55 protein-coding genes and 1 pseudogene (1 of these 56 cut by a window edge) are annotated in these 56432 nt (G+C 73.0%); 29 read left to right on the forward strand and 27 right to left on the reverse strand.

What is annotated here, in order from left to right:
- Positions 1-194: 194 nt before the first annotated feature.
- Positions 195-848 carry a bifunctional DNA primase/polymerase gene (locus tag ACFZAU_RS09590; protein WP_500551704.1) on the reverse strand — a complete coding sequence of 218 codons (654 nt, stop codon included), beginning with the start codon at positions 846-848 and terminating at the stop codon, positions 195-197.
- Between the two features lie 588 nt (positions 849-1436).
- Between ACFZAU_RS09590 and ACFZAU_RS09595 the strand changes: the two genes are divergently transcribed.
- Together ACFZAU_RS09595 and ACFZAU_RS09600 are read left to right on the forward strand one after the other, a co-directional pair.
- Complete coding sequence (locus ACFZAU_RS09595) at positions 1437-2840, forward strand: PP2C family protein-serine/threonine phosphatase (protein WP_500551705.1); 1404 nt, start codon at positions 1437-1439, stop codon at positions 2838-2840.
- A gap of 45 nt (positions 2841-2885) precedes the next feature.
- Positions 2886-4373, forward strand: a complete 1488-nt coding sequence (locus ACFZAU_RS09600; protein ID WP_500551706.1) for an aminopeptidase P family protein — start codon at positions 2886-2888, stop codon at positions 4371-4373.
- Between the two features lie 81 nt (positions 4374-4454).
- On the opposite strand, the gene ACFZAU_RS09605 is transcribed toward ACFZAU_RS09600, so the two are convergent.
- Positions 4455-4901 (reverse strand): ATP-binding protein, encoded by a 447-nt coding sequence (locus tag ACFZAU_RS09605; RefSeq protein ID WP_018558220.1) that lies wholly within the window; start codon positions 4899-4901, stop codon positions 4455-4457.
- A 212-nt stretch (positions 4902-5113) separates the two neighbouring features.
- On the opposite strand from ACFZAU_RS09605, the gene ACFZAU_RS09610 reads away from it, so the two are divergent.
- From ACFZAU_RS09610 to ACFZAU_RS09650, 9 genes are all read left to right on the forward strand, one after another.
- Positions 5114-5857: a hypothetical protein gene (locus tag ACFZAU_RS09610; protein WP_500551707.1), complete on the forward strand. Its 744-nt coding sequence runs from the start codon at positions 5114-5116 to the stop codon at positions 5855-5857.
- A gap of 96 nt (positions 5858-5953) precedes the next feature.
- On the forward strand, positions 5954-6715 hold the full coding sequence (locus ACFZAU_RS09615) for a YcnI family copper-binding membrane protein (RefSeq protein ID WP_500551708.1): 762 nt from the start codon (positions 5954-5956) through the stop codon (positions 6713-6715).
- A 79-nt stretch (positions 6716-6794) separates the two neighbouring features.
- Entirely contained in the window at positions 6795-7460 is a 666-nt protein-coding gene (locus tag ACFZAU_RS09620) for an SCO family protein (RefSeq protein WP_499604740.1), read from the forward strand.
- Positions 7457-7909, forward strand: coding sequence for a copper chaperone PCu(A)C (locus ACFZAU_RS09625; protein ID WP_500551709.1), 453 nt, complete (start codon positions 7457-7459; stop codon positions 7907-7909). Before ACFZAU_RS09620 ends, ACFZAU_RS09625 begins: the two co-directional genes overlap by 4 nt.
- A gap of 10 nt (positions 7910-7919) precedes the next feature.
- A complete protein-coding gene (locus tag ACFZAU_RS09630) occupies positions 7920-9803 on the forward strand; it encodes a copper resistance CopC/CopD family protein (protein WP_500551710.1) in 1884 nt (627 codons plus the stop codon).
- Entirely contained in the window at positions 9800-11035 is a 1236-nt protein-coding gene (efeB, locus tag ACFZAU_RS09635) for an iron uptake transporter deferrochelatase/peroxidase subunit (RefSeq protein WP_500551711.1), read from the forward strand. The genes ACFZAU_RS09630 and efeB overlap by 4 nt, the downstream gene beginning before the upstream one ends.
- 34 nt (positions 11036-11069) lie before the next feature.
- On the forward strand, positions 11070-11999 hold the full coding sequence (pheA, locus tag ACFZAU_RS09640; RefSeq protein ID WP_500551712.1) for a prephenate dehydratase: 930 nt from the start codon (positions 11070-11072) through the stop codon (positions 11997-11999).
- Positions 12000-12583: 584 nt separating this feature from the next.
- The gene (serS, locus tag ACFZAU_RS09645) at positions 12584-13861 is read left to right on the forward strand and encodes a serine--tRNA ligase (RefSeq protein WP_500551713.1); all 1278 of its coding nucleotides are present in this window, start codon (positions 12584-12586) and stop codon (positions 13859-13861) included.
- A complete protein-coding gene (locus ACFZAU_RS09650; RefSeq protein WP_500551714.1) occupies positions 13858-14673 on the forward strand; it encodes an HAD family hydrolase in 816 nt (271 codons plus the stop codon). The genes serS and ACFZAU_RS09650 overlap by 4 nt, the downstream gene beginning before the upstream one ends.
- 21 nt (positions 14674-14694) lie before the next feature.
- On the opposite strand, the gene ACFZAU_RS09655 is transcribed toward ACFZAU_RS09650, so the two are convergent.
- The 8 genes from ACFZAU_RS09655 to ACFZAU_RS09690 form a co-directional block, all read right to left on the reverse strand.
- On the reverse strand, positions 14695-14976 hold the full coding sequence (locus ACFZAU_RS09655) for a rhomboid-like protein (RefSeq protein WP_500552072.1): 282 nt from the start codon (positions 14974-14976) through the stop codon (positions 14695-14697).
- Between the two features lie 262 nt (positions 14977-15238).
- Positions 15239-15847, reverse strand: a complete 609-nt coding sequence (locus tag ACFZAU_RS09660; protein ID WP_500551715.1) for a YceI family protein — start codon at positions 15845-15847, stop codon at positions 15239-15241.
- Positions 15848-15873: 26 nt separating this feature from the next.
- Positions 15874-16131 (reverse strand): hypothetical protein, encoded by a 258-nt coding sequence (locus tag ACFZAU_RS09665; protein ID WP_500551716.1) that lies wholly within the window; start codon positions 16129-16131, stop codon positions 15874-15876.
- A 108-nt stretch (positions 16132-16239) separates the two neighbouring features.
- Positions 16240-16959 (reverse strand): ABC transporter permease subunit, encoded by a 720-nt coding sequence (locus tag ACFZAU_RS09670; RefSeq protein ID WP_499604721.1) that lies wholly within the window; start codon positions 16957-16959, stop codon positions 16240-16242.
- A 22-nt stretch (positions 16960-16981) separates the two neighbouring features.
- Positions 16982-17899: an ABC transporter ATP-binding protein gene (locus ACFZAU_RS09675; protein ID WP_500551717.1), complete on the reverse strand. Its 918-nt coding sequence runs from the start codon at positions 17897-17899 to the stop codon at positions 16982-16984.
- Positions 17896-18801, reverse strand: a complete 906-nt coding sequence (locus ACFZAU_RS09680) for an ABC-2 transporter permease (protein ID WP_499604717.1) — start codon at positions 18799-18801, stop codon at positions 17896-17898. Before ACFZAU_RS09680 ends, ACFZAU_RS09675 begins: the two co-directional genes overlap by 4 nt.
- Positions 18788-19702, reverse strand: coding sequence for an ABC transporter ATP-binding protein (locus ACFZAU_RS09685; RefSeq protein WP_326573488.1), 915 nt, complete (start codon positions 19700-19702; stop codon positions 18788-18790). The genes ACFZAU_RS09680 and ACFZAU_RS09685 overlap by 14 nt, the downstream gene beginning before the upstream one ends.
- An 826-nt stretch (positions 19703-20528) precedes the next feature.
- A complete protein-coding gene (locus ACFZAU_RS09690; RefSeq protein ID WP_500551718.1) occupies positions 20529-21185 on the reverse strand; it encodes a DUF6344 domain-containing protein in 657 nt (218 codons plus the stop codon).
- A 382-nt stretch (positions 21186-21567) separates the two neighbouring features.
- Between ACFZAU_RS09690 and ACFZAU_RS09695 the strand changes: the two genes are divergently transcribed.
- Positions 21568-22458, forward strand: a complete 891-nt coding sequence (locus tag ACFZAU_RS09695) for an LLM class flavin-dependent oxidoreductase (protein ID WP_500551719.1) — start codon at positions 21568-21570, stop codon at positions 22456-22458.
- Here the strand turns inward: ACFZAU_RS09695 and ACFZAU_RS09700 are convergent.
- Positions 22451-22867, reverse strand: coding sequence for a DUF6083 domain-containing protein (locus ACFZAU_RS09700; protein WP_500551720.1), 417 nt, complete (start codon positions 22865-22867; stop codon positions 22451-22453). The genes ACFZAU_RS09695 and ACFZAU_RS09700 overlap by 8 nt on opposite strands.
- A gap of 109 nt (positions 22868-22976) precedes the next feature.
- Here ACFZAU_RS09700 and ACFZAU_RS09705 point away from each other — a divergent pair, with 109 nt between their 5' ends.
- Positions 22977-23837 (forward strand): HAD family hydrolase, encoded by an 861-nt coding sequence (locus tag ACFZAU_RS09705; RefSeq protein ID WP_500551721.1) that lies wholly within the window; start codon positions 22977-22979, stop codon positions 23835-23837.
- Positions 23838-23852: 15 nt separating this feature from the next.
- Here the strand turns inward: ACFZAU_RS09705 and ACFZAU_RS09710 are convergent, their stop codons facing one another.
- From ACFZAU_RS09710 to hisC, 5 genes are all read right to left on the reverse strand, one after another.
- Entirely contained in the window at positions 23853-24998 is a 1146-nt protein-coding gene (locus tag ACFZAU_RS09710; protein ID WP_500551722.1) for a GAF domain-containing sensor histidine kinase, read from the reverse strand.
- Positions 24999-25025: 27 nt separating this feature from the next.
- Positions 25026-28484: a thiol reductant ABC exporter subunit CydD gene (gene cydD, locus ACFZAU_RS09715; RefSeq protein WP_500551723.1), complete on the reverse strand. Its 3459-nt coding sequence runs from the start codon at positions 28482-28484 to the stop codon at positions 25026-25028.
- 13 nt (positions 28485-28497) lie between these two features.
- Positions 28498-29499, reverse strand: coding sequence for a cytochrome d ubiquinol oxidase subunit II (gene cydB, locus ACFZAU_RS09720; RefSeq protein WP_500551724.1), 1002 nt, complete (start codon positions 29497-29499; stop codon positions 28498-28500).
- Positions 29500-29510: 11 nt separating this feature from the next.
- Positions 29511-31016 carry a cytochrome ubiquinol oxidase subunit I gene (locus tag ACFZAU_RS09725; protein WP_500551725.1) on the reverse strand — a complete coding sequence of 502 codons (1506 nt, stop codon included), beginning with the start codon at positions 31014-31016 and terminating at the stop codon, positions 29511-29513.
- Positions 31017-31170: 154 nt separating this feature from the next.
- The gene (gene hisC / locus ACFZAU_RS09730) at positions 31171-32244 is read right to left on the reverse strand and encodes a histidinol-phosphate transaminase (RefSeq protein ID WP_500551726.1); all 1074 of its coding nucleotides are present in this window, start codon (positions 32242-32244) and stop codon (positions 31171-31173) included.
- Positions 32245-32582: 338 nt separating this feature from the next.
- Here hisC and ACFZAU_RS09735 point away from each other — a divergent pair, with 338 nt between their 5' ends.
- The 4 genes from ACFZAU_RS09735 to ACFZAU_RS09750 all read left to right on the forward strand — a co-directional run bounded on the left by ACFZAU_RS09735 (position 32583) and on the right by ACFZAU_RS09750 (position 36537).
- Positions 32583-33683, forward strand: coding sequence for a LacI family DNA-binding transcriptional regulator (locus ACFZAU_RS09735; RefSeq protein WP_499604699.1), 1101 nt, complete (start codon positions 32583-32585; stop codon positions 33681-33683).
- 168 nt (positions 33684-33851) lie between these two features.
- Positions 33852-34889 carry a metallophosphoesterase gene (locus ACFZAU_RS09740; RefSeq protein WP_499604698.1) on the forward strand — a complete coding sequence of 346 codons (1038 nt, stop codon included), beginning with the start codon at positions 33852-33854 and terminating at the stop codon, positions 34887-34889.
- Between the two features lie 161 nt (positions 34890-35050).
- On the forward strand, positions 35051-35911 hold the full coding sequence (locus ACFZAU_RS09745; RefSeq protein WP_500551727.1) for a hypothetical protein: 861 nt from the start codon (positions 35051-35053) through the stop codon (positions 35909-35911).
- Between the two features lie 47 nt (positions 35912-35958).
- Positions 35959-36537: a DUF4240 domain-containing protein gene (locus ACFZAU_RS09750; protein ID WP_500551728.1), complete on the forward strand. Its 579-nt coding sequence runs from the start codon at positions 35959-35961 to the stop codon at positions 36535-36537.
- Positions 36538-36594: 57 nt separating this feature from the next.
- Here the strand turns inward: ACFZAU_RS09750 and thiC are convergent, their stop codons facing one another.
- Positions 36595-38340: a phosphomethylpyrimidine synthase ThiC gene (gene thiC, locus ACFZAU_RS09755; RefSeq protein ID WP_499604692.1), complete on the reverse strand. Its 1746-nt coding sequence runs from the start codon at positions 38338-38340 to the stop codon at positions 36595-36597.
- Positions 38341-38520: 180 nt separating this feature from the next.
- Between thiC and ACFZAU_RS09760 the strand changes: the two genes are divergently transcribed.
- From ACFZAU_RS09760 to ACFZAU_RS09770, 3 genes are all read left to right on the forward strand, one after another.
- Positions 38521-39819, forward strand: coding sequence for a YibE/F family protein (locus ACFZAU_RS09760; RefSeq protein ID WP_500551729.1), 1299 nt, complete (start codon positions 38521-38523; stop codon positions 39817-39819).
- A 19-nt stretch (positions 39820-39838) separates the two neighbouring features.
- On the forward strand, positions 39839-40039 hold the full coding sequence (locus tag ACFZAU_RS09765) for an NfeD C-terminal domain-containing protein (protein ID WP_499604689.1): 201 nt from the start codon (positions 39839-39841) through the stop codon (positions 40037-40039).
- Between the two features lie 120 nt (positions 40040-40159).
- Positions 40160-41635 carry a flotillin family protein gene (locus ACFZAU_RS09770; protein ID WP_500551730.1) on the forward strand — a complete coding sequence of 492 codons (1476 nt, stop codon included), beginning with the start codon at positions 40160-40162 and terminating at the stop codon, positions 41633-41635.
- A gap of 43 nt (positions 41636-41678) precedes the next feature.
- On the opposite strand, the gene ACFZAU_RS09775 is transcribed toward ACFZAU_RS09770, so the two are convergent.
- Complete coding sequence (locus ACFZAU_RS09775; RefSeq protein WP_018558186.1) at positions 41679-41891, reverse strand: DUF5326 family protein; 213 nt, start codon at positions 41889-41891, stop codon at positions 41679-41681.
- 122 nt (positions 41892-42013) lie between these two features.
- Positions 42014-42331: a cupin domain-containing protein gene (locus ACFZAU_RS09780; protein WP_018558185.1), complete on the reverse strand. Its 318-nt coding sequence runs from the start codon at positions 42329-42331 to the stop codon at positions 42014-42016.
- A 57-nt stretch (positions 42332-42388) separates the two neighbouring features.
- Here ACFZAU_RS09780 and ACFZAU_RS09785 point away from each other — a divergent pair, with 57 nt between their 5' ends.
- The 7 genes and pseudogenes from ACFZAU_RS09785 to ACFZAU_RS09815 all read left to right on the forward strand — a co-directional run bounded on the left by ACFZAU_RS09785 (position 42389) and on the right by ACFZAU_RS09815 (position 47176).
- Entirely contained in the window at positions 42389-42766 is a 378-nt protein-coding gene (locus ACFZAU_RS09785; protein ID WP_500551731.1) for a phage holin family protein, read from the forward strand.
- Positions 42767-42790: 24 nt separating this feature from the next.
- Positions 42791-43330 (forward strand): low molecular weight protein-tyrosine-phosphatase, encoded by a 540-nt coding sequence (locus tag ACFZAU_RS09790; protein ID WP_500460788.1) that lies wholly within the window; start codon positions 42791-42793, stop codon positions 43328-43330.
- 68 nt (positions 43331-43398) lie between these two features.
- Positions 43399-43659 (forward strand): annotated as a pseudogene (locus ACFZAU_RS09795) (fructosamine kinase family protein); the annotation flags it as partial.
- Positions 43643-44206, forward strand: a complete 564-nt coding sequence (locus tag ACFZAU_RS09800; protein ID WP_500551732.1) for a fructosamine kinase family protein — start codon at positions 43643-43645, stop codon at positions 44204-44206. The pseudogene ACFZAU_RS09795 and the gene ACFZAU_RS09800, both read left to right, overlap by 17 nt.
- An 81-nt stretch (positions 44207-44287) precedes the next feature.
- Complete coding sequence (locus ACFZAU_RS09805) at positions 44288-45424, forward strand: cystathionine gamma-lyase (protein ID WP_500551733.1); 1137 nt, start codon at positions 44288-44290, stop codon at positions 45422-45424.
- A gap of 226 nt (positions 45425-45650) precedes the next feature.
- Positions 45651-46547 (forward strand): LysR family transcriptional regulator, encoded by an 897-nt coding sequence (locus ACFZAU_RS09810; protein WP_499604675.1) that lies wholly within the window; start codon positions 45651-45653, stop codon positions 46545-46547.
- A gap of 101 nt (positions 46548-46648) precedes the next feature.
- Positions 46649-47176, forward strand: a complete 528-nt coding sequence (locus tag ACFZAU_RS09815) for an NUDIX domain-containing protein (RefSeq protein ID WP_500551734.1) — start codon at positions 46649-46651, stop codon at positions 47174-47176.
- A gap of 76 nt (positions 47177-47252) precedes the next feature.
- On the opposite strand, the gene ACFZAU_RS09820 is transcribed toward ACFZAU_RS09815, so the two are convergent.
- The 4 genes from ACFZAU_RS09820 to ACFZAU_RS09835 all read right to left on the reverse strand — a co-directional run bounded on the left by ACFZAU_RS09820 (position 47253) and on the right by ACFZAU_RS09835 (position 51196).
- Positions 47253-47912 carry a pyridoxamine 5'-phosphate oxidase family protein gene (locus ACFZAU_RS09820; RefSeq protein ID WP_500551735.1) on the reverse strand — a complete coding sequence of 220 codons (660 nt, stop codon included), beginning with the start codon at positions 47910-47912 and terminating at the stop codon, positions 47253-47255.
- Between the two features lie 43 nt (positions 47913-47955).
- Entirely contained in the window at positions 47956-49395 is a 1440-nt protein-coding gene (locus ACFZAU_RS09825) for a globin domain-containing protein (protein WP_500551736.1), read from the reverse strand.
- Positions 49396-49649: 254 nt separating this feature from the next.
- Entirely contained in the window at positions 49650-50282 is a 633-nt protein-coding gene (locus ACFZAU_RS09830; protein ID WP_500551737.1) for an HAD family hydrolase, read from the reverse strand.
- Positions 50243-51196, reverse strand: a complete 954-nt coding sequence (locus tag ACFZAU_RS09835; protein WP_500551738.1) for a LysR family transcriptional regulator — start codon at positions 51194-51196, stop codon at positions 50243-50245. The genes ACFZAU_RS09830 and ACFZAU_RS09835 overlap by 40 nt, the downstream gene beginning before the upstream one ends.
- An 84-nt stretch (positions 51197-51280) precedes the next feature.
- Between ACFZAU_RS09835 and ACFZAU_RS09840 the strand changes: the two genes are divergently transcribed.
- Positions 51281-52171, forward strand: a complete 891-nt coding sequence (locus tag ACFZAU_RS09840) for a GNAT family N-acetyltransferase (RefSeq protein ID WP_500551739.1) — start codon at positions 51281-51283, stop codon at positions 52169-52171.
- 131 nt (positions 52172-52302) lie between these two features.
- Here ACFZAU_RS09840 and dnaB read toward each other — a convergent pair whose 3' ends face one another.
- Positions 52303-53778, reverse strand: a complete 1476-nt coding sequence (gene dnaB / locus ACFZAU_RS09845) for a replicative DNA helicase (protein ID WP_500460797.1) — start codon at positions 53776-53778, stop codon at positions 52303-52305.
- 438 nt (positions 53779-54216) lie between these two features.
- On the opposite strand from dnaB, the gene ACFZAU_RS09850 reads away from it, so the two are divergent.
- Positions 54217-55560 (forward strand): MATE family efflux transporter, encoded by a 1344-nt coding sequence (locus tag ACFZAU_RS09850; protein WP_500460799.1) that lies wholly within the window; start codon positions 54217-54219, stop codon positions 55558-55560.
- A gap of 82 nt (positions 55561-55642) precedes the next feature.
- Here ACFZAU_RS09850 and rplI read toward each other — a convergent pair whose 3' ends face one another.
- The 3 genes in view from rplI to ACFZAU_RS09865 are tightly spaced (at most 41 nt apart) and all read right to left on the reverse strand, a layout consistent with a single transcriptional unit that may run on beyond the window.
- Positions 55643-56092, reverse strand: a complete 450-nt coding sequence (gene rplI / locus ACFZAU_RS09855; RefSeq protein ID WP_089225418.1) for a 50S ribosomal protein L9 — start codon at positions 56090-56092, stop codon at positions 55643-55645.
- Between the two features lie 17 nt (positions 56093-56109).
- The gene (gene rpsR / locus ACFZAU_RS09860; RefSeq protein WP_026250812.1) at positions 56110-56346 is read right to left on the reverse strand and encodes a 30S ribosomal protein S18; all 237 of its coding nucleotides are present in this window, start codon (positions 56344-56346) and stop codon (positions 56110-56112) included.
- Positions 56347-56387: 41 nt separating this feature from the next.
- Positions 56388-56432: the 3' portion of a single-stranded DNA-binding protein gene (locus ACFZAU_RS09865; RefSeq protein WP_500551740.1), read on the reverse strand. It continues 540 nt past the right edge of the window; only the last 45 of its 585 coding nucleotides appear in the window; the start codon falls outside the window, past its right edge; the stop codon is at positions 56388-56390.

A 56432-nucleotide genomic window follows, 5' to 3' on the forward strand; every position in this document is an offset into this window, starting at 1 on the left:
GGGGGGGGGGGGGGGCCCCCGTCGTTTTGTGCCCCCAACCCACCAACAACACGCGGTGGGGGCCCCCGCGCCGGGGGGGGGGGGGGGGGCGGCGCCGCCCCCCCCCCCCCCCCCCGCTCCTACCCGAACGAGTGACGGCCGAGGGCGACTGCCGCCCTCACACGCCTCCCACGGGCCCCGCCGGGGAGCCGGCGTCAGTACGAGAGCCGGCTGCCGTCCGGTGCCGTACGCCCGGCCTGCACGAGGGTGTCGACGATCACCCGCACACTGGGCAGCCACGGCGCCCGGTCGCCCCGGTCCACCACCGGCGGCCTGACCCAGCGCGCCCCCGCGGTGCCGCCGGATCCGACCGGGGAGGGCGGCAGCAGGAGGTAGCCGCCCTGGCCGTGGTACCGCAGCGAGGTCGGCACCCACTCGTGCCGGACGAGCAACTCGCCCAGTTCCTCGAGGGAGTACGGCTCCACCAGGAGGGCGAAGCGCGTGGGGGTGGCCACGACCGGGCCGGTGCGCACCCCCAGCTTGTCGAAGACGCCCAGCGCCCGCGCCCCCGCGACGGCCGGCAGGCTCACCGCCGAGACCCGGTCGCCGGTGGCGAGCACGAGCGGCTGGTCCGGCCGCCGCGTCCACCACCAGCGGACCATCCGTGGATCGCAGGTCGCCGCGAGGAGGCCCGGGTCGTGCGGATGGGCGCCCGGCACCGGACAGTCGGGCCGCAGACAGGCGCATCCGCCGCGTGCGTCCGTACCGGCTCCGGGTACCACGGGCCAGTGCCACCGCTCGGCGCAGGTGAGCGCCGCACGCAGCAGCTCGGGACTGCTCTTGCGTCGCCTTCCGAGGATCTCGCGCATCTGCGCTCGTTCCTTTCCGTTAGCGCTCAGGGATCTGCCCATGACACAACGTAATCTGGAGCACACCGCTTACGAGTCAGCGCATCACGTCTCGAGCCGAGCGTGGAACATGGCGGGGGGTGGCGCACACTGGCGCTTGTTCGTCCTGCGGAGTGCTGGGAACTGCTGCGTGTGCTTGCGTGTGCTGCTGTGTGCGGTCCCGCCGGCTGTGCAAGAACCCCGCCATGGGGGAGGGTCGGCCGTCTCGGTCTATGACGCCCCGGCAGGGCGCCGGGTTCCTGAGGCCGCCAACTCCCATCCGGTACGTACCCACTGCGATGGATATGACGCGCTGTCGAACCCCTTCAGTCGACAACTAATTGTGGCACGCGGTGCCCTTTTTCGGCCATAGTCCTGCATCTCCGCGGACCCGCCGACACCAGCCCTTCCACCTGGGCAATCCTGGACACACCCACGAGTAGGCGGTAGAAGGGAAACCATTGATAGCGGCGCAGCACGAGCTTGGGGGTTTGCGATGCTATTGACGGAAATGCGCTGCTCTGCGGAGCCGTCGCCGCGGCACGACGAAGATCGTGAAAGCCGGCGGCCATGAGCGCCGCGCGCCTTCCGAAAGTGGCCGGAATCGACCCACCCATTCCGCCACCGGCGCACACTTCCTCCCCCGTGGTCGAACAGCAATCCCATCCGGAACCCCATCCGGACGATCCGGACGCACGTCCCGGGACGGCGGATCCGGTCGGCCGGCTCACCGCCACCCAGGACAGGCTGGCCTCCTGGGTCTCCGACCTGACCACCCTGCACGAACTCACCGAGCGGCTGGCCGGGACCGCGACCCTGCAGGACGCGCTGCGCGAACTGCTGCGCGCCGGCGGCGCCTTGGTCGGCGCCCGGCGCGGCCTGGCCGCCGTCTCCCCCGCCGACCGGCTGGGTCCGGCCACCGTCGTCGGCCTCGGCCTCGGCCCGGCCGAGCTCGGCGCGCTGGAGACCATTCCGCTGCCCGCGGCACCGGAGGCGGTGCCCGCGGAGGAGATCCACACCGACCTGTGCCGCGAGCCCGGGATCGACCCGCGCCACCGCGAGGTCGCCCTGCGGCTCGGTTTCGGCGCCAGCTACGCCCTGCGGCTGTCCGCGGAGTCCACCGGCCGGCTGGGCTCCGCCCTGTGGTTCTACGACGAGCCGGCCGAACCCACCGAGCGCCGGCGCCACCTCATCGGCCTGTACTGCCGCCACGCCGCAGAGCACCTGGCCCGGCTGCTGGAACTGGACCGCAGCCGCGCCACCGTCGCCACGCTCCGCCAGGAGCTGCTGCCGACCCGGCTGCCGCGGGTCCCCGGGGTCCGGCTGGCCGTGCGGCACCTCCCGGCCGCCGGCGGCGGGGGCGACTGGTACGACGCCCTCCCGCTGCCCGAGGGGGCGCTGGGGCTGTCGGTCGGCGGGGTGAGCGGCGGCGGCATGAGCGCGGTCGCCGCGATGGGCCGGATGCGGGCCTCGCTGCGGGCGTACGCGGTGATGGAGGGCGAGGACCCGGTCGCCGTCCTGTCCGACCTGGAGCTGCTGCTGCGGCTGACCGAGCCCGCCAGGTCGGCCACGGCCCTGTTCGCGTACGCCGAGCCGGCCTCCCGGAAGGTCGTGGTCGCCGGGGCGGGGCACTGCCCGCCGCTGGTCGTGGGCGGGCACCGGGTCGAGTACGTGGAGACCTCGCTGTCCGCGCCGCTGGGCATGCTCAGCTGCTGGGAGGCGCCCAGCGTCGAGTTCCGGCCGCTGGCCGGGGAGACCGTGCTGCTCTACACCGACGGCCTGCTGCACCGCACCGGCGATCCCGTCGACCGCGCCTCCGCCCGCCTGCACGCGGCCGCGGCGTCCGCCCCGCGGACCGCCCGGGACGACCCGGCGCAGCTGGTGGAGCACGTCCTGCACGCCATGCTCCCCGGCGACCGGGAGGACGCCCACCCGACCGAGGACGTCGTCCTGCTCGCCGCCCGCTTCGACTGAGCCCGGGCGGGGACCGCCGCCGGCCGTCTTCCGCGCCCACTTACGATGGGGTGGTCTACAGCGAGGAGGCACGACGTGGTCGAGGACCGCGCTCCGGAGACCCCGGAAGGCGACGAGCCCATCAAGCAGCGGAAGAACGGCCTGTATCCGGCCGTCTCCGACGAGCTCACCGAGGTGATGAAGTCCGGCTGGGCGGACACCGAACTGCACGACCTGCAGCCGGTCGAGCAGGCACCGTACGCGGCCAAGCGGCGTGCCGCGCTGTCCGCGCGGTTCCCCGGCGAGCGGCTGGTGGTCCCGGCCGGCAACCTGCGCACCCGCGCCAACGACACGGACTACCCGTTCCGTGCCGCCAGCGAGTACGTGCACCTCACGGGCGACCAGACCCAGGACGCCGTCCTGGTCCTGGAGCCCAACGGTGACGGATCTCACGACGCCACCGCATACCTGCTCCCCCGCTCCTCCCGGGAGAACGGCGAGTTCTGGCTGGACGGCCAGGGCGAGCTGTGGACCGGCCGCCGCCACAGCCTGGCCGAGGCCGAGGTCGTGCTGGGCCTGCCGTGCGCCGACGTCCGCAAGGTCGCCGACGTGCTCCGCGAGGCCACCGGCCCGGTCCGGGTCGTCCGCGGCTACGACGCCGGCGTCGAGGCCGCGCTGACCGACAAGGTCACCGCGGAGCGCGACGCCGAGCTGAAGGAGTTCCTGTCCGAGCTGCGGCTGGTCAAGGACGAGTGGGAGATCGGCGAGCTGCAGAAGGCCTGCGACTCCACCGCGCGGGGCTTCGAGGACGTCGTCCGGGTGCTGGACAAGGCCGAGGCGACCTCCGAGCGCTACATCGAGGGAACGTTCTTCCTGCGCGCCCGCGTCGAGGGCAACGACGTCGGCTACGGCTCCATCTGCGCGGCGGGCCCGCACGCCTGCACCCTGCACTGGGTCCGCAACGACGGCCCGGTCCGCTCCGGCGACCTGCTGCTGCTCGACGCCGGCGTGGAGACCCACACCCTCTACACCGCCGACGTCACGCGCACGCTGCCCGTCAACGGCACGTACAGCGACGTCCAGCGGAAGGTCTACGACGCCGTGTACGAGGCCCAGGAGGCCGGCATCGCCGCCGTCCGCCCCGGCGCGGCCTACCGCGACTTCCACGACGCCGCCCAGCGGGTGCTCACCGAGAAGCTCGTCGAGTGGGGCCTGGTCGAGGGCCCGGTCGAGCGCGTCCTCGAGCTCGGCCTGCAGCGCCGCTGGACCCTCCACGGCACCGGCCACATGCTGGGCCTGGACGTCCACGACTGCGCCGCCGCCCGCACGGAGACCTACGTCGACGGCACGCTGGAGCCGGGCGTGGTCCTCACCGTCGAGCCGGGCCTGTACTTCCAGGCCGACGACCTGACCGTGCCGGAGGAGTACCGGGGCGTCGGCGTCCGCATCGAGGACGACATCCTCGTCACCGAGGACGGCAACCGGAACCTCAGCGGCGGCCTGCCGCGCCGCTCCGACGAGGTCGAGCGCTGGATGGCGGAGCTCAAGGGCTGACCCCCCGCCACCCGGACGGACGGCCGGGGCCGCACGGACCTCCGTGGGCCCCGGCCTCCGTGCGTCAGGGGACCGCGTGCGTCAGGAGACCTTGAGCAGCGAGTCGTCCCGCCACTTGAGGATCTTGTCGAAACTGACCACCGCCCCGTGCCCGGGACGGTTGTGGAAGTGGACGTGGTCCACGAGCGCCTCGATCAGGAAGAGCCCGCGCCCGTGCTCGGCGTGCTGGTCCTTCTTCGCCAGCGGGCGTACGGAGTGGTGCGTGCGGCGCAGGTCCGGGGCGAAACCCGGGCCGGAGTCCGCCACCTCGATGCGGCAGCGGTCGCCCTCGATGCGGGCCGTGACCCGGTACTCGCCGTGGGCGGCGTGCTCAACGGCGTTGGCACAGGCCTCGGTGAGGGCGACGGACAGGTCGTAGGAGATGTCCGGGTCCACCCCGGCCGTCTCCATCGTCCCCAGCAGGAGCCGGCGGGCGAGCGGAACGCTCGCAGCCTCGCGCCGCAAGTGGAGGGACCACCAGATGCTCATGCTCAGCCTCCTGGCTGCGGCTCGACATACCGATACGTATTGCCCCGAAACACGGTCGGTAAGCGTGGCGTTGACGTGATGCCAGCCATACGGCGGATGCCATCGGTCCGTAGGCGGGTGTAGGAACGGCACCGGACGCCATAGCACAGACCGGCGTGTTCCGGGCCCCGCCGTTCGCAGGAGGGGCACTCGGTGAGAGGATGACGCCCGTCATGTCTTCCCCCGTGCGCGCCGGCGCCGATCTGCGACTGCTGCGGGCCGCGGTGTTCACCGCGGTCTGCGTCGTGTTGTCCGCGGGCGCGCACATGCTGGCGTCGGGGCACGGGGTGCCCGGCTGGACGCTGGCGGCGGGCTGGCTCGCCGTCTTCGCGTTCGTCGCCCCGCTCGCCGGGCGGGAGCGCTCGATGCCCGCCATCTCGACGGGTCTCGCGGGCGGACAGCTCGTCCTGCACGTGCTGTTCAACGTGGGCGGGATCTGCGGTGGCGGCGGCGTGGCCGCGATCGCCGGGCGGTTGCTCTGCGACGAGCGGGCGGCGGCGCTGCCCGCCCACGCGCACGCCGTCACCGGGACGGGCCACATGGCGGACATGCCCGGGATGACGGGAATGCCCGGGATGTCCCCCGCGGTCACCGAGAGCACGATGCTCTCCTACAGCCTTCCCATGCTGCTCGCGCACGTGGTCGCCGCGGTGACCGCCGGCTGGCTGCTGCGCCGCGGCGAGGCCGCGCTGTGGCGGCTGCTCGCGCTGTCGGCCCGCGGGCTGTCCGAGCTGTCCGGCGCCGCCCTGCGCCACGCCGTCGCGCTGGTGCGCCTGCTGCTGTCCGGGAACCCGGCGGCGCCCTGCGCCGTCCCCGGCGCGGGCCGCGCCGACGGCCCCGACCGCGCACCGCGCACGGTGCTGCTGCGGCACAGCCTGGCCCGGCGGGGGCCGCCGGCGTACGCCCCCGCGGCCTGAACGCGATCCGCTCAACCGACGTATGAGGGCGGAATCGCGCGCGCCGCACGCGTGCCATCCGACACCTTCCCTCCGTCACCGTGGAGTCTCCGCATCATGAACACCGTCATGCGCCGCGCCACCGCCCTCGCCGCCGTCACCGGGGCGGCCGTGCTCGCCACCGCCGTCCCCGCCTTCGCGCACGTGAGCGTCCAGCCCGGCAACGCCGCCAAGGGCGGCTACAGCACGGTCGCGTTCAAGGTCCCCAACGAGGACGACAAGGCTGCGACGATCAAGGTCGAGGTCAACCTGCCGATCGACCACCCCATCGCCTCCGTCTCCACCCAGCCGGTGCCCGGCTGGACGGTGAAGATCACCAAGAGCAAGCTCCCGACCCCGCTGAAGACCGGGCACGGTGACATCACCGAGGCCGTCACGAAGATCACCTGGAGCGGCGGCGAGATCAAGCCCGGCGAGTTCCAGCAGTTCCCGGTCTCCCTGGGCCCGCTGCCCGAGGACACCGACCAGCTGGTCTTCAAGGCCCTCCAGACGTACGACGACAAGCAGGTCGTGCGCTGGATCGAGGAGCAGCAGAAGGGCGAGGAGGAGCCGGAGCACCCGGCTCCCGTGCTGACCCTCGCCGACGCGGCGGACGACGGCCACCACGACGCCTCCACCGCGGACGACAAGAAGGACGACGCCAAGGCCGAGCCCGTCTCGGCGAACGGCGACGCCGCCACGGAGAAGGCCGCCTCCGCCGACGCCAGTGACACCACCGCACGCGCGCTGGGCATCGTCGGCATCGTCGTGGGCGTGGCCGGTGTCGCCTTCGGTGTGCTGGCCGGCCGTCGCCGCGGCACGGGCACGCCGTCCGCCTGACGCACCATCGCCGGGGCGGCCGCGCCGCGCACGCACCGCGGCCGCCCCGGCGCCGCAACGAATTCCTGGGGAACCCCTGATGCGTACCACCCTCAGGGCGGCAGCCTCGGCCGCCGCCGTCGCCGCACTCGCCCTGACCCTCGCCGCCTGCGGCGGCCCGGACGGCGGGGCCGACGCCTCCGGCGCCGAGCCGGCCGTCTCCATCGACGCGACGCCCAAGGCGGCCACCGTCCTCGACACGCCGTTCGAGAAGCCGGACATGATCCTCAAGGACACGCACGGCGCGAGGTACGACTTCGTCGAGCGGACCAAGGGCCGGCCGACCCTGCTCTTCTTCGGCTACACGCACTGCCCGGACGTCTGCCCGACGACGATGAGCGACATCGCCATCGCCAAGTCGAAGCTGCCGAAGGCGGAGCAGGACAAGCTCGTCGTGGTCTTCGTGACGACCGACCCCGAGCGGGACACACCGCAGCGACTCGGCGAGTGGCTGGGCGCGCAGGACAAGGCGTTCGTCGGCCTCACCGGTGACTTCGCCACCATCCAGGCGGGCGCGCGCACGCTCGGCGTGGACGTGGAGAAGCCGGTGAAGGAGAAGGACGGCAGCATCACCGTGACGCACGGCGCCCAGGTGATCGCGTACTCGCCGAAGGACGACAAGGCGCACGCGCTGTACATGTCGGGCACCACGTCCGAGGAGTTCGGCGCCGACCTGCCGAAGATCATCGCTGGACGGACGCCGTGACCCGCCGCTCCCTGCGGCGCGTCACGGCGGCGGCCGCCCTGGTGCTGCTCGGCGCCACGGCCTGCTCCGGAGCGCCGGACGGCCCCGAACTGGAGGTGAGCGGCGCCTACATCCCCCAGCCCGCGCTGGCGGACATGGCGGCCGGGTACTTCACCGTCACCAACAGCGGGGACCGGGACGCCCGGCTGACCTCCGTCACCAGCGACCTGTCCGGCGACATCACCCTGCACAGCACCGACGACAACCGGATGCGCCGGGTGACCTCCCTCACCGTGCCCGCGGGCGGGCGGCTCACGCTCGCGCTCGGCGGCAACCACCTGATGCTGACGGACCTCGAGCACAAGCCCGTGGCCGGCGAGCGGATAGCGCTGCGGCTGCACTTCGACGACGCCGGAACCATCGACGTACGCGTCCCGGTCGAGCCCGCGGGCTACCGTCCGGGGGACTGAGGAGAGCGCCATGAGGGTGATGACGAAGTCCGTGCTGCGCCTGCTGGCCCTGCCGCTCGCGGTGCTGGGCCTGCTGCTCGGCACCGCCGTGCCGGCGTCCGCGCACGCCGCGCTGATCGGCTCCGACCCGGCCCAGGGGTCGGTGGTGAAGACCGCGCCGGCGCAGGTGCGGCTGACCTTCTCCGAGGGCGTGCTGCTGTCCAGGGACGCCATCCGCGTCCTCGGCCCGGACGGCAGACGCGCCGAGACCGGTGACGCGAACGACGGCGGCCGGGGGAACACCACCGCGGCCGTCGCCCTGCGCCCGGGACTCGGCGACGGCACGTACACCGTCGCCTGGAAGGCCGTCTCGGCCGACAGCCACCCGGTGGCGGGCGCCTTCACCTTCTCCATCGGCGCGCCCTCGAAGACCTCGGTCGCGCTGCCCACCGAGGAGGTGGGCGGCGGTGTCGTCGGCACCCTGTACGACATCGCCCGCTACGCCGCCTACCTCGGCTTCGCGCTGCTGGTCGGCGCCGCCTTCTTCATCGGCGTGTGCTGGCCGGACGGCGCCCGCACCCGCTCGATGCGGCGGCTGGTGGCCACCGGCTGGGCGGCGATGGTCGCCGCGACAATACTGCTGCTGATGCTGCGCGCCCCCTACGCGAACGGCGGCGGCCTCGGCGACGCCTTCGACCTCGGCGGCGTACGCGACGTCCTGGACACCCGGCCCGGCGCGGCGCTCCTGTCCCGGCTGCTGCTGCTCGCCGCGGGCGCGGTGTTCATCGCCGTCCTCTTCGGCAGCTGGGCCAAGCGCGAGGACCCGGTCGAACGCCAGGACCTGGCCTGGGGGCTGGCGATCGGCGGCACGGTCGTATCGGTCGGCCTCGCCGCGACGTGGGCCATGGCCGAGCACGCCTCGGTCGGCATCCAGGCGTCGGTGGCGATGCCCGTCGACATCGTGCACCTGCTGGCCATGGCCGTCTGGCTCGGCGGCCTCACCGCGCTGCTGGTCGCCCTGTGGAGCGGGCAGCGCGTGGAGCGGGCCACGGTGCAGCGCTTCTCGAAGATCGCCTTCGGGGCCGTGGTGACCCTGGTCGTCACCGGCGTCTACCAGTCCTGGCGTCAGCTCGGCTCCTGGGACGCGCTGGTGTCCACCGGCTACGGGCAGCTGCTGCTGGTCAAGGTCGGCCTGGTCATCGTGCTGGTGGAGCTGGCCTGGCTGTCCCGCCGCTGGACGGGGCGGCTCGGCGAGGCGGCCGTCGTACGCGGCCGGACCGCCGTCGCCCAGCCGGTCGCGGTGGGACGGGGGGGCGCGGGCGGCGGCGGTGACGCCTCCGAGCGCGCCGGGCAGCTGGCCCGGCAGGAGGCGGCGCTCGCCAAGGAGCGCGCCCGCAAGGAGCGCGACGCCGACGCCGAGCGCACGGGCCTGCGCAAGTCGGTGCTGGCGGAGGTGGCCGTCGCGATCGTGGTGCTGGCCGTCACGACGCTGCTGACCGGCACCCAGCCGGGCAGGGCCGCCGAGGAGGGCGCCGCCCAGCAGGCGACGGCGCCGGTGTCCGAGGTGCCCGAGCCGCTGGACGTGAGGATCCCCTTCGACACCGGCGGCCGCGACGGCAAGGGCGAGGCGGAGGTGACCCTGGACCCGGGCGGCATCGCCGAGAACGAGCTCCACCTGCTGGTCACCGCCCCCGACGGCCGCGCCTTCGACGTCCCCGAGGTGCAGGTCTCCTTCACGCTGAAGGCCAAGAAGATCGGGCCCATCCCGGTGACGCTCGGGAAGATCGACACCGGTCACTGGAGCGCCGAGAACGTCCAGATCCCCGTCCCCGGGGAGTGGACGGTCTCCGTCACCGTCCGGACCTCGGACATCGACCAGGTCACCCGCACCAAGGTAGTGAAGATCGGCTCATGAACGACCGTCCCCAGGACCTCTCGCGGCGCCGTCTGCTCGGCGCCGCGGGCGCGGCGGGCGCCGCCGGACTGCTCGTGGGCGGCGCCTCGGGCGCCGTCACCGCGCACGCGACCCGCGACGAGGCCACCGCGCTGACCTCGGTCGGCGCGACGGCCGTCCCCTTCCACAGCACCCATCAGGCGGGCATCACCACCCCGCTGCAGGCCCGCGGCCACCTGGCCGCCTTCGACCTGGCCGCGGGGGCGGGCCGCAAGGGCGCCGCGGCCCTGCTGCGCCGCTGGTCGGCGGCGGCCGAGGCGATGACGGAGGGCCGGGCGCCCGCGGGCGACAACCAGGTCGCCCTGGACGCCGGGCCGTCCTCGCTCACCGTCACCTTCGGCTTCGGCCGCGGCTTCTTCGCCAGGACGGGGCTGGGCGGACGGATACCGGAGGCACTCGCCCCGCTGCCGGACTTCGCCTCCGACGCGCTCGACCGGGGGCGCAGCGAGGGCGACCTGTGGATCCAGATCGGCGCGGACGACGCCCTGGTCGCCTTCCACGCGCTGCGCGTGCTGCAGAAGGAGGCCGCGGGCACGGCCTCCCTGCGCTGGCAGATGAACGGCTTCAACCGCACCCCGGGCACGACGGCCGAGCCGCGTACCGCCCGCAACCTGATGGGCCAGGTCGACGGCTCCAACAACCCCCGGCCCACCGACCCCGACTTCGACGCGCGCGTCTTCGTCCCCGCCGGCGGCTCGCCGCAGTGGATGGCGAACGGCTCCTACGCGGTCGTCCGGCGCATCCGCATGCTGCTGGACACCTGGGACAACCTCCCCCTGGAGCGTCAGGAGAAGGTGATCGGGCGCCGCAAGTCCGACGGCGCCCCGCTGTCCGGCGGCACCGAGTCGAGCAAGCCCGACCTCGACAGGATCGGCCCGGACGGCCGTGCGTTCGCGATCGCCGCCGACGCGCACGTCCGCGTCGCCGCCCCGGCCTCCAACGGCGGCGCGGCGATGCTGCGGCGCGGCTACTCGTACCACGACGGCTACCGCGAGGACGGCGCGCCGGACGCCGGGCTGCTCTTCGTGGCCTGGCAGGCCGATCCGCTCAAGGGGTTCGTGCCGGTGCAGCGCAAGCTCGACCGGGGCGACGGCCTGTCGCGCTTCCTGCGCCACGAGGCGAGCGGGCTCTTCGCGGTCCCGGGCGGGGCGGCACCGGGCGAGTACGTCGGCCAGCGGCTGCTGGAGTCCTGAGGAAGGGCGCCGCGTCAGGGCCTAGGCTGCTGGCATGTCGCCGGCGAGCCGTTACACCTACCTCGGCCCTGAGGGCACGTTCACCGAGGCCGCGCTCCGGACGCTGCCGGAGGCCGCCACCCGCGAGCTGGTGCCGATGGTCTCGGTGCAGGCCGCGCTCGACGCGGTGCGCTGCGGGGAGGCCGCGGCCGCCCTGGTCCCCATCGAGAACTCGATGGAGGGCGGCATCACCGCGACCCTGGACGAACTGGCGGCGGGCTCCCCGCTGATGATCTACCGCGAGGTGCTGCTCCCCATCGCGTTCGCGCTGCTGGCGCGCCCGGGCACGGGGCTCGGGGACGTCAAGACCGTGACCGGTCACCCGGCGGCCCAGGTGCAGGTCCGCAACTGGCTGTCGGCGCACCTGCCCGACGCCGCGTGGGAGTCGGCCGCGTCGAACGCCGACGGCGCCCGGCTGGTGGCGGAGGGCCGCCACGACGCGGCGTTCGCGGGCGAGTTCGCGGCGCCGACGTACGGGCTGGAGCCGCTGGCCACCGAGATCCACGACGCGGCGAACGCCGAGACGCGCTTCGTCCTGGTCGGCCGTCCGGCCCGGCCGGTCGCGCCGACCGGCGCCGACAAGACCTCCGCGGTGTTCTGGCTGGGCGACGACCACCCCGGTGCGCTGCTGGAACTGCTGCAGGAGTACGCGGTGCGCGGGGTGAACCTGATCCGCATCGAGTCGCGGCCGACGGGTGAGGGGATCGGCCGGTACTGCTTCTCGGTGGACTGCGAGGGGCACATCACCGAGCGCAGGGTCGGCGAGGCGCTGATGGGCCTGAAGCGGATCTGCCCGCAGGTGCGGTTCCTGGGCTCGTACCCGCGCGCGGACGAGGTGCCGCCGCAGCAGCGCAAGGGGACGACCGACGAGGAGTTCACGGCCGCGGCGGACTGGCTGGGCCGCGCCCTGGACGGGCGGGTCTGAGCGGTTCGCGCACCGCTTCACGGGGCCTCCGGTGAACAACCGGTGGCCCCTTCGGTTGTCCACCGCGTTATCCACAGGCCATTGCCGAGGGCTGGGGATAAGTCGACAGAACAAGTCGCCCAAGGAACCGCCAGATCGACAAATCGGCACACTCGCACCAAGTGGGCCCGCAGGCCCACAGGTCATCATTCGTCATCCCAATACCTTCGAACAACTCGATAGAGGGAAGAGTTCTCACTCGAAAGGGAGTGTTAGGAGGGTTTGGAGCGGGAATCCATGCCCCGGCACCCACCCCACGGAATGATCAAGTCCATCTTCCACAGCCCATCCACACGGGCTGTGGACAAGCGAGGGGGGAACCCCTCCCCCTGTGGATAACTCTCCGCTCCGGACCTGCCCCAACTGCCGTTGTCCACAGGGCACATGCCCTCCCCGGAGGGACGCGAAGAATTCGGTTGACGGTAACCGACCCGCCATTATCGGCGGCGCGGCATTTCCCGCACCCTCCTTTCGAAGCGGACATAACACCTCATAAAGCACTTAACTTGTCGCGTCGGCACCCGGCGCACCGGTAGCCTGTTCCCGTGATTGACCTTCGCCTGCTTCGTGAGGACCCCGACCGTGTGCGCGCGTCCCAGCGCGCCCGTGGAGAGGACGTCGCGCTCGTCGACGCCCTCCTCTCCGCCGACGAGCGGCGCAGGTCGTCCAGTACCCGCTTCGACGAGCTGCGCGCGGAGCAGAGGGCGATGGGCAAGCTCATCGGCAAGGCGCAGGGCGACGAGAAGGCCGGGCTGCTCAAGAGGGCCGGCGAGCTCTCCGCCGCCGTCAAGGCCGCGGACGCCGAGCAGCACGAGGCGGCCGAGGAGGCGCAGCGCCTGCTGCTGCAGCTCGGCAACATCGTCCACCCCGACGCCCCCGTCGGCGGCGAGGAGGACTTCGTCGTCAAGGAGGTCGTCGGCAGCCCGCGCGACTTCGCCGCCGAGGGCTTCGAGCCCCGGGACCACATCGACCTCGGCGAGCTGCTCGGCGCCATCGACGTCGACCGCGGCGCCAAGGTCTCCGGCTCGCGCTTCTACTACCTGACCGGCGTCGGCGCCCTGCTGGAGCTGGCCCTGGTCAACGCGGCCATCGCGCAGGCCACCGCGGCCGGCTTCACCCCGATGCTGACCCCGACGTTGGTCAAGCCGGAGGCCATGGCCGGCACCGGCTACCTCGGCCAGGTCGAGGACGACGTGTACTACCTGGAGAAGGACGGCCTCTACCTGGTCGGCACCTCCGAGGTCCCGCTCGCCGCGTACCACATGGACGAGATCATCGAGGCGTCGAAGCTGCCGCTGCGCTACGCGGGCTTCTCGCCCTGCTACCGGCGCGAGGCGGGCTCGTACGGCAAGGACACCCGCGGCATCATCCGCGTCCACCAGTTCGACAAGGTGGAGATGTTCGTCTTCACCCGCCCCGAGGACGCCGAGGCCGAGCACGCGCGGCTGGTCGAGTGGGAGAAGCAGTGGCTGACCTCGCTCGAGCTGCCCTTCCGGGTGATCGAGCTGGCCTCCGGCGACCTCGGCTCCTCGGCCGCGCGCAAGTTCGACTGCGAGGCGTGGATCCCCACCCAGGGCAAGTACCGCGAGCTGACCTCGACCTCGAACACCACCGAGTTCCAGGCCCGCCGGCTCTCGGTGCGCCTGCGGGACGAGAACGGCACCCGCCCGCTGGCCACCCTCAACGGCACGCTGTGCGCCATCCCGCGCACCATCGTCGCCATCCTGGAGAACCACCAGCAGGCCGACGGCTCGGTCCGCGTCCCCGAGGCGCTGCGCCCGTACCTGGGCGGCCGTGAGGTGCTGGAGCCGGTCGCCAAGTGACCCCTCCGCTCCCCTACCGCCTCGTCGCGACGGATCTCGACGGCACGCTGCTCGGCCCCGACCACACCGTCTCCGAACGCTCCCGCAAGGCGCTCGCCGCGGCCACCGCGGCGGGTGCCGGCCACATCGTCGTCACCGGGCGCCCGGTGGCCCGTACGGTGCACGTCCTGGACGACCTCGGCTACGAGGGCCTGGCCGTCTGCATGCAGGGCGCGCAGGTCTACCACGCGGGCGAGCGGCGGCTGCTGACCTCGGTCACCCTGGACCGGCAGACCGCCCGGGCGGCGCTGGCCGCGATCGAGGCGGAGACCGGCCGGCTGGCCGTGGCGGCGGCGCTCGACGGCGTGGACGGCGACATCGTGCTCGGCCCCGGCTACCGGCTGTTCGACTCCGAGCTGCCGGTGGGCGGCACGGTGGACGAGGTCGAGGGGCTGTGGGCGTCGCCCGTCAGCAAGCTCTACATCCAGCGCCCGGGGATGGGGGACGACGAGCTCGCGCAGGCCGCGACCACGGCCGCCGGCGGCCTGGTCAGCGCCGTCATGTCCGGTGAGGGCATCGTGGAGCTGCTGCCGCTGGGCCTGTCCAAGGCCCGGGGGCTGTCGCTTGCCGCGCGCCGGCTGGGCGTGACGGCCGCGCAGACCATCGCCTTCGGCGACATGCCCAACGACCTGCCGATGTTCGAGTGGGCGGCGCACGGCGTCGCGATGGGCAACGCCCACCCGCTGCTGAAGGCGGCCGCCGACGAGGTCACGGCCTCCAACGGCGAGGACGGGATCGCACTGGTCCTGGAGCGGCTCTTCCCCGGGGCGTGAGCCCGCGACAGGCGAGGCCGGTCAGCAGGGCGATGACGTGCCCGAGGTCGGTGTACGTACGACCCTGGGCCACCAGGGGTAGCCGAGGAAGCCCGGCGCCGCGAGCAGGCAGGGCAACCGCCAGGGCGGTCTACGCGGTGGGTGAGCACGCCGGACGCTCGCCCCGACGTGGGCCAGGGCGGCGACGCCGAGCCGGCGGCGGGTACCCAGCCGGCGTTCGGCGGGGGCGTGGACAGCCTCGAAGCAGAGCACGTACAGCCCGAAGGCCGCCGGGGACTCGGTCCACAGCGCGCTGCCGAGCAGCGCGCACCGGCCGGGAGCCCGGCTCCGCCAGGTTGGTGCTGTCCGGCGGGGCGGCCGCCATGACGCAGCTGGTCACGGCGAGGACCAGCAGCCAGAGGTGGTCCCGGGGGTGGAGCGCACCCAGGCGCCCACGCCGGGGAGGACGACCCGGGCCGCCGCGCCGCGTGGTGCGGAGCGGCGGCGCCCGGTGCCGGCGGTGCCGGCCGTCTCGTCCGCTGCCCTCCCCTCCGTCGTGCGGCAGGGGACGGCGTGTTCAGCGGGTTCAGGCCGCCTTGATCGCGGAGATGTCGAAGGTCAGCTTGACCTTGTCGCTGATCAGGACGCCGCCGCCCTCGAGGGCCGCGTTGTAGGTCAGGCCCCAGTCGCCGCGGTTGACGGTCGTGGCACCCTCGAAGCCGACACGGAGGTTGCCGTACGGGTCGGTGGCGGAGCCGTTGTAGGTGAAGTCGATGGAGACCGGCTTGGTGGTGTCCTTGATCGTGAGGTCACCGTGCATGCGGTAGGTCTCGTCGTCGACCTGCTCGGCGGAGGTGCTGCGGAAGCTGATCTCCGGGTAGGTGGCGGCGTCGAAGAAGTCGCCGGTGCGCAGGTGCTCGTCGCGCTGGGCCTGGTTGGTGTCGATGCTGACGACCTTGATGGTGACCTCGGCGGAGGAGTTGGCGGGCTTGCCGCCGTCCAGCCGCAGCTTGCCCTCGTACTCCGCGAACTGGCCGCGCACGGTCGTGACCATCGCGTGGCGCACGGCGAAGCCGACCTCGCTGTGGGTCGGGTCGATGGTGTACTCACCGGTCAGGTGCGCCAGGTCGGCGGACGCCGCGGTGGTGACGGCAGCGGTCTCGGCGGCGTCGCTCTTACGGTTGAAGAGGCCCATGATGAACTCCTTGGGGACGTGTTGGTTTACGATTCAACCTCATGCACCGTAACCGCATTCCCTTGAATTTTCAATGAGTCCTGTGACGTAGCCCACTTCCGAGGGACGGGGACGAAGCGCCGGGGACCCCTGTCGAGGGACCACAGGCGGCGGAGCCCGGCGACGGAGAGCGCGGCGAGCGCGTCGATGTGGTGGGCCAGCTCCGGGCTGAACAGCGCGATGAGCAGGCCGAGGGCGGCCAGGAACACGCCCACGGCGAAGAGCAGCGGAGTCTCGGACATCACGCCGCAAATCTGACAATCCGATGTGCGAACGTCGGGGGAGCAGGGCCGCCCGGGCGGCAGAAGACCACCCGGGCGGCTTACGAGGCAACGGGGCCTAGGCCGGAACGATCACTCCTCGCCGGCCAGCGTCAGCGACCGCATCCGCTGCCCCGCGAACGCCGTCGCGGCGAGGGTGACACCGACCAGCAGCACCACCGCGAGCGGCAGGCCCACGTCGGAGGTCACCATGCCCTCGCCGGCGATCCTCTGGGCGAGCGCCAGGGCCCACTGCTGCACGCTCAGCGTGCGCGCCCCCGGCACCAGGCTGCCGATCAGCGACTCCCAGATCAGCGCGTAGACCAGGCCGAACACCACGGCCTGCCGGGTCACCACGCCCAGCAGCAGGAAGATCGCCGCGTACGTGACGGAGGCGACCGCCGCCGCGACGGTGAACGCGACCGCGATGCCCTGGCTGTTGCCGTTGAGGATGAACCCGGCGATCAGCGTCGGCACGGCCGAGAAGACCGCCGACACCGCGATGGCGACCAGCAGTTTCGTGACGATGATCGTCGGCCGCCGCACCGGCTTGGCCAGCAGGTAGATGATCGAGCCGTCGTCGATCTCCGGGCCGATGGCGCCGGTGCCGGCGATCACGCCGACCAGCGGCACCATCGTCGCCAGCGCGAAGCCGCCGAGCACCGAACTCGCGATGGAGTCGTCGGCGCCGACCAGCACCCGCACCGCCACGGAGATCAGGATCAGCAGCGCGGGAAGGGCGAACAGGACCAGGGCCCGGCGGCGGCCCAGCAGCCCCCGGTAGGTCAGCCTGGCCACGGTGGGATTGAACATCGGAACTCCTTGCAGCCGTTGCCTACGCCGTGACCAGGTAGGAGAAGACGCTCTCCAGGGACTCGTCGGACGGCGAGACCGTGTAGAGCCGGATGCCCCGCTCCCGCGCGACGCGCGGCAGCAGCTCGGTGAAGCCGGCGAAGTCGATCGCCTGGACGCGCAGCGCCCGCTCCTTCCAGTCCAGTTCGATGGCGGCCGTCGAGCCGTCCGCGATCAGCGCGGCGGCGAGCGCCCGGTCGTCGCTGGAGCGCACCAGGTAGCGGTGCGGCCGGTCCGTCATGAGCCGGCGGATCTTGCGGAAGTCGCCCGAGGCGGCGTGCCGGCCGGCGACGACCACCTCGATGTGGCTCGCCAGCTGCTCGACCTCCTCCAGGATGTGCGAGGAGAACAGCACCGTGCGGCCCTCGGCCCCCATCCGCCGCAGCAGCTCCATCAGGTGCAGCCGCTGCCGGGGGTCCATGCCGTTGAACGGCTCGTCCAGCAGCAGCACCGACGGCTCGTGCACCAGCGCGGAGGCCATCTTGGCGCGCTGCCGCATGCCCTTGCTGTACGTGGAGACCGGTCGGTCCTGCGCGAACTCCATCTCGACCGTGGCCAGGGCGCGCTGCGCCGCCGCCCCCGCGTCCGGCAGGCCGTGCAGCTCGGCGTTGGCGACCACGAACTCGCGGGCCGTCAGGAAGTCGTACATCGCCTCGCGCTCGGGGACGATGCCGATGTGCCGGTACACCTGCTCGTTGCGCCAGACCGTGGCGCCGTCGAGGGTGACGGTGCCGGCCGAGGGGGCCAGGAAGCCGCCCATCATGTTGATCAGGGTGGACTTGCCCGCGCCGTTGGGGCCGAGCAGGCCGGTGACGCCGGGGCCGATCGTCATCGTCACGTCGTTGACGGCGACGACGTTGCCGAACCAGCGGGACACGTGGTCGATGGACAGGGTGGTCACGACAGTACGGCCTTTCGGTAGCGGCGCATCAGCAGGCCGAAGGAGCCGGCGATCACGGCGAGGAGGACGAGGAGGTAGACCGTGCCGACGACCGCGTCCTTCGGACCCGCGCCCTCGGGGAAGCTGGAGGTCGCGCCCAGCCACCAGGTCTGCGCGCCGTCGATCAGCGTGATCGGCGAGAACAGGCCCAGCCAGCCGATCACGTCGGCGTTGCCGTTGATCGAGGCCACGCCCTGCACGCTGGTCACCGCACCGTACGAGAGCGTGAACACCGCGATGACCGCGGCGACGCCGAAGCCCCGGCGCGGCGTCAGCGCCGCGATCACCAGGCCGATGCCCGAGAACAGCAGCGACAGCAGCAGGGCGGCCAGCATCGCCTTGGCGAAGCCCGCGCTCTGGTCGCCCACGTCGAACTTGGCCAGCAGCGCCCCGACGTACATGATCAGCAGCGGCGTCGCGGTGAGGATGAACAGCGCGGTGGTCAGCGCCGCGAACTTCGACGCGACGTAGTCGACCGCCTCGATCGGGCGGGAGAAGTACAGCGGCGTCGTCTTGAACCGCAGGTCCAGCGAGACGGACTGCGGGGCCTGCGCCGCCAGGTAGAGGCCGATGACCGCCTGCATGATGATCGCGTACTGGGTGTACTCGATCGGCAGCTTGGTCGCCTTGGTGCCGATCGCCACCGCGACCATGATCCCGGCCGGCACGCACATCACGGCCAGCAGGATCATCGGCAGCACCTTGGACTTCGCCGAGCGGCCGAGCCCGTACGCGCTGCGCAGGCTCTGGACGTACAGCGACGTGCGCGCGTAGCCCCGGCCCAGCCGCGGGCCGTCGTAGTGCCGGTAGCCGATGTCGTGGATGACGTCGGCGGCGGGCGGCCTGCCCTCAAGCTGCGTCATGCTCGTCCCCTCCCCGGAAGATCTCGGCGATGCGGTGCCGGTGCTGCTCCATGCGCACCAGGCCCGTGCCGAGCTCCGCGACCGCGTCGCGGACCGCGTCGTACGTCTCGTCCCCGTCGATGTCGACCATGATCAGCCGGCCGTCCGCGTGCGCGTTGAGCCCGGCGGCGGTCAGCTTCTCCACCAGTTCGTCCTCGTGCTCGGTGACCTCGACGGTGAGCGAGGCGGTCGCCTGCGTGAAGTCGCTGGTCGAGGAGGAGCGCAGGAGGGAGCCGCCGTCGATGACGACGATGTGGTCGCTGGTGCGCTCCAGTTCACCCAGCAGGTGGGAGGTGACCAGCACGGAGATGCCGAACTCGGTGTGGACGCGCCGGATCAGCTCGAGCATGTCGTCGCGGCCGACGGGGTCCAGCCCGTTCGTCGGCTCGTCGAGCAGCACCAGCCGTGGGTCGTGGACCAGTGCCTGGGCCAGCTTCACCCGCTGCTTCATGCCCGTGGAGTACCCGCCCATGGGGCGGTACCGCTCCTCGTACAGGCCGACGTGGCGGAGCGTGTCCGCGGTGCGCTCACGCGCGGCGGCCGGCGGCAGCCCCGAGATACGGGCCATGTGGACGACGAACTCCGTCGCCGACACGTCCGGGGGCAGGCAGTCGTGCTCCGGCATGTAGCCCACATGGGCGCGGATCGCCGCGCCCTCTGTCGCCACATCCATGCCCAGGACGGCGGCCCGGCCTTCCGTGGCCGGCGCCAACCCGAGGAGGATCTTGATCAGGGTCGACTTGCCGGCTCCGTTGGCACCGACCAACCCGGTCACGCCGGGTGCGATGTCGACGGTGAGCCGGTCCAGAGCGGTCACCCTCGGGTACCGCTTCGTCAGGCTTTCGGTAGCGATCACAGTCACGCCACGAACCTAGTGGCGCGGGCCACACCCCGTCGTCAGTCTGGGGGGCGGTTGTGCGTAGTCCTTGCGGTTGACCTTCCCGTAGGGGAGGCGGTGCGGTGCGTCCGTCTTGCCGGGGTTCCTCCTGCGGGTCGCACGGTTCAGCCGTGCCGGGGCGTCGTCCGGGAGCACGGTCGGCTCCACCGGTCGACCCCGACGGGCCGGACCCCGCGGGGGTGCCGCGTGGCGCTGCGCCGGGTCGTGGGGTGTGCGTGCGGGTGCGGGTGGGGATACGGGTGCGGGCGTGCGGATGCACGTGTGCGGGGCCCGCTTGGGGGGTTCGTGGGTGTGCGGTGTTGGGCTGTGCGGTGTTCGGCGTTGCGGTGTTCGGCTGTGCGGTGCTCGGGCGGGGGCGCGCCTGCTCCGCCGTACGCGCGGATGCGGCGGTGTCGGCCGCCGTCGTGCGCGGGCGGGCCGGCGACCGGAGGGTACGTGGCCCACGGGTGGGGCCGGTTCGAGCCGGCGGTGACCGGCACGGCCTCGGGGGTGCGGGTCGTCTCCGGCATCGTCGTCCTCGTCCTCGCGGTCGTGCTCGGGTTCCTGCTCGGGGTCGTGCTCTGCGCCGTGCTCCGGCCCGGGCCCTCGTGCACGCCCGTCGTCCGGGGGGTCCGGACGGTTCCGCTGGAGCGGGTGCCGTGTCCGGCGCCGTGGTGGTGCCGGTGCGCTGCGCCTCGGGGGTTCCGCTCGTCGCGGTCCTCCGCGGCCTGCGGGGTCGGGGCGGCTTGACGTTCCGTCAACGGGGGCCGTGCGGCACGCCGTACGGGCTGGTCACGCGCGTCCGCGGCGGTCATGCGCAGAGCGCCCACTCGCGGCGGGGGGTACGGGCCGGGGCGGCGGTCGCGTCGCTCAGCACAGGGTCGAGACCCGCGTCGCCGATCGGACGGGTGCGCACACGGGTCACGGGCGAGGCGCCGTGGGCCTCAGCGCGGATGCGCTGCTTCATCGTCGGTGGCAGGGACATTCCACCGGAACCGGTCGCGGCGGCGAGGCAGGGCGCGGACTCGAACGGAACGGACGGCTCGGCCACGGCGGGCTCGTCGCGGTACGGCCTGAGGGACGACCCGCTGGACGAGCCGCGCGAGGGCGCGAGGGACGACCGGCGGGACGAACTGCGCGTGGGTGTGAGCGACGACCGGCGGGACGAACTGCGCGACGACGGGACCTCGGGTGTGCGGCCGCCCGGTTCGGCACGGAGTCCCGGTCCCGACGCGGCGGCTCCCACGGGCACCGGTTGTGGTGCCGGTTCCGTACGCGGAGCCGGCGCCCAGTGGCGCACCGCCTCGGCGGTCGGGAGGAACCGGGTGCCGGGGACGGTCTCCGGTCGCGGCGCGGCCGGAGCCGTGCTACGCGAGACCGGGACGGCGAACCCGAAGTACGCGACCATCTTGAGCAGGAGCGTCACGAAGACGTCCCAGAACGTCCTGACGCGGTTGTTGGCAGCCATGACCTCTCACTTCCTTCGGTGAGTCGGGAGCGACTAATCCGATGATGCGGAAGTGAGCACGAAATCCTCGGTGCCGCACCCCGAGGGTGCCGATATTCCGATCAACACCACCCGGGTGGCCCAGCCGTGCCCCGGCCGGCCCCTCCGGCGCCGGTCTTCCGGCCCGCGCCGCCCCGAGTTGCGGCCCTCCCCCTCCTGGGGTACCAGCCCTGTGAACCGGCCGGGGCGCCCTGCGGGGCGCTCCCAGGTTCCCGCGGTGTGCGGGGCCACCGGCCGGACGGGCACGGCTCGCCGAACGGTTTCCACCGGACGGCGGCTGCCGTCCCGATCATCGGACCGCACCGGGCCGGGCGGCGCGGGGCCACCCCGTAGGGTGGGGAACATGCGCCTGAGCACTGTGATTCTGCCGATCTACCGCTGGCACGAGCAGGGGCGGAAGGTCTGGCACCGGGCCGAGGAGCTCGGCTTCCACACCGCCTACACCTACGACCACCTGTCGTGGCGGAGCTTCCGGGACCTCCCGTGGTTCGGGGCGGTGCCGACGCTGACGGCGGCGGCCGCGACGACGGAGCGGATCCGGCTGGGCACGCTCGTGACCTCGCCGAACTTCCGGCACCCGGTGACGCTCGCCAAGGAGCTGATCACCCTCGACGACGTCAGCGACGGACGGCTGACGCTCGGCATCGGCGCCGGCGGGGTGGGCTTCGACGCGACGGCACTGGGCCAGGTGGCGTGGTCGCCGCGCGAACGGGCCGACCGCTTCGGCGAGTTCGTCGACGTACTGGACCGGCTGCTGACGGAGCCGGTGGTGAGCTACGAGGGCGAGTTCTACTCGGCGCACGAGGTGCGGAACATCCCCGGCTGCCTGCAGCGGCCGCGGCTGCCCTTCGCGGTGGCGGCGACGGGCCCGCGCGGGCTGCGGCTGGCGGCACGCTACGGCCAGGCCTGGGTGACCTACGGCGACCCGAAGGGCCCGGCGGACGTGCCGGTGGACAAGTGCCACGAGGTCGTCTCGCGCCAGTACGACCAACTGGAGATCGCCTGCGCCGAGATCGACCGCGACCCGGGCGAGCTCGACCGCGTCCTGCTGACCGGCTCGACGGCCGAGCGCCCGCTGGAGTCGCTCGACGCGTTCGTCGACTTCGCGGGCCGCTACGCGGAGGCCGGCATCACGGAGATCGTGCTCCACTGGCCGGTGCCGGACTCCGTCTACGCGGCGGACGAGAAGGTCTTCGAGCGCATCGCGACCGAGGCGCCGGCCCAGCTCAGTTGAGCCGGCGGCGGGCGTTGCGCCGCCACTGGACGAGCAGCGCGGGCGACGCCACGGGCGGCGGGCCCGCCGGGCAGACGTCGACGTGGCTGATCCGGCAGGTGTCGGAAGGCACGCTGGCACGCAGGTTGACCGCCGTGCCGTCGCCCGCGACGCGCCAGCGGCGGCCGGCCGGGACGGCGGCCGGCGGCCACTCACCGGGCTCCACCAGGATCCAGTGACCGCCCGCGGTGCGGTGGCGGTAGGCGGCGCAGGCGCACCGGCCGCAGGTCGTGGGGGTGCCGGCCGACGGGTCGGCGACGGGTATCGCGGTGCGCGCGGCCAGGCGGATGCCGTCCACGACGGTCGGCAGAGCGTCGGCCAGGAGCACCGGTTCCCGGTCGGGCCGTTCTTCACAACGCACAAGGGCCATGGCGAGATCGTGGCACCCGGCACTGACAACCGGCTGCGCAGAGTGTGGCGGTGCTCGCACTCCGCACCCGCCTGCTGTCATATGCAGGCACATGGGGGACCATGGGTCGGTGACCTCAGCCACCCAGCATCCCCGGACCCCGGACGCCACCCTCGCGGCCCCCGCGCCGCGGCTGATCGCCACCGACCTGGACGGCACGCTGCTGCGCGACGACAAGACCGTCTCGGCCCGGACGATCGCCGCGCTGGCGGACGCGGAGGCCGCGGGCATCGAGGTCTTCTTCGTCACCGGGCGTCCCGCGCGGTGGATGGACGTCGTCGCCGCGCACACCGCCGGCCACGGCATGGCGATCTGCGCCAACGGCGCCGCCGTCTACGACCTGCACCGCGGCAGGCGGCTGCTGGCGGCCTACCCCCTCGACCCGCGGGACGCCCTCGCGGTCGTCGCGGCCCTGCGCACCGCCGTCCCCGGCACGACCTTCGCCGTCGAGCTGACCGGCGGTTTCGCGTACGAGCCGGAGTACCCGCCGTACGCGCCCGCCCCCGACGCGGTGGTCGCCCCCGTGGAGGAGCTGCTGGACACCGCGCGGCAGGGCCAGCCCGTGCTGAAGCTGCTGGCCAAGCACCCCTCCATCGACCCGGACGTCTTCCTGCGCACCGCACGGGCGGTGGCCGGGGAGCACGCCGAGATCACCCGGTCCAGCGCCTCGGCGCTGCTGGAGATCAGCGGCACGGGCGTCAGCAAGGCGACGACGCTCGCGCGCTGCTGCGCGGACCTCGGCATCTCCGCCGAGGAGGTGGTGGCCTTCGGGGACATGCCCAACGACCTCGCCATGCTGTCGTGGGCGGGCACCTCCTACGCCGTCGCCAACGCCCACCCCGACGTGCTGGCCGCCACGACGCACCGCACCGGGGCGAACGAGGAGGACGGCGTGGCCCGCGTCATCGAGCGGATCCTCGCCGCCCGCTGACGCCGGCCGTACGGCTCACAACGGCGCCTCCCAGGCCAGCGTGGTGCCCTTGCCGTCCGGCCCCGGCCCGAAGGTGGACTCGCCGCCCAGCGACTCCGCGCGGCGGGCGAGGTTGCGCAGGCCGCTGCGTCGCCCGGTCTCGGGGATGCCGACGCCGTCGTCGGAGACGATGAGCCGCACCCCCTCGCGGCCGTCGGCGAGGACGGCGGTGGCGTCGAGCACCACCTCCACCCAGGTGGCGTCGGCGTGCCGCTGCACGTTGGACAGCGCCTCGCGCAGCGCCGCCACGAGGTTGCGGGCGCTGAGCGCGCCGACCCGGTGGTCGACGGGACCGACGAAGCGGACGGAGGGCGGGAAGCCCAGGCCGCGGGCGGCGGAGCCGGTCTCGCGGAGCACCTGGGCGCGCAGTCCCGACGGTGCGTCGTCCCGCGGCTCCTGCTGCAGCGCGAAGATCGCCGTCCGTACCTCCTGGATGGTGGCGTCCAGCTCCTCGACCGCGTGCGCGATGCCCTCCTCGGCGTCGGGCGGCAGCGCCTTGCGCCGGGCCCCCTGGAGCATCAGGCCCGTCGCGAAGAGCCGCTGGATGACCAGGTCGTGCAGGTCGCGGGCGATCCGGTCACGCTCCTCGTAGACGGCCAGCCGGTTGCGGTCGCGCTGGGCGTCGGCGATCAGCAGGGCCAGCGCCGCCTGCGCGGCGAACTGGGTGGCCACGAAGCGCTCGTCCTCGGTGAAGCCCGGCGCGCCGTGGGTCCTGGGCAGCGCGAGCGCGCCCATCACGTGGCCGCTGCTCTGCAGCGGCAGCATCATGCAGGCGCCGAAGCGGGGGGCGATCGCCGAGGCCATCCGTTCGTCGGTCGACGCGTCCTCCACGAACACCGGCTCGCCCGCCATCAGCGGCACCACGGGCGGGCTGTTCGCCTCGAGCACCGTGCCGACCAGGCCCGCGGGCTGTTCGGCCGAGACCGCGACCACCTCGAGGCCGCCCTCGACGGTCGGCAGCAGAAGCAGCCCCGCGTCGGCCCCCACGAGCGCGCGGGCCTGCTCGGCGACGACGTCGAGCGCGTCGTCGCCCGGTTGCTCGTCGCCCGGTTGTTCGTCGGCCAGCAGCGCGGTGGTGACCGAGCCGACGGCGTCCAGCAGTCTGGCCAGTGGTTCTGCCATACGGCGAGCCTAGGACGGTGCCGCGTCCTACGCCGTGATCGACTCCGGCTCCGGCGCGCCCAGTGCGTCGGCCGCGCGCTCGCGCTCCAGGCCCCGGCGGAACGGGCCGTCGGCCGCGGCCAGCGCACGGTGCGTCCCGCGCTGGACGATCCGGCCGCGGTCGAGGACGAGGATCTCGTCGACCTCCTCCAGACCGGTGAGGCGATGGGTGATCAGCACGGTCGTCCGGCCCGTGGTCGCGGCCAGCAGATCGGCGGTCAGGGCGTCGGCGGTGGCCAGGTCGAGGTGTTCGGCGGGCTCGTCGAGCACCAGCACGGGGAAGTCGGCGAGCAGCGCGCGGGCCAGCGCCAGCCGCTGGCGCTGGCCGCCGGACAGGCGCGTGCCGTGCTCGCCGACCGGGAGGTCGAGGTCCAGGTCGAGCCGGGCGGCGGCGAGCGCCTCGCGCAGCCGCGCGTCGTCCGCTCCGGGGCGGGCCAGGCGCAGGTTCTCCCGGACCGTGCTGTCGAAGGCGTGCGCGTCCTGGGCGCACAGGCCGACCATACGGCGCACGGCGTCGCCGTCGAGGGCCGTGGCGTCGGTGCCCGCGAGGGTGTACGTGCCCTCCTCGACGTCCAGGAAGCGCAGCAGCACATGGGCGAGAGTCGTCTTGCCCGATCCGGAGGGACCGACGACGGCGATCCGCCGTCCGGGCGTCAGTTCCAGGCCGACGCCGTCCAGCGCGGGCCGGGGCTGCCCCGGGTGGCGGGCGGTGAGCCCGCGCAGCACCAGGGGGTGGGGCCCGGCCGGCGCGGGGGCCGGGTGCTCGGGCTCCCGTACGGGCGCGGGGGTGTCGAGCACGTCGTACACGCGCCGCGCCGCCTGCCCGCTGCGCTGCCGGTACTGCGCCGCGAGCGGCAGGGCCGCCACCGCCTCGAAGGCCGCGAGCGGGGTCAGCACCACGACCGCGAGCGCCACCCCGGACAGTTCGCCGGCGGCCACCGCCCGTACGCCCGCCCAGGCGCAGACGGTGACGGTGAGTCCGCTGACCAGGGCGCCGAGTCCGGCGCCGAGGGCCGCGCCGGACGCGGAGCGGGCCGCGATCCGGGTGAGCACGCGGTCCGCCCCGGCCGCCCGGGCGCGGCGTCCGGGCAGTGCCCCGGTGACCGTCAGCTCCGCGGTGCCGGTGAGCACCTCGGCCACCTGGGCCGCGAGTTCGCCGCGGGCGGGGGCGAGGGCGCGCTCGGCACGCCGGGCGAGCGCCGCGGAGGCGGCCGGTACGGCCACGCCGGCCGTGAGCAGGCCCACCGCCAGGGCCGCTCCGGCCCCGGGCAGCAGCCACGCGGTGAACCCGGCCGTCGCGGTTCCGGTGAGCGCGGCGGCACCGGCCGGGAGCAGCCAGCGCAGGAAGTAGTCCTGGAGGCCGTCCACGTCGGCGACCAGGCGGGAGAGCAGGTCGCCACGCCGGGCGTCGCGCAGCGCGGCGGGGGCGAGCCGCTCCAGCCGGCCGTACACCGCGACCCTGAGGTCGGCGAGGGCGCGGAAGACGGCGTCGTGCGAGACCAGGCGCTCGGCGTAGCGGAAGACCGCCCGGCCGATGCCGAAGGCCCGGGTCGCGGTGACCGCGACCATCAGGTACAGCACCGGCGGTTGCTGGGAGGCCCGGGATATCAGCCAGGCCGAGGTCGCCATCAGGCCGACGGCGCTCAGCAGGGCGAGGGCGCCGAGCAGCAGCGCGAGCGCGAACCGCGGCCGCAGGGGCGAGGCGGTCCGGCGCACCCGGGTCAGCGGGGCGGCGGAGGGGACGGACGCGGCGGGGGCGACGGCGAGGCCTGCGCCGAGGGGTTCGGGCGCGGGTGCCGCGGCCCGGACGGGGCGCTCCGCGACGGCCGGTACTGCACGCTGCGGGGGGCCGTCGAACCGTAGCGTGCGGTCCGCCACGGCGAGCAGCGCGGGGCGGTGGACGACGAGGAGCACCGTGCGGCCGGCCGCGAGCCGCCGGACGGCGTCGACGACGGCCGCCTCGGTCTCGCCGTCCAGGGCCGCGGTGGGCTCGTCGAGCAGCAGCAGCGGGCGGTCGGCGAGGAACGCCCGGGCCAGGGCGACGCGTTGGCGCTGCCCGGCGGAGAGCCCGGCCCCGCCCTCGCCGACGGCCGTCGCCGGGTCGAGGTCGGGGGCGCCGGCGTCCAGGAGCGCGGCGCGGACTTCGGCCGGGCACGCGTCCGGCCGGGCCAGCCGTACGTTGTCGGCGATGGTGCCGGCGAACAGGTGCGGCCGCTGGGGGACCCAGGCGATCTGCCGGTGCCAGCCGGCCGGGTCGTGGGCGGCGAGGTCGGTGCCGTCGGCCAGCACCCGTCCCGCGGTCGGCTCGGTGAAGCCCAGCAGCACGGAGAGCAGGGTGCTCTTGCCGATCCCGCTGGGGCCGGTGAGGGCGATCGTCTCGCCGGGGGAGACCCGCAGGGAGACCGGGCCGAGGCGGCCCTCGACCGCGACCCCGTCCAGTTCGAGGACGGCGGTCCGCAGGTCGGGGGCCGGGGTCGTGCCGCGGCGGGGCGGCGCGGTCTCCAGAACGGCGAAGACCTCGTCGGCGGCGGAGAGCCCCTCGGCGGCCGCGTGGTAGTGCGCTCCCACCTGGCGCAGCGGGAGGTACGCCTCGGGTGCCAGGACGAGGATGACCAGCCCGGTGTAGAGGTCGAGTTCGCCGTGGACCAGCCGCATGCCGACGCCGACGGCGACCAGGGCGACGGAGATGGTGGAGAGCAGTTCCAGGGCGAAGGAGGAGAGGAAGGTGATGCGCAGCGTCCGCATCGTGGCGCGCCGGTGGTCGGCGGTGATGGCGCGGATGGACTCGGCCTGGGCCTTGGCCCGGCCGAAGACCTTGAGGGTGGGCAGGCCCGCGACGACGTCGAGGAAGTGGCCGGACAGCCGGGCGAGCAGCTGCCACTGACGGTCCATGCGGGCCTGGGTGGCCCAGCCGATGAGGACCATGAAGACCGGGATGAGGGGGAGGGTCAGGGCGATGGTGAGCGCCGAGATCCAGTCCTCGGTGACGATGCGGGCGAGGACCGCGGCGGGCACCACGACGGCCAGGCCCAGTTGGGGCAGGTAGCGGGCGAAGTAGCCGTCGAGGGCGTCGACGCCCCGGGTGGCGAGCGTGGTGAGCTCGCCGGTCCGCCGCTCGGTGAGCCCCGCCGGGCCCAGGGCGGTGACGTGCTCCAGCAGGCGTGTGCGCAGCTGGGACTTGACTGCGGCGGAGGCGCGGTGCGCGCACAGCTCGGTGAGCCAGGAGACGGCCGCCCGGCCGGCCGCGACGCCGGCGAGCAGCAGCAGCGGGGTGCGCAGCGCCCCGGCGTCGAGACCGTCCTCGAAGCCCCCGACGACGATCTCCGCGACGATCATCGCCTGCGCGATGACCAGGCCCGCGCCGGCCAGCCCGAGCAGGACGGAGACGGCGAGGAACACACGGGTCGCGCGGGCGTACCTCAGCAGCCGGGGGTCGACGGGTTTCACGTGAAACAGCTCCTCAGTGCGCTTCGGCGATGTGCTGGGTGCCGATCCGCTTGCGGAACACCCAGTACGTCCAGGCCTGGTAGAGCACGACCAGCGGGGCCGCGATCGCGGCGCACCAGGTCATGATCTTCAGCGTGTACGGGGTCGAGGAGGCGTTCTCCACCGTCAGGCTCCACGCCGGGTCGAGCGTGGAGGGCATGACGTCCGGGAAGAGCACCAGGAAGAGCATCGCCACCGCGGCGACGACGGTGACCCCGGAGAAGGCGAAGGCCCAGCCCTCGCGGCCCCGCAGGTTGGCTCCCACCGCGGCGAGCAGCGCGAGGACGGCGACCGCCGCGGCCGCCAGGCTCCAGGCGTCGCCGCCGTGCCCCTGCGTCCAGGCCAGGAAGGCGAGTGCGAGCACCGCGGTGAGCGCTCCGGCCCGGGTGGCGAAGCGGCGGGCGCGGGCGCGGATGTCGCCGAGGGTCTTCAGTGCCGCGAAGACCGCGCCGTGGAAGGTGAAGAGGCTGAGCGTCACGAGCCCGCCGAGCAGGGCGTAGGGGCCGAACAGCTCCCGGACCCCGCCGGTGTACTCGCCGGAGGCGTCGATCTCCACCCCGTGCACGATGTTGGCGAACGCCACGCCCCAGAGGAACGCGGGGAGCAGGGAGGTCCAGAAGATGGCCTGCTCCCAGGCCGTCTGCCAGCGTTCGGACGGGCGCTTGGCGCGGTACTCGAAGGCGACGACCCGGATGATCAGGCAGAGCAGGATCACCAGCAGCGGCAGGTAGAAGCCGGAGAAGAGGGTGGCGTACCACTCGGGGAAGGCAGCGAAGGTGGCGCCGCCGGCGGTGATCAGCCAGACCTCGTTGCCGTCCCAGACCGGGCCGATGGTGTTGATCAGCACCCGCCGCTCGGGCCGGTCGCGGGCGAGCAGCCGGGTGAGGACGCCGATGCCGAAGTCGAAGCCCTCGAGGAAGAAGTAGCCGGTCCACAGGACCGCGATGAGGACGAACCAGACGTCGTGGAGGTGCATGCCGTCTCTCCCTAGTACGAGAAGGCCATCGGGCGGTCGGCGTCGGCGTCGCCGCCGATCTTCGTGGGGGGGTTCAGGTCCGCCTCGGTGAGCTCGGGTGGCCCGGCCTTGGCGTACTTGACCAGCAGCTTCACCTCGACGACGGCGAGGACGGCGTAGAGCGTGGTGAGGACGATCAGCGAGGTCAGCATCTCGGCGGTGGAGACACCGGGGGAGACCGCGTCCTCGGTGCGCAGCAGCCCGTACACCACCCACGGCTGGCGGCCGTTCTCGGTGAAGATCCAGCCCCAGGAGTTGGCGATCAGCGGGAAGCCCATGGTGAGCAGCCCGATCCGCCAGTACCAGCGGGACAGCGCCGGGGAGAGGGCGGCGTTCCTGGTGAGCATCAGGTGCGGCGGCTCGTCGTCGGCGGTGCGCCGGTCCTCGGCGAGCCAGAACCTGCGGCGGGTGAGCCACAGTCCCGCCAGGCCGACCGCGAAGGAGGTCATGCCGAAGCCGATCATCCAGCGGAAGCCCCAGTAGGCGACCGGGATGTTGGGCCGGTAGTCGCCGGGGCCGTACTTCTCCTGTTCGGCCTTGTTGACGTCGTTGATGCCGGGGACGTACGAGTCGAAGTCGTCGTGGGCGAGGAAGGACAGCAGGCCGGGGACCTCGACGGCCACGGTGTTGTGGCCCTCCTCGACGTCGCCGTAGGCGAAGATCGAGAAGGGGGCCGGGGACTCGCCGTCCCACAGGGCCTCGGCGGCGGCCATCTTCATGGGCTGCTGCTCGTACATGACCTTGCCCAGCCGGTCGCCGCTGATCGCGGTGAGCAGGCCGGCGACGACGGCGGTGACCAGGGCGAGGCGCAGCGAGGTCCGCATGACGGCGACGTGCTTGCGGCGGGCCAGGTGGTAGGCCGATATGCCGATCATGAACGCGGCGCCGGTCAGGAAGGCCGCGGCGAGCGTGTGGAAGACCACGACGAGGGTGGTGTTCTGGCTGAGCACCGCCCAGAAGTCGGTGAGCTCCGCGCGGCCGGTGACCTTGTTGTAGCGGTAGCCGACCGGGTGCTGCATCCAGGAGTTCGCGGCGAGGATGAAGTACGCGGACAGGATCGTGCCCAGCGAGACCAGCCAGATGCAGGCCAGGTGGAGCTTCTGCGGGAGCTTGTCCCAGCCGAAGATCCACAGGCCGATGAAGGTGGACTCGAAGAAGAAGGCGATCAGCGACTCGAAGGCGAGCGGGGCGCCGAACACGTCGCCGACGAAGCGCGAGTAGTCCGACCAGTTCATGCCGAACTGGAACTCCTGGACCAGGCCGGTGGCCACGCCCATGGCGATGTTGATCAGGAAGAGCTTGCCCCAGAACTTGGTCGCCCGGAGGTACTTCTCCTTGCCCGTGCGCACCCAGGCCGTCTGGAGGCCCGCGGTCAGCGCGGCGAGGGAGATCGTGAGGGGGACGAAGAGGTAGTGGTAGACGGTCGTGATGCCGAATTGCCATCGCGCGACGGCCACGGAGTCCAGTGCCAGGTCCACGTCACGCCTCCTTACATCGAGCTTGTGAAAGTGAACGCATTCACAAGCTCAGTATGCCGCACACGTTTTCGCCCCCTCACACCGGGGGGTGGGAGGGGGCGAAAAGGGGCGTCCTACGACACCCGGCGGCACCCGGAACACTGCGCCGGGACGGTCACAGCTCCTTCCGGAAGGCCTCCGCGGTACGGAGCAGGACGTCGTTGGCGGGCTCCTCGCCGACCGTGATCCGCACGCCCTCCCCCGCGAACGGACGGACGGTGACGCCGGCCCGCTCGCAGGCCGCGGCGAAGTCGGTCGTGCGCTCCCCCAGCCGCAGCCACACGAAGTTGGCGTGCGTCTCCGGCACCGTCCAGCCCTGCGCGGTCAGCCCGTCGAACACCCGGGTCCGCTCGGTGACCAGCGCCTCCACCCGCTCCAGCAGCGCCGCCTCCGCGCGCAGCGAGGCCACCGCCGCGTCCTGGGCGAGCTGGCTCACGCCGAAGGGGACGGCCGTCTTGCGCAGCGCCGCGGCGACCGGCTCGTGCGCGATCCCGAACCCCACGCGCAGTCCGGCGAGCCCGTACGCCTTGGAGAAGGTGCGCAGCACCGCCACGTTGGGGCGGTCGCGGTAGACCTCGACGCCGTCCGGGACCTCGGGGTCGCGGATGAACTCCTTGTACGCCTCGTCCAGCACGACCAGCACGTCCTGCGGGACCCGGTCCAGGAAGCGCTCCAGCGCGGCCCGGCGCACCACCGTGCCGGTGGGGTTGTTGGGGTTGCAGACGAAGACCAGCCGCGTCCGGTCGGTGATCGCCTCGGCCATCGCGTCCAGGTCGTGGACGTCGTCCGCGTCCAGCGGCACCCGCACCGAGGCCGCCCCGCTGATCTGCGTGATGATCGGATAGGCCTCGAAGGACCGCCAGGCGTAGACGACCTCGTCGCCCGGTCCCGCGGTCGACTGCAGCAACTGCTGCGCGACACCGACCGAGCCGGTGCCCGTCGCGATGTGCTCCACCGGCACGCCGAAGCGGTGCGCCAGCTCGGCGTGGAGGGCCGTGCACGCCATGTCCGGGTAGCGGTTGAAGTTCTCCGCGGCGGCGGTGGCCGCCTCCAGGACACCCGGCAGCGGCGCGTAGGGGTTCTCGTTGGAGGACAGCTTGTAAGCCGTCACTCCCTCTTCCACGGCCGGGGGTCTGCCCGGCTTGTACGTGGGGATGCCGTCCAGTTCGCGGCGCAGTTTGGGGCTCATGCCCCACACCATACGAGCGCCCGCCCGGCCGGGGGAGGCCTTGCGGCACACGGGCGTGAGGCAGGGGCTCACGGCGAACGGAGCAGGTGGTGCCGCACCCTGCGCGCCGGTGGCGCACGCGGTGGCGCGCATCCCTCGTAGGGGTGAGTTGATGGCCGCGCGCAGCGCGGGGCACGGACCCGGCCCCGCTCCGCGACGGAGCCGTAACCCGCGGTAGACACCCACCGTCACCTGCGCTTTCCCTGCCGCACCCGGGACCGCGGGCGGGGAAACGTATCTGTCAACGCCCTGTCCGGCACCCCGCGAACGGACCACCCGACCCCTACTATCACCACGCCATGACAGCAGCAGGGAAGCACCAGGCGAGCCGGCCCGTCGGACGCCGGCTGGAGCGGGCCGGCATCAGGGACGTGGCCGCCGCGGCCGGGGTATCGATCACCACCGTCTCCGACGCGCTCAACGGCAAGGGCCGACTGCCCGACGCCACCCGCCGTCACGTCCGTGAGGTCGCCGACCGGCTGGGGTACCGCCCCTCCGCCGCCGCCCGCACGCTGCGCACCGGGCGCTCGGGGCTGATCGGCCTGACCGTCACGACGTACGGGGAAGAGCCCTTCACCTTCACGGAGTTCGCCTACTTCGCCGAGATGGCCCGGGCCGCCACCTCCGCCGCGCTCGCCCGCGGCTACGCCCTGGTCATCCTGCCGGCCTCCTCCCGGCACGACGTGTGGAGCAACGTCGCACTGGACGGCACGGTCGTGATCGACCCCTCCGACCACGACCCGATGGTCACCGAACTGGTGCGGCAGGGCATCCCCGTGGTCAGCGACGGCCGCCCGACCGGCAGCCTGCCCGTCCAGGCCTGGGTCGACAACGACCACGAGGCCGCCGTGCTCGGCATCCTGGAACACCTCGCCGAGGCCGGCGCCCGCAGGATCGGCCTGCTCACCGGCACCAGCACCGACACCTACACCCGGCTGTCCACCACCGCCTACCTCGACTGGTGCGAGCGGATCGGCCAGGAACCCGTCGTCGAGGCCTACCCCGCCCACGACCCGTGCGCGGGCGCCGTCGCCGCGGACCGCCTGCTCGCCCGGCCCGACCGCCCCGACGCGGTCTACGGCCTCTTCGACCCCAACGGCACCGACCTGCTCGCCGCCGCCCGCCGCTACGGGCTGCGCGTACCCGACGACCTCCTGCTGGTCTGCTGCAGCGAGAGCACGGTCTACGCGACGACCGAGCCCCCGATCACCACGCTCTCCCTCAAACCGGGCCGGATCGGCACCGCCGTCGTCCAGCTGCTCATCGACGCCATCGAGGGGGTGGACGCGGGACGCCCCGTGCAGCAGGTCATGCCGACCGACCTGATCGTCCGCACCTCCTCGCAGCGACGCTCGCCGCGCACCACCGTCAGCCCGCCCCGCGGGCCCGCGGGAGAATAGGAACGGACGCTTCCGGGGCGAGAACGGCCCGCCCCGGGGGGATTTGTCCGCACCGGATGAAATCGCTATCAGCAGGTGTGTCACGCCACGACATCGTCATTCCTATGATGGGCGGATGGTGGCGCGACGGTGGAGGGGTCGATGACTCAGGGGGCAGGTCAGGGACCCATGCCCGGTACCTCGTACGGCTGGTCTCAGGACCCCGCGGAGGCAGTGGCGCACGGTGCGCCCATGACGCCGTCGGCGCACCCCGCCGATGCCGTCGGGGCCCCACCGGGACATCCGGCCGGGCACGAACCGACCATGATCGACGAGCAGATGATGCCGCCGGAGTACACGCCCACGCAGCGCGACCTCCCGGTGGTCACGGTGGCCGACACGCAGGCGCTGGGCCCGCTCTACGTGGTCGGCGACGTCCACGGCTACCTGGACCGGCTGTGCGAGGCCCTGTACGCGACCGGGCTGATCGACTCCGAGGGCCACTGGGCGGCCGGCAACGCCCGCCTGTGGTTCCTCGGCGACTTCACCGACCGCGGCCCCGACGGCATCGGCGTGATCGAGCTGGTCATGCAGCTGTCCGCGGAGGCCGCCGCGGCCGGCGGCTACGCCAGGGCCCTCATGGGCAACCACGAGCTGCTGCTGCTCGGCGCCCACCGCTTCGGCGACACCCCCGTGAACTCCGTCGCGGGCACCGCCTCCTTCCTGGCCGCCTGGCGCCTCAACGGCGGCCAGACCACCGACATGGAGCGGCTGCAGGACCACCACGTCGCCTGGATGTCCCGGCTGGACGCCGCCGCCCTCACCGACGGCCACCTGCTGCTGCACTCCGACACGACCGCGTACCTGGAGTACGGCACCACCATCGACGCGATGAACGACGCCGTCACCGGCATCCTGCAGCGCGGCGACGCCGACGAGTGCTGGGAGCTGTTCCGCAAGTTCACCCGGCGCTTCGCCTTCCGCGGCGACGCAGGGCCGCAGGCCGCCCGCGAACTGCTGGACACCTACGGCGGCCACCGCGTCGTCCACGGCCACAGCCCCATCCCGTACCTGCTCGGCGAACCGGGGGCCGAGCCCGGCACCGAACAGCCGGACCGCTCCGCGGTCGTCGAGGGACCGCACGTGTACGCGGAGGACCTGGCGGTGGCCATGGACGGCGGGGTGACCATGGACGGCAAACTCCTGGTCGCACAGCTGCCGTTGTAGACCCCGAAACCCCCATTTTCCGGAAACACTCTGTCACCGCGTCACCTCCGCGCTCTACCATCGGGATATCCGTAGGCAGCTTCTCCTCCGCTTCCGCCCAGCCGGACCGGACCTTCGTCCTTCGTGAACCCCGGGAGGAACCGGAGACGGAGCATCGGGGGATGCACATGAACAGCGCTCCACACCTGCTGACCGAGGACCGCCCGGAGTTCGAGCGAGCCCTCGACACGGCTCTGCACTCGGAGGGAACGCGGGCCGCCCTCGCCGGCACGCGGAACCGCCTGAACGCCGAGCAGTTGCGCACCATGGCGCTCAACGCGGCCGAGTCCATCTCGGGCTGCGCCGCGCCCGAGTACGAGCAGTTCGTCAAGGTCCGCGAGGCCTTCGCGGAACAACGCCGCGAGGCACGCACCGCGGCCGTGCCGGGCCTCGGCTACGCCGCCGCGGCGGCCCCGGTCGCCGCGGACGGATCCGGCGCCGGGCTGTTCGCCGTCGTCGCCGTGCTCACACCGATCCTGGCGGGCACGGCCGCCGTCATCTTCCTCGTGCTCGGGTACGCCCTGCGCTTCGGGCACCCCGAGCCGGCGATCGCCTCGCCGCTGCGGCAGGCCGGCTGGCTCTTCGCGGCCGTCGCCGTCTGCGGCATCGTCATCGGGATGGTCGGGCTGCTGCTCACCGCGCTGCGCAACGGCTCGACCGCCCTCCACGACCCTCCGGGCGACGAGCCCCGCGACGTCGCGCTCGCCCGCGAGGTGTGGCGCCGGGCGCTGGTGGAGCGGGGGCTGCAGCCCTTCCTCGACGACGCCCTCGCCAAGGCGGCCGACGCGGCCCCCACCGCCCCCACCGCGACCACCGGCGGCGCCAACCCCCGGATGCCGCGGCTCGGTTACTCCCGCCCGGACTTCTCCAGCCCCGGCCACGAGTCCTCCCCCGAACCCGGCGACCGCTTCACCAGCCCCGACTTCACCAGCCCCGACTTCTCCAGCCCCGACTTCGGCGGCCCGGACCACGGCCCGGACTGACCCGCCGCGCCGAGGCGCTGTCGTACCCCGGTGCCACAGTACGGACCATGGACATCGACCGGTTCTGGTCCCTGATCGAATCCGCCCGCTCCACCGCGGCGACAGGCGGCGAGCCCGTCGACGAGGTGCTGGCCGGCCTGCTCACCGAGTTCCCGGCCCGGGAGGTCCTCGGCTACGCGGAACGCTTCGACGCAGTGCACGACGCCCTGTACCGCTGGGACGTCTGGGCCGCCGCCTACCTGGTGGGCGGCGGTTGCTCCGACGACTCCTTCATCGACTTCCGCGCCGGGGTCATCGCCCAGGGCCGTGAGTGGTACGACCGCGTCGCCGCCCAGCCGGACAGCCTGGCCGGTCACCCCACCGTGGTCGCGGCCGCCCGGAACGGGGACGACCACGCCCTCTTCGACGAGGACATGAACTACGTGGCCGCCCAGGCGTTCGAGCGGCTCACGGGCGACCGGGACTCCTTCTGGACCGCCTGGGCCGCCCACCGCCCCGCCGGTACGGGCACGCCCTCCGAGCCCGACATGGGCGAGGACTTCGACTTCGACGACGCCGCCGAGATGCACCGCCGCCTGCCCCGCCTGGCACGCCTGTTCCTGGGCCCGGACACCGCCCATGGGTGACCGGCGTACCGGTGGCTCCGGCGGCCCGTGATGGGCGGGCCGCCGGAACACCCCGGCTCAGTCCGCCAGCGGCAGGTACACCCGGTTGCCGGAGGCCGCGAACTCGCGGGACTTCTCCGCCATGCCCGCCTCGATCTCCTCCGCGGTGCCGCCGTGTTGGCGGCGGATGTCCTGGGAGATCTTCATCGAACAGAACTTCGGCCCGCACATGGAGCAGAAGTGCGCGGTCTTGGCCGGTTCCGCCGGGAGCGTCTCGTCGTGGAAGGCCCGTGCGGTGTCCGGGTCGAGGGCCAGGTTGAACTGGTCCTCCCAGCGGAACTCGAAGCGGGCGTCGGAGAGCGCGTCGTCCCAGTCCTGGGCGCCGGGGTGGCCCTTGGCCAGGTCGGCGGCGTGGGCGGCGATCTTGTAGGTGATGACGCCGGTCTTGACGTCGTCGCGGTCGGGCAGGCCCAGGTGCTCCTTGGGGGTGACGTAGCAGAGCATGGCCGTGCCCCACCAGGCGATCATCGCGGCGCCGATGCCGGAGGTGATGTGGTCGTACGCGGGCGCGATGTCGGTGGTGAGCGGGCCGAGGGTGTAGAACGGCGCCTCCTCGCAGATCTCCTGCTGGAGGTCGATGTTCTCCTTGATCTTGTGCATGGGGACGTGCCCCGGCCCCTCGATCATGGTCTGCACGCCGTGCCGCTTGGCCACGGAGTTGAGTTCGCCGAGCGTGCGCAACTCGGCGAACTGGGCCTCGTCGTTGGCGTCCGCGATGGACCCGGGGCGCAGGCCGTCGCCCAGGGAGTAGGTGACGTCGTAGGCGGCGAGGATCTCGCAGAGCTCCTCGAAGTTCTCGTAGAGGAAACTCTCCTTGTGGTGGGCCAGGCACCAGGCCGCCATGATCGACCCGCCGCGGGAGACGATGCCCGTCTTGCGGCGGGCGGTCAGCGGGACGTAGCGCAGCAGCACGCCGGCGTGGACCGTCATGTAGTCGACGCCCTGCTCGGCCTGCTCGATGACGGTGTCCTTGTAGATCTCCCAGGTCAGCTCCTCGGCCTTGCCGTCCACCTTCTCCAGGGCCTGGTAGAGGGGGACGGTCCCGATCGGCACGGGGGAGTTGCGCAGCACCCATTCGCGCGTGGTGTGGATGTTGCGGCCGGTGGACAGGTCCATGACCGTGTCGGCGCCCCAGCGGGTGGCCCAGGTCATCTTGTCGACCTCCTCCTCGATGGAGGAGGTGACGGCCGAGTTGCCGATGTTGGCGTTGACCTTCACCAGGAACCGCTTGCCGATGACCATCGGCTCGATCTCCGGGTGGTTGACGTTCGCCGGCAGGACGGCGCGTCCCGCCGCGATCTCCTCGCGGACGACCTCGGGGGAGACGCCCTCGCGGAGGGCGACGTACTCCATCTCCGGGGTGATCTCGCCCCGCCGCGCGTACGCGAGCTGGGTGACCGGTTCTCCGGGACGGCCGCGCCGGGGCAGGCGGGGGCGGCCGGGGAAGACGGCGTCCAGGTTGCGCAGGCCGCCGCGCGGTGAGGTGTGCTTGAGGCCGTCGTCCTCGGGGCGGACGGGGCGGCCGGGGTACTCCTCGGTGTCGCCGCGGGCGACGATCCAGTTCTCCCGCAGCGGCGGGAGGCCGCGGCGGACGTCGGTGGTCACGTTCGGGTCGGTGTACGGGCCGGACGTGTCGTACAGCGTCACGTCCCGGCCGTTGGTCAGGTGCACCCGGCGGACGGGGACCGCGATGTCCGGGCGGGACCCGGTCACGTAGCCCTTGTGCCAGCCGATTTCGCGCGCGCGTGCATCCTGCATGGTCATGAGACCCACTCCCTACGCCGGCATTACCCGGTAACAGGTTCAGCGGTCGGCGCAGCTGCGGCCCTTCGGCCGGTCAGCGCCCTCTCAGCCCGGTGCTCCGAGCTCCCGCGTTTGCAAAGGTGCCTCAACGCTAGCGGGTCCTCGCTGACGCACACCAGAGGGTGTTGCGATGATCGGGTCGTGGACTCCCAACAGCCGCACGCACACGCCCACGGTCACGGCCACGCCCACGGCCCGGTACCGCCGGTCTCCCGGCACCTGCGCAAGATCATCGCCGCGGTGCTGATCCCGTTCGTCGCCGCCGTCGTGGCCGGTCTGGTCGTCCTGTGGCCGGGCGGTGTGCCGGAGCACGCGCGCACCGGTGTCGGCTTCGACCAGCAGACGCAGTCCGGGCGGGTGGTGAAGGTCGAGGACGTCAAGTGCGCCGACGTCAACGCGGAACCGGGCGCCGGCGCCGAGCCCTCCCCCGGGCCGGCGCAGGCGCCGTCCGGTCCGGCGATCTGCGAACGCGCGACCATCGAGGTCACCTCGGGCAAGGACGCGGGCCGTACCTTCACCGAGATCGTGCAGCCGACCCAGACGCGGCACTACACCGAGGGCCAGAAGGTGCTGCTGGCGTACGCGCCGCAGGCGCCGCGCGAACTGCAGTACTCGGTGACCGACGTCGACCGGGCCTTCCCGTTGTGGCTGCTTGCCGGGATCTTCGCCCTGGTGGTGGTCGTGGTCGGCCGGCTGCGCGGGGTACTGGCGCTGGTGGCGCTGGTCATCAGCTTCGCGGTGCTGACGCAGTTCATCCTCCCGGCGATCCTGCACGGCAGCAATCCGCTGCTGGTGGCGGTGATCGGCGGCAGCGCCATCATGCTGATCGCGCTCTACATGTGCCACGGCCTCAACGCCCGCACCTCGGTGGCGGTCCTGGGCACGCTCTGCTCGCTGCTGCTGATCGGCGTCCTGGGTTCGGTGTTCATCGACTGGGCGCTGCTCAGCGGCAACACCTCCGACGAGACGGGGCTGATCCACTCCCTGTACCCGGACATCGAGATCCGCGGCCTGCTGCTGGCCGGCATCATCATCGGTTCGCTGGGCGTCCTGGACGACGTGACGGTCACCCAGACCTCGGCGGTGTGGGAGCTGCGCGAGGCCGACCCGGCGGCGAGCCGGCGGCGGCTGTACTCGGCGGCGATGCGGATCGGGCGGGACCACATCGCCTCGGTCGTCAACACCCTGGTGCTGGCCTACGCGGGCGCGGCGCTGCCGTTGCTGCTGCTCTTCTCCATCGCGGAGCGCGGGGTGCTGGCGGTGGCGGGCAGCGAGCTGGTCGCCGAGGAGATCGTGCGGACCCTGGTGGGCAGCATCGGCCTGGTGGTGGCGGTGCCGCTGACGACCGCGCTGGCCGTCCTGGTGGTGTCGGCGGACCGCGGCAGCGGCGACACTGTTCCCGTGGGCTCCGGTCGCGGGCACCGGCGCCGCGCCAAGTGATGGCAGGGGGGCGGGGGACGTGGTGGGACTGCAGGGCCGGGTGACCGGAACGGTCGGGCCGGGGCTGGTCGGTGAGGTGATCGTGCCCGTCCGGGGTGGTGCGGAGGCGTTCCTGGCCTACCCGGCGACGGAGGGGGAGCGCATCGAGAAGGGCACGGTCGTGGTGGTCGTGGAACACCTGCCGCCGCGCACCGTGTACGTGGCGCCCGCGTACGGCTGAGCGGAGCGCTCCGCTCCACGTCAAGAAAGCGACAAGGATCCGCCAGGACCTACCGTGCCGTCAACCACAGGCGCACACTCCCGTACGCGGCCCCGACCGGGGCCATCCGTAAGGGGGCGTATGCCGATGCTGATCGGCGTTGCGGCGGGCGGGGCGCTCGTCGCGATCATCATTCTGGTCGGCCTGTTCCGGCTCATGTGGCGGGTCGCCGAGCCCAACGAGGCACTGGTGATCTCCGGTTCCAAGCACCGTACGGACGGGGTGGGGGAGGGGATGGGGTTCCGCATCGTCACGGGACGCGGGACCCTGGTCCTGCCCGGCGTCCAGGCGGTGCGCAGGCTCTCGCTCGACCTCAACGAGGCCGAGCTGAACGTGGACTGCGTCACCCAGCAGGGCATCCCGCTGAAGGTGCACGGCGTGGTCATCTTCAAGGTCGGCGACGACATGGTGTCGATCGCCAACGCCGCGCGGCGTTTCCTGGACCAGCAGAAGTTCATGCCCGAGCGGGTGCACAACGTCTTCGCGGGTCATCTGCGGTCCATCGTGGGCGGGCTGACGGTGGAGCAGATGATCCGGGACCGGGAGCGGCTCACCGCCGAGACCCGGGCCGCGTCGGGCTCGGAGATGGAGAAGCTCGGCCTGATCATCGACTCGCTGCAGATCCACGAGATCGTCGACCCGACCGGCTACATCAACAACCTGGCCGCGCCGCACGCCGCGGCCGTCCAGCGCGACGCCCGCATCGCGCAGGCGGAGGCGGACCGGCTGGCGACCGAGGCCGAGCAGCAGGCCGCCGCCCGCATGGCCGAGGCGACCCGGGACAGCCAGATCCTGCAAGCCGGTTACATGGCCGAGCGGGACAAGGCCACCGCGTCCTCCCGGCAGGCGGGCCCGCTCGCGGAGGCGGCGGCCCGGCAGGAGGTCGTCGTGCAGGAGACCCGGGTCGCGGAGCTGGAGGCGCAGCGGCGCGAGCAGCAGTTGCAGGCGGACGTCCGCAAGCCGGCGGACGCCTCCGCGTACGAGAAGCGGACGCTGGCCGAGGCCGAGCGCGACGCCCGCATCTCGGCGGCCGAGGCGAAGGCCCGCGAGACCGAACTGGCCGCCGCCGCCGAGGCGAACCGGGTCAAGACGGCCGCTGCCGCGCAGGCGGAGCAGACGCGGGTCAGCGGTGAGGCGACCGCCGCGGCCACCCGGGCCACGGGTGAGGCGGAGGCCGCCGCGACGCAGGCGCGGGGTCTGGCGGAGGCCGAGTCCGCGAAGGCCAGGGGCCTGGCGGAGGCCGAGGCGATCAAGGCGCGGGCCGCGGCCCTGGCGGAGAACCAGGAGGCGGTCGTCGCCCAGCAGCTGGCCGAGAACTGGCCGGAGATCGTCCGGGCGGGCGCCGAGGCCTTCGGCAACGTCGACCACATGGTGCTGCTCAACGGCGCCGACGGGATGTCGGAGATGTTCGCCAAGGCGCTCACCATGGGCGGGACGGGCCTGGGCCTGGCCCGTCAGCTGCTCGCCCAGATGAACGGCGCGACCGGCGCCGGCGGCGACGCCCCATCGAACGGTACGGCGCCGCGGGGCCCCGAGCGCGTCCGGCTCCAGGACTGAGCGGCGCGCCTCCCGTGGGGCCCGGCCACCGGGCCCCATGGGGTCACCACTTGTCGCGGGAGTCGGACGAGGACGAGGTGAACTTCTTGACCACGTACACCAGGCCGCCGACCAGCGCCACGAACACCAGCACCTTGAACAGCAGCCAGAACAGGAACCCGATCGCGCTGGCGATCATGCCGCCGAAGACCACGATCGCGATCACCGGCACCGCGACCCACTTGACCCACCAGGGCAGGCCCTCGAAGAGCTTCACCGTTTCCTCCTCCTTGTCGTCCTTCCGCTCCCAGGCTAGGGCCGCGACGGCCCCGTGCGGAGGCCCCGCGGTCCCCATCCGTCCCTGACCCTTCCCCTACGGGAAACCGGGGGCGGCGGCGCTCAGGCCTCGGGGGGCGAGAAGACCACCAGCACCTTCAGGTCCTCGGTGACGTGGTGGAAGCGGTGCGGCGCCCCGGCCGGGACGTAGACCACGCTGCCGCGCGCGACGTGGGTCGTCTCCTCCCCCACGGTGATCAGCGCCCGGCCGCTCACGACCAGGTAGATCTCGTCCTGGGCGTGCGGTTTCTGCGGGTCGAGCTCGCCGGCCCGGAGGGCGTAGAGCCCGGCGGACATGTTCCGCTCGCGCAGGAAGCTGAGGTACGCGCCCTCGTTGGCGGCCCGCTCGGCCTCCAGGTCGTCCAGCCGGAACACCTTCACTTGGCCGCTCCCTCTCACCACTGTGCCTGCGGGATCACTTCTGCGACGATCTCAGCCATGATGAACTTCGTCGTCAAGACGCTCGCGAACGCCGGAGCCCTGCTGGTGGCCATCTGGCTCGTGGGCAACATCACGCTCACCGGTGACGACACCGGCCACAGGGCCCTCACCCTGATCCTCGTCGCCCTGGTCTTCGGCGTGGTGAACTGGCTGGTGAAGCCGCTGGTGAAGCTGCTGTCGCTGCCGCTGCTCGTGTTGACGCTCGGCTTGTTCACGCTGGTCGTCAACGCCCTGATGCTGCTGCTGACCTCCTGGATCTCCGGCAAGCTCGACCTGGACTTCCACGTCGAGGGCTTCTGGGCGGCGTTCCTCGGTGGCCTGGTCATCAGCATCGTCTCGTGGGCCCTGAACATGATCCTCCCCGACGAGGACTGACCCGGGGGCTGCATCATGGAGCCCATGAGCGCTCCGTCCTCCCGCACCACCCCGCTGCGGGTGTGCTTCGTCTGCACCGGCAACATCTGCCGTTCGCCGATGGCCGAGTCCGTCTTCCGCGCCCGTGCCGAGGACGCCGGGCTCGGCGGCCTGGTCGTCGCCGACAGCGCGGGCACCGGCTCCTGGCACGAGGGCGACGGCGCCGACCACCGTACGGTGGCCGTGCTCCGCGCGGCCGGTTACGGGTACGAGCACATCGCGCGCCAGTTCCAGCCCGAGTGGTTCGCCGGGCTCGACCTGGTGATCGCCCTCGACTCGGGCCACCTGCGGGACCTGCGCCGGCTGGCGCCCACCCCGCAGGACGCCGCCAAGGTGCGGCTGCTGCGTTCCTACGACCCCGCCGCGGACGGCGGCGCGGACGGCGGGGGCCTGGACGTCCCCGACCCGTACTACGGGGACCTGAGCGGCTTCGAGGAGTGCCTGGAGATGTGCGAGGCCGCCGCCGACGGCCTCGTGGACGCCGTGCGCGACGCCCTCGGCAGCGAGCCCGCGCCCGCGCCGTGACCGCTCCGGCCCGGCTCGCGGACCGGGTCGCCGCCCTGCTGGGGGAGCCGGTGACCGAGGCCGGCCCGGTGGGCGGCGGTTCCGTCTGCCGCTCCGTCCGGTTGCTGCGCCGCTCGGGCGGCACGGTCTTCGCCAAGACCCTCCCGGACGCGCCGCCGGGCTTCTTCGCCGCCGAGGCCGCGGGGCTGCGGCTGCTGGGCGGCACGGGGACGGTGGCCGTACCGGAGGTGCTGGCCGCCGACGACCGCACGCTCGTGCTGGAGTGGGTCGAGCCGGGTCCTGCCACTCCTGCGGCGGCCGAGCGCCTCGGCCGTGAACTCGCCGCGCTCCACCGGGTCCCCGCCCCGGGGTTCGGGACGGCGTACCCCGCCTTCATCGGGCCGCTCCCCCTGCCGTCGCCGTCGCCGTCGCCCGGCTCCGGGGGACTGGGCGGCCTTCCACGCCGCCGGCCGGCTGCTGCCCTTCCTGCGGCGGGCCGCCGACGGCGGCGCCATGGCGCCGGCGGACGTCCGCGCGGTGGAGCGGGTCTGCGAACTGCTGCCGCGGATCGGCGGCCCAGCCCGGCCGCCCGCGCTGATCCACGGCGATCTGTGGTCCGGCAACGTCCTGTTCGCCGCCGACGGCCGCGCCCGGGTCGTCGACCCGGCGGCGCAGGGCGGGCACCCCGAGGCCGACCTGGCGATGCTGGAGCTGTTCGGCTGTCCGCACCTGGAGCGGGTGCTCGCCGCGTACGAGGAGGTCCGGCCGCTGCCCGGCCGCCGGGAACGCGTGCCCCTGCACCAGTTGCACCCCCTGCTGGTGCACGCCGTCCTGTTCGGCGCGGGCTACGGGGCCGCCGCGGGTCGTGCCGCGCGGGCGGTGCTGGCGTCCGCCTAGCGGACACCCGTGTTCGTTGGCCCGTACACCGGTATCTTCCGCCTGTACGTTCGCGACGACGGGGAGAACGAGGAGAGGGCGATGACGGAGTACGAGAGCAGGCCGGGGGACAGCACCCGCAGCGTGCACGCGGGCCGCCCGCCGGCCCGGCCCCACGAGCCGGCGCTGCCCGGCCCGGTGTTCGCCGCGCACTTCCACCTGCCGGGCGACGTCACCGGCCCGTACACCTACGGCCGTGACGAGAACCCCACCTGGACCCGGCTGGAGGAGGCGATCTCGGCGCTGGAGTCCCCGGACGTCCCCGCCGAGACGCTGGTCTTCTCCTCCGGCATGGGCGCCATCTCCTCCGTGCTGTTCTCCCAGGTGCGCTCCGGCGACACCGTGGTGCTGCCCTCCGACAGCTACCAGGCCACCCGCTCGCTCCAGAGCCGCCTGGAGGACTACGGGATCGCGGTGCGGCTGGCGCCCACCGCGGGCGACGGCCAACTGGAGGCGCTGGAGGGCGCACAGCTGCTGTGGATCGAGACGCCGTCCAACCCGGGCCTGGACGTGTGCGACATCCGCCGGCTCGCCGACGCCGCGCACGCCGCGGGCGCGCTCGTCGCGGTCGACAACACCCTCGCCACCCCGCTCGGCCAGCGCCCGCTGGAGCTGGGCGCGGACTTCTCGGTGGCGAGCGGCACCAAGGCGCTGTCCGGCCACGGCGACCTGCTGCTGGGCTACGTGACCACCCGTCGGCCCGAGCTCGCCGCCGGGGTGCGGCTGTGGCGCAAGACCGTCGGTGCGATCCCCGGCCCCATGGAGGCCTGGCTGGCGCACCGTTCGCTGTCCACGCTCGCGCTGCGGGTGGACCGGCAGGCCGCCAACGCCCTGGAACTGGCCGCCGCGCTGCTCCGGCGTGCCGAGGTGACCGATGTACGTCACCCCGGCCTGGTGGACGACCCGGCGCACTCCGTCGCGACCGCGCAGATGGGCCGGTTCGGCAGTGTGGTGTCCTTCACGCTGCCCGACAAGGAGCACGCCGAGCGCTTCCTGTCGGCGCTGCTGCTGACCACCGAGGCCACCAGTTTCGGCAGCGTGACCAGCACCGCCGAGCGCAGGGCCAGGTGGGGCGGCGACGCCGTTCCCGAGGGCTTCGTCCGCTTCTCGGTCGGCGTCGAGGACGCGGCCGACATCGTGCGGGACGTGACACAGGCGCTGGACGCCGCGGCGCGCTGACCCCGTCCGTTCATTTCGAACAGATATATCTACGTAGAGGGCCCTACGCAGAATGGGTGGTCCGAGCCTCCCCCCTCGTGGCTCGGACCACCCTGGCTTTACGCGCGGAGATCCGCCCGAACAAGGCTAGTTGACTCTGCGTCAGTGTCCAATCACAGTTGCGGTACAGACCTATCGATATATTTATATGTTGCGGTCGTACCGGTGGCTGGGAGGGAGCGGTTCCATGGATCTGGCTCTGCTGCGCACGTTCGTCACCGTGCACCGAGCCGGTTCCTTCACCCGGGCCGCCCAGCTGCTGGGACTGTCGCAGCCCGCCGTCACCAGCCAGATCCGCAGCCTGGAGCGGCAGGTCGGCCGCCCCCTCTTCCTGCGCCTGCCGCGCGGCGTCGCCCCGACCCCCGTCGGCGACGACCTGGCCCACCGGGTGGCCCCGCACCTCGACGCCCTGCTGGAGATAACCGAGGCGGACCTCGACGAGGAGTCCGGCAACCGCACCCTGCACCTCGCCGGGCCGCCCACCTTCACCTCCCTGCGCGCCCTCCCCGCCCTCGCCCCGCTGATCGCCGAGGGCCTGCAGCTGCGCATCGCGCTGGCCGGCGAGGACGAGGCGCTGGCCGGCCTCGCCGCGGGCCACCACGACCTGTCCATCGGCACCGTCCGGCCGCGCGACCGGCTGCTGACCGCCACCGCCCTGTGGGACGAGGAGCAGATTCTCGTGGCCGCCCCCGCCTGGCAGGAGCGGATCGGCGGCCCGCTCGCGGTGCGCACCCACGGGGCACGGGTCCTCGACGACGTCCCCGTGATCTCCTACGACGAGGGCATGCCGCTGATCGACCACTACTGGTCGGCGGTCTTCGACGCCACCCCCGCCATCGTCCCCGCCGTGGTCGTGCCCGACCTGAGGGCCGTCCTGGAGTGCGTGGTCGCCGGGGTCGGCATGGCCGTCCTGCCGCGCTACCTGTGCTGCGAGGCGATCACGGCGGGCGCCGCGCGTGCGCTCCTGGAGCCGCCGGTGCCGCCCCTGCGCACGTACTTCGTCTCGGTGCGCGCCGGGACGCTCGCGCTGCCGCACATCGCGCGGGTGCACGAGCAGCTGATGCGCTCCTCCGCGGCCTGGTGACCGCGCCCGGCGTACGGCGGGTGGCCTCCGTGAGAACGGGACGTTCCGATTCGCCGTCCCGGAGGCGTTTGCCGCCTCCCGCGCCGCGGCAGATCTCTGGCATGCCCCCGGACATCGAAGCACCTGCCACACCCGGTGCGGCGACCGCCCCGGCCACCCGGCCGGTGGTCAAGCGCACCGCCCGTGCCATCCTGCTCGACGGCGACGCCCTGGTGCTCATCAAGCGCACCAAGCCAGGGCTCAACCCGTACTGGATCACCCCCGGCGGCGGCGTCGAGGCCGAGGACGCCACCATCGTCGAGGCGCTCCACAGAGAGCTGGACGAGGAGCTGGGCGCCAAGGTCACCGATGTGGTCCCGGCCTTCGTCGACACCGTCGAGCACATCGGCGAGGACGGCTCGCACGGCGTGAAGGTGCAGCACTTCTTCGTGTGCCGGCTGGCCTCCATGGACCCCTCGCGGCGGCACGGCCCGGAGGTGGACGAACCCTCGGGCACCTACGACGTGGTCCGCGTGCCCTTCAGCCGGGTCGGGCTCGCCTCCGTCGAGATCGTGCCGCTGACCCTGCGGCACTACCTTGACGGCAACATCGAAGGGGTGCTGGGACTGCTCTCGGCCGACCTCGGCTGACCCGCGGGCGGGCGCGCGGGCGGCGTCGGACGTCCTCAGACGCCGCCAGGCCCCCCATGGGCACCCTCGGGCACCCTCAGGCCCCGAACCAGCCAGGGTGGCCACCACCGGGCCGGGCCGGACGCGCGTGCGCGGCGTCGGCCGCGGCCCCGAAGTAGTCGCCGCCCTTGCGCCGCACGTCGTCGGTGCCCCAGGCCCGGCCGCCCTGCAGGGGCACCTTCGCCATCCGCGGGATGTGCTTGGAGCAGTGCACGTACGCCTCGACGACGCTCACCCGCACCCACAGCTGCGGCCTGCGGCCGGGCACCGCGTCCACCGGGAGCGAGGGGTACAGGGCCCGCATCGCGCCGTCCGGGACCAGCCGGGCGCGGCCGTTGACGTGCAGCCCGATCCGGTCGCGGGTGAAGTCGACCATCAGGATGCCCACGTGCGGGTTCTCGCGCAGGTTGCCGACCGAGGCCATCACGCCGTTCCCCCGGTACTCGGGGTAGACCAGCGTCCGCTCGTCCAGGACGGTCAGGAAGCCGGGCGGACCCGCCCTGAAGGTGCTGTCGCACTCCCCCCGGCCGTCCGCCGTGGACAGGAAGAACATCTCCTGCCGCTCGGTGAACTCCCGCATCCGCGGGTTGAGGTGGTCCAGCACCTGCTCGGCGTAGAAGCGGTCCGCGCGGTCGGCCGTGCCCATCTCCTCCTGGACACGGTGCTCGCCCGCACTGCCGGGACGTTCCTGCGGCAACGTTTCTCCTCGTGGGGTGGGGTGGGGACGTGAGGGGACGGACTCAGGGGCCCGCCGCGACCAGTTCCTCGATCAGGTCGTGCCGGATGCGCCGGGACGGCATGCCGCCGCGCACGAGGGTGTCGACGCCGCTGCGGATCATCCCGGGCGGCCCGCTCAGGTACGCGTCGTACTCGGGCCAGGGGCCGTACTGCTGCACGATCTCGGGGAGCGGGCCGTGCAGCCCCCCTTCGCCGCGGCCGTGGGAGACCACGGGCCGCACCGAGAGCCAGGGGTGGCGCTGCGCGAGCCGCAGCAGGGTGTCCAGGTCGTACAGGTCGTGGTCGCTGCGGGCGCCGTAGAAGACGTCCATGGCCCGGCGGCGGCCGTGCTCGGCGACGTCCTCGACCAGCGCCTTGATGGGGGCGATGCCGGTGCCGCCGCCCAGGCAGAGCAGCCCGTTGTCGGTGCTGTGGTCGACGACCATGGAGCCGGCCGGCGGGCCGAGCCGCAGGACGTCGCCCGGCCGGGCGCGGTGCACCAGCGCCCCGCTGACCCAGCCGGCCGGGACGGCCTTGACGTGGAAGACCAGCAGGCCGTCCGAGCGGGGGGCGCAGGCGAAGGAGTAGTGCCGCCAGACCCGGGGCCACCAGGGCGTCTCCAGCGTCGTGTACTGGCCCGCGAGGAAGGGGTAGGGCTGGTCGGGGCGGACGCTGACCACCGCGATGTCGGAGGTGCGCGGTTCGTGGCTGACGATCTCGGCCTGCCACCACGGCGGCGCGTGCTTCTCGTCGGCCGCCGCCGCGTCGATCATGATCTGCGAGATCACCGTGTAGGCGCGCACCCAGGCGGCCTCGACCTGGTCGTTCCAGACGGCCGAGGCGTACCGGGTCAGCGCCCCGATCAGGCATTCCCCCACGGCCGGATAGTGCTCGGGGCGCGTGCCGTATTTGCGGTGGCCGCGGCCCAGGTGGGACAGGTATTCGGTGAGTATCTCGGTGTCGTCTATGTGATCCGCGGCGGTCAGGAGCGCTTTCAGCAAACGGTCGCGCTGCGAGTCCATCGCGGCGGGAAAAAGTTCGCGCAACTCCGGATGCCGTATGAACAAAAGTGCATAGAAATACGACGTCGTCTTGTCAGCGACGGGCGCGACTTCCTCCATCGTGCGCCGGATCAGCTGCGCGTCCGCGCTCTGCGGCGCCGACCGCGGCCGGGCCTCCGCCCTGGGCGGGGACTGCTGGGCCGGCGGCTCGGGATGGTGCCGCGGCCCCGCCGCGTCCTGCGCGGGGCCGGGCCTCGGCAGCGCGGGTCCCGGGTCGGCGGTCCGCCCGGCTCCCGTGCCCACCGGCCTTATCGGCCGTACCGGGCGGCTCGGCGCGGCGGCACCGTCGCCCTCGTGGTGGGGTCTCGGCCCGTCAGGGGGTGTGTGCGGCGTGAACCATCGGGGGGACCCAGCCCCCGCTCCCTTGCCCGGTTCGGCCGCGTTCGTGGTCAGAGCGTCCATGGTCAGCTTCGCCTCGAGCTTCTCCCGGTCGGTGTCCGTACGTCGGCCACACATCCTGCGCGGAAAGCCTGCCAGGGCTTCCCGCCGCCCGGACAAATAGCCGGAAGTACGGGAAACGGCGATACCGATCCCGTTAAGCTCAGCCGAATGTGGAGCCCCGCTGCCGCGGAACCCTGTCGACCCTACCCCGAGTCACCGCTTTCACAGCCGTCACTCAATTCCCTGACGATCATCACCGTTCAATCGTCACGTATTCAGCCCACGACCAGCGCATACGCTTCACGCAAATCGCGCCCGGTGTACGCGTGGCTCGCCAGCCCGCTCACATGGTGGTCCCCGTTGACCGCCACCGACACCGGCACCGCCGCGAAGAGCGCCGTGTCCGACAGCGAGTCCCCGTAGGCCACGCACTCCCGGCGGCTGACGCCGTAGCGGGCGCAGAGCTCGTCCGCCGCCGTCACCTTCGTCTCCGGCACCAGGATCCCCGCCACGTCCAGCCCCGCTGCCGGGCCGAACGGGACCTCAGGGAAGACCGACGCCCGGACCGCGTGCGCCCCCCACCCCAGCAGCCGCCGCACGAAGAAGTCCGGGGAGAGCGACACCACCGCGCAGTGCTCCCCGCGGTCCGCGATGTCCGCCCACACCTCCCGTATCCCGGCCAGCCACGGGGCGCCCTCGAAGGCCGCCGCCACCTGCGCCGGGGTGAGCGCCCGCCACAGGTCGTACGCGCGCTCCGCGTAGCCCGGCGAGTCCAGGACGCCCCGCCCGAGCGCGTGCTCCAGCTCGCGGAACTCCGCCACCAGCCCCAGTTCCCGGGCGAGTTCCATGCTCGCCGAGGAGCCGTGCATCAGCGTCCCGTCCATGTCGAAGATGTGCAGCCGTCCCACGCGGTCCCTCCCTCGTCGCCCGCCGCCCGGCCGGTGCCCGGCGGCGTCCCTCCGTACAGCCGGGCGGCGTCCTCCGCCGCCCCCCGGACGGCGGGCCGGCGGTCGGCGGCCCGCCAGGCCAGCGCGACCGTGCAGCGCACGTCCCCGGCCAGCGGCACGATCACCACGTTGGACCGCGCGTAGTGCTCGTCGGTCGCCGTGCTCGCCAGCGCGCAGCCGCGGCCCGCCGCGACGAGTTCGAGCGTCTCCTCCAGCGAGCCGGACTCCACCGTCCCCGCCACGTGGACGACGCCCACGGCCGACGGGTGCCGGAAACCGGCGTAGGCCGCGTCCGCGGTCCTCGGCACCACCCAGGTCCTGCCGCCCAGTTCGGCGGGCGCGACCTCGCTCCGGCGGGCCAGCGGGTCCGTCGCGGGCAGCGCCACGCAGCGCCGGTCACTGGAGACGGTCACCGTCCCCAGGCCCGGGGCGTCCAGCGGGGGCCACACGATGGCCAGGTCGGAGTGCCCGTCCAGCAGCCCGCAGGAGGGGTCGTCGAAGTCGTAGCGGCGCAGCCGCACCTCACCCGGTACGCGGGCCTGGACCAGGTCCAGCAGCTCCCGGGTGCGGCCGGCCGCCGCCTCGCCCAGGAAGCCCACGGTGAACGGCCTGGACGTCCCGGCCAGCAGCCCCTCGAGCTCGTCGGCGGCGTCGACCGCCGCCACCGCGTGGGCCAGGATCCGCCGTCCCAGGTCGGTCAGTTCGGCCCGTTCACGGGTGCGTACCAGCAACGGCCGCCCCGCGGCGGCCTCCAGGCGGCGCACCGACTCGCTCACCGTCGGCTGCCGTACGTCCAGCCGGCGCGCGGCCGCCGAGAACGAGCCCGTACGCGCCACGGCCACGAACGCCCGCAGGGCGGGCAGGGTCAGCGTCACCCCGGGAGGATAGCCAGGCACCGGCCGATGGCCATAGGGGAAAACTATGGGCGCCGCCCGCCGCCGCCACGGCACGCTGCCCGCATGACTTCCCCGACGGTCCCCGCGGCCCCCGTGCGCCGCCTCACCCCCGCCGACCTCCCCGCCTGCAGCGCGCTGGCCGTCAGCCGCGGCTGGGGCGCCGAGGAGCACAAGTGGCGCTTCCTGCTCACCCACGGCACCGGCTACGGCGTCGACGCCCCCGACGGCGACGGCATGGCCGCCACCACCGTCCTCACCCGCTACGAGGGCGGCCTGGCGGCGGTCAGCATGGTCCTGGTCGCGGCCCGGTACGAGGGACGGGGCCTCGGACGGCGCGTCATGACCCACGTGCTGGCCGAGGCGGGCGACGACACCGTCACCCTGCACGCCACCGAACGCGGCCGCCCGCTCTACGAGAAGCTCGGCTTCCGGGCGATCGGCACCGTCGTCACGCACCGCGGCCGCTTCGCCGCGCCGGCGCCCGCCGCGACCGCCGTCCCCTCCGGCCCCGCCGGTACGCCGGAGCCGCGCCCCTTCACCGAGGCCGACCTGCCGGCCCTGCTCGCCCTGGACGCCGAGGCGTTCGGCGCCGACCGCTCACCCCTGCTGCGCGACCTGCCCCGGTTCGCCGAGCGCGTGGTGGTGGCCGCCGGGGAGGACGGCGTCCTGACCGGCTACGCCGCCGCCTGGCTGAACGCGGACACCCTGGTCGTGGGCCCGGTCGTCGCCGGGGACGCCGCCACGGCCCGGCGGCTGGTCACCGCGGTCGCCCGGGACGCGGGCACCCCGGTCCGCCTCGACCTGCGCACCGGCACCCCCGACGCCCTCGACGGCTGGGCCGCGGAGCACGGCGTGGCGCCCTTCTTCCCCAACACCCTGATGGTGCTGGGCGACCGCGACCTCCCCGGCGACGAACACCGCCGCCACGCACCCCTGATGGTCGCCCTGGGCTGACCGCGGGGCCGCCGGCCGACCTGCGGAATCCCGGAACGGGCCCGCGCCGGACCGCTGTCGGTCCCGGACGACGGCCACGAGGACGCGACCGGGTGCGTCCGGGGCCGAGCCGGCCCCGCGCACCCCATGGCTCAGGTCTGGGCCATGTCCACGAAGCGCGAGTAGTGGCCCTGGAAGGCCACGGTGATGGTGGCCGTGGGGCCGTTGCGGTGCTTGGCGACGATCAGGTCGGCCTCGCCCGCGCGGGGGGACTCCTTCTCGTAGGCGTCCTCGCGGTGCAGCAGGATGACCATGTCCGCGTCCTGCTCGATGGAGCCCGACTCGCGCAGGTCGCTGACCATGGGCTTCTTGTCCGTGCGCTGCTCGGGACCACGGTTCAGCTGGGAGAGCGCGATGACCGGCACCTCCAGCTCCTTCGCCAGGAGCTTGAGGTTCCGGGACATGTCGGAGACCTCCTGCTGACGGCTCTCGGGCCGGCGCGAGCCGCCCGCCTGCATCAGCTGGAGGTAGTCGATGACGACCAGGCGGAGGTCGTTGCGCTGCTTGAGCCGGCGGCACTTGGCGCGGATCTCCATCATCGACAGATTCGGGGAGTCGTCGATGTAGAGGGGGGCCGCCGAGACGTCGGGCATGCGGCGGGCCAGCCGCGTCCAGTCGTCGTCGGTCATGTTGCCGGAGCGCATGTGGTGCAGGGCGACCCGGGCCTCGGCGGACAGCAGGCGCATCGCGATCTCGTTGCGGCCCATTTCGAGGGAGAAGAAGACGCTGGGCATGCCGTTGGTGACCGAGCAGGCGCGGGCGAAGTCCAGCGCGAGCGTGGACTTGCCCATCGCGGGACGGGCGGCGATGACGATCATCTGGCCCGGGTGCAGGCCGTTGGTGAGGGAGTCCAGGTCGGCGAAGCCGGTGGGCACCCCGGACATCTGGCCGCTGCGCGAGCCGATGGCCTCGATCTCGTCGAGGGCGCCCTCCATGATCTCGGAGAGCGGGAGGTAGTCCTCGCTGGTGCGCTGCTCGGTGACGGCGTAGATCTCCGCCTGGGCGGAGTTGACGATCTCGTCGACGTCGCCGTCGGCGGCGTACCCCATCTGCGTGATGCGCGTGCCGGCCTCGACGAGCCGGCGCAGGACCGCGCGCTCGTGCACGATCTCCGCGTAGTACTCGGCGTTGGCGGCGGTGGGCACCGCGTTGACCAGGCTGTGCAGGTAGGGGGCCCCGCCGACACGGGCGAGCTCACCACGCTTGGTCAGCTCGGCGGCGACGGTGATGGGGTCGGCGGGCTCACCGCGGGCGTAGAGGTCGAGGATCGCGGCGTAGACGGTCTCGTGGGCGGGCCGGTAGAAGTCGGCGCCCTTGAGCACCTCGACGACGTCGGCGATGGCGTCCTTGGACAGCAGCATGCCGCCGAGCACCGACATCTCGGCGTCCAGGTCCTGCGGCGGTACGCGCTCGAAGCCGGACCCCCCGCGGTCCTCGTCGCGGTCGCGGTCGCGGTCCCGCTCGTCCCTGCGGCGGAAGCGCGAGACGGGCAGGCGGTCACCGGGTCCGTCCGGCGGGAACGGCGGTTCGCTCCCCCAGTGGTCGTCCGCGGGTTCGGGCTGGCTCACCCCCCTGCCACCTCCTCCCCGTCCGGCGCTGACCGCTGCGTCGTGTCCCTTTTCCTACGCCACGGCTCTGACAATCTGCCGCCCGGACACACCTGTGGCGCGTCGGGCGACGCCCCACGGTAGGGGTCCACGGGGCTCACAGCCAAGACGGTTATCCACAGGGGCTGGGGATGACCTGTTGATGAACCGCCCCTACCTGTGGAGAAGCGTGCTCCAGCTGTGTACAGGGCGGGGGACAGCGCGGTGGACAAGCACACAATCACCCAATGATCACGCCGCTGACCTGCGCTTTCTTCATCCACCCGCTGTGGACAAGAAAAACTTGCCCGCTCGGCCCAAGATCACGACAAACGGCACGGAGGAGATCACCCTACGCAGCCACGAGTAAGAGTCAGTATCTCCTTGCGTCCCTTACATGTGGATGATTACCCTGGCCGGGTGCCCCAGGTCGCCGAACTCTCCCCCCAGCAGGCCGTACGCCGCCACGACCGCGAGATCATCGCCCTCGCGCTGCCCGCCTTCGGCGCCCTCGTCGCCGAACCGCTCTTCCTCATGGCCGACAGCGCGATCGTCGGCCACCTCGGCACCTCGCAACTCGCCGGCCTCGGCGTCGCGGGCGCCCTGCTCACCACCCTCGTCGGCGTCTTCGTCTTCCTCGCGTACGCCACCACCGCGGCCGTCGCCCGCCGGGTCGGCGCGGGCGACCTGCCCGCCGCCATCCGCCAGGGCATGGACGGCATCTGGCTCGCCCTCCTCATCAGCGCCGCGGCGGTCGCCGTCGCGGTCCCCGCGGCACCCGCCCTCACCGGACTGTTCGGCGCCTCGGGCACCGCGGCGCCGTACGCCGTCACCTACCTGCGGATCAGCGCCCTCGGCATCCCCGCGATGCTCGTCGTCCTCGCGGCCACCGGTGTGCTCCGCGGGCTGCAGGACACCCGTACCCCGCTCTACGTCGCCGTCGGCGGCTTCGCCGTGAACGGCGTGCTCAACCTCGCGCTGGTGTACGGCGCCGGGCTCGGCATCGCCGGCTCCGCCTGGGGCACCGTGATCGCCCAGAACGCGATGGCCGCCGTCTACCTGGCCGTCGTGGTCCGCGGCGCCCGCCGGCACGGTGCCTCCCTGCGGCCCGACCTCGCCGGCATCCGCGCCTGCGCCCAGGCCGGGACGCCGCTGCTGATCCGCACGCTGAGCCTGCGGGCCGTCCTGCTGATCGCCACCGCGGTCGCGGCCGGGCTCGGGGACGCCTCGATCGCCGCCCACCAGATCACCACCACCCTCTGGTCGCTGGCCGCCTTCGCGCTGGACGCCATCGCCATCGCGGGCCAGGCCATCATCGGCCGGTACCTCGGCGCCGGCGACGTGGCCGGCGCCCGGGCCGCGTGCCGCCGCATGGTGCAGTGGGGCATCGCCTCGGGCGTGGTCATCGGCCTCGTCCTGGCCGTCTCCCGGCCGCTGATCGCCCCGCTGTTCACCTCGGACCCCGCCGTACGCTCCGCGCTGATGACCGCCCTGCTGGTGGCGGCGCTCTCCCAGCCCGTCTGCGGCGTGGTCTTCGTCCTCGACGGAATCCTCATCGGCGCCGGCGACGGCACCTACCTGGCCTGGTCGATGGTCGTCACCCTCGCCGTCTTCGCCCCCGTCGCCCTGGCCGTACCGGCCCTGGGCGGCGGGCTCACCGCCCTGTGGTGGGCGATGGGGCTGATGATGCTCACCCGGCTGGCCGGCCTGCACTGGCGCGCCCGTTCGGGGAAGTGGGCCGTCACCGGCGCCGTACGCGCCTGAACCGCGGCCCCGCTGCGGACGGCAAGACGCCGGGCCCGGAACCTCGCGGTTCCGGGCCCGGCGTTCACGCGGTGCGCGAGGGTCAGGAAGCGACGACCTCGACGTCGAGAGCGGCCTCGACCTCGGGGTGCAGACGCACCGACACCTTGTGCGAGCCCAGCGTCTTGATCGGGGAGCCGATCTCGATCCGGCGCTTGTCCACGTCCGGACCGCCCGCGGCCTTGACGGCGGCGGCGATGTCGGCCGGGGTCACCGAGCCGAAGAGGCGGCCGGCGTCGCCCGCGCGGGTCGACAGCTTGACCTTGACGCCCTCGAGCTGGGCCTTGAAGGAGTTGGCCTGCTCGACGGTCGCGATCTCACGGATCCGGCGCGCGCGGCGGATCTGCTCGACGTCCTTCTCGCCACCCTTGGTCCACGCGATCGCGAAACCGCGCGGGATCAGGTAGTTGCGGGCGTAGCCGCTCTTGACCTCGACGACATCGCCGGCGGCACCGAGGCCGCTGACCTCGTTGGTGAGGATGATCTTCGCCATTGCTCAGTCACCCTTCCTTAGCGAGCGGTCGAGGTGTAGGGCAGCAGCGCCATCTCACGGCTGTTCTTCACGGCCGTGGCGACGTCGCGCTGGTGCTGGGTGCAGTTGCCGGTGACCCGGCGGGCACGGATCTTGCCGCGGTCGGAGATGAACTTCCGCAGCAGGTTCGTGTCCTTGTAGTCGACGTACGTGATCTTGTCCTTGCAGAACACGCAAACCTTCTTCTTAGGCTTGCGAGCAGGCGGCTTCGCCATTGTCTCTCTCCAGTGTGATCAAGAAGTTTGGTGCGCTGCCCTTAGAAGGGCGGCTCTTCCGAGAAACCGCCGCCGCCGCCGGAGCC

The sequence above is a fragment of the Streptomyces sp. NPDC008238 genome (assembly GCF_042956445.1).
Classification (GTDB): Bacteria; Actinomycetota; Actinomycetes; order Streptomycetales; family Streptomycetaceae; genus Actinacidiphila.

Coding starts and splice junctions, on each gene's coding strand:
- ACFZAU_RS09590 (WP_500551704.1), bottom strand. CDS start 848: ATGCGCGAGATCCTCGGAAGGCGACGCAAGAGCAGTCCCGAGCTGCTG.
- ACFZAU_RS09595 (WP_500551705.1), top strand. CDS start 1,437: ATGAGCGCCGCGCGCCTTCCGAAAGTGGCCGGAATCGACCCACCCATT.
- ACFZAU_RS09600 (WP_500551706.1), top strand. CDS start 2,886: ATGGGGTGGTCTACAGCGAGGAGGCACGACGTGGTCGAGGACCGCGCT.
- ACFZAU_RS09605 (WP_018558220.1), bottom strand. CDS start 4,901: ATGAGCATCTGGTGGTCCCTCCACTTGCGGCGCGAGGCTGCGAGCGTT.
- ACFZAU_RS09610 (WP_500551707.1), top strand. CDS start 5,114: ATGTCTTCCCCCGTGCGCGCCGGCGCCGATCTGCGACTGCTGCGGGCC.
- ACFZAU_RS09615 (WP_500551708.1), top strand. CDS start 5,954: ATGAACACCGTCATGCGCCGCGCCACCGCCCTCGCCGCCGTCACCGGG.
- ACFZAU_RS09620 (WP_499604740.1), top strand. CDS start 6,795: ATGCGTACCACCCTCAGGGCGGCAGCCTCGGCCGCCGCCGTCGCCGCA.
- ACFZAU_RS09630 (WP_500551710.1), top strand. CDS start 7,920: ATGAGGGTGATGACGAAGTCCGTGCTGCGCCTGCTGGCCCTGCCGCTC.
- efeB (WP_500551711.1), top strand. CDS start 9,800: ATGAACGACCGTCCCCAGGACCTCTCGCGGCGCCGTCTGCTCGGCGCC.
- pheA (WP_500551712.1), top strand. CDS start 11,070: ATGTCGCCGGCGAGCCGTTACACCTACCTCGGCCCTGAGGGCACGTTC.
- ACFZAU_RS09660 (WP_500551715.1), bottom strand. CDS start 15,847: ATGGGCCTCTTCAACCGTAAGAGCGACGCCGCCGAGACCGCTGCCGTC.
- ACFZAU_RS09670 (WP_499604721.1), bottom strand. CDS start 16,959: ATGTTCAATCCCACCGTGGCCAGGCTGACCTACCGGGGGCTGCTGGGC.
- ACFZAU_RS09680 (WP_499604717.1), bottom strand. CDS start 18,801: ATGACGCAGCTTGAGGGCAGGCCGCCCGCCGCCGACGTCATCCACGAC.
- ACFZAU_RS09690 (WP_500551718.1), bottom strand. CDS start 21,185: ATGGCTGCCAACAACCGCGTCAGGACGTTCTGGGACGTCTTCGTGACG.
- ACFZAU_RS09695 (WP_500551719.1), top strand. CDS start 21,568: ATGCGCCTGAGCACTGTGATTCTGCCGATCTACCGCTGGCACGAGCAG.
- ACFZAU_RS09700 (WP_500551720.1), bottom strand. CDS start 22,867: ATGGCCCTTGTGCGTTGTGAAGAACGGCCCGACCGGGAACCGGTGCTC.
- ACFZAU_RS09710 (WP_500551722.1), bottom strand. CDS start 24,998: ATGGCAGAACCACTGGCCAGACTGCTGGACGCCGTCGGCTCGGTCACC.
- cydB (WP_500551724.1), bottom strand. CDS start 29,499: ATGCACCTCCACGACGTCTGGTTCGTCCTCATCGCGGTCCTGTGGACC.
- hisC (WP_500551726.1), bottom strand. CDS start 32,244: ATGAGCCCCAAACTGCGCCGCGAACTGGACGGCATCCCCACGTACAAG.
- ACFZAU_RS09735 (WP_499604699.1), top strand. CDS start 32,583: ATGACAGCAGCAGGGAAGCACCAGGCGAGCCGGCCCGTCGGACGCCGG.
- ACFZAU_RS09740 (WP_499604698.1), top strand. CDS start 33,852: ATGCCCGGTACCTCGTACGGCTGGTCTCAGGACCCCGCGGAGGCAGTG.
- ACFZAU_RS09745 (WP_500551727.1), top strand. CDS start 35,051: ATGCACATGAACAGCGCTCCACACCTGCTGACCGAGGACCGCCCGGAG.
- ACFZAU_RS09750 (WP_500551728.1), top strand. CDS start 35,959: ATGGACATCGACCGGTTCTGGTCCCTGATCGAATCCGCCCGCTCCACC.
- thiC (WP_499604692.1), bottom strand. CDS start 38,340: ATGACCATGCAGGATGCACGCGCGCGCGAAATCGGCTGGCACAAGGGC.
- ACFZAU_RS09770 (WP_500551730.1), top strand. CDS start 40,160: ATGCCGATGCTGATCGGCGTTGCGGCGGGCGGGGCGCTCGTCGCGATC.
- ACFZAU_RS09785 (WP_500551731.1), top strand. CDS start 42,389: ATGATGAACTTCGTCGTCAAGACGCTCGCGAACGCCGGAGCCCTGCTG.
- ACFZAU_RS09790 (WP_500460788.1), top strand. CDS start 42,791: ATGAGCGCTCCGTCCTCCCGCACCACCCCGCTGCGGGTGTGCTTCGTC.
- ACFZAU_RS09805 (WP_500551733.1), top strand. CDS start 44,288: ATGACGGAGTACGAGAGCAGGCCGGGGGACAGCACCCGCAGCGTGCAC.
- ACFZAU_RS09810 (WP_499604675.1), top strand. CDS start 45,651: ATGGATCTGGCTCTGCTGCGCACGTTCGTCACCGTGCACCGAGCCGGT.
- ACFZAU_RS09815 (WP_500551734.1), top strand. CDS start 46,649: ATGCCCCCGGACATCGAAGCACCTGCCACACCCGGTGCGGCGACCGCC.
- ACFZAU_RS09825 (WP_500551736.1), bottom strand. CDS start 49,395: ATGGACGCTCTGACCACGAACGCGGCCGAACCGGGCAAGGGAGCGGGG.
- ACFZAU_RS09840 (WP_500551739.1), top strand. CDS start 51,281: ATGACTTCCCCGACGGTCCCCGCGGCCCCCGTGCGCCGCCTCACCCCC.
- rplI (WP_089225418.1), bottom strand. CDS start 56,092: ATGGCGAAGATCATCCTCACCAACGAGGTCAGCGGCCTCGGTGCCGCC.
- rpsR (WP_026250812.1), bottom strand. CDS start 56,346: ATGGCGAAGCCGCCTGCTCGCAAGCCTAAGAAGAAGGTTTGCGTGTTC.